Raw genomic sequence first — 57,671 nt, 5'->3', positions numbered from 1 at the left:
GACAAGACTTGACCGACTATCTTTCGACCGCGATTCAGGGCGGTAAAGTGAACACAGCGAAATTGTTGTGGTATGGCGAGTTAGGTGATTTTCCTTACAAAGAACATAATGGCATGTTCCAAGCTTGGGTTGGATTAAAAGACGCGAAATTTAGCTTTGATACGGCATGGCCAACCATCACGGATTTGCAGCTAGACTTGCTGTTTGAAAATGATGCCATGTATTTGGATTCAAAATCAGCCACACTAAATGGCGTTCATGCCAAGCGTATCACTGGGCGAATCCCTGAGTTGGCAGAAGGTGGACACATCGAGATTGAAGCGAAAGCAAGCGCGCCGGGTAATGAAGTCCGTGACTACATGATGGCGACGCCATTAGTGGATTCAGTCGGTGCCGCATTGACAGCGCTGCAAGTGAGTGGGCCCGTTTACTCTGAGTTTCAACTCAACATACCGTTTGATTTTGAGAAAGACTCTCGCGCTTGGGGTTATGCCGATTTAACAGAAAATCGTGTTGATATTGAAGCGCCGCCAATGACGCTTGAAAACGCCACAGGACGTATCACCTTCGACAATGATGTGGTTACCACATCGGGTTTGTCGGCCGAATTATTACAACAGCCTATCTCTCTTGATTTCCATGGAGAGAGTGCGGAGCAAGGCTACAACGTGACAATTAATACACTAGGAGATTGGGATGTCGAGCCGCTCAAACCCTATGTCGGTGAGCGTTGGTTAAACCTTGTTTCTGGCCATGCGCCGTGGCAAATGGATATTGACTTGCAACTCAATGATGTTGGTTTCACTTATCAGCTTGAAGTGCTGGCGCAGCTAAATCGTCTGGCTAGTCAATATCCTTATCCTTTAGCGAAAAAAATTGGTGAGTCTGGGCAAGCGAAACTGCAAGCATCCGGCAACCAAGAGAGTATTTCAGCACGACTACAGATCCCAAATGTGAAGTATCAAACTGAGATAGATATCGCTGGCGATGTCCCGGTTCTGACTGCGACTCATTTAATGGTTGGCAAAGGTGGCTTCCGGATTAGTCCTATTGTCGGGCACGATGCTTCGGTGCGTGTCGAAGAACTGAATTTAGACCAATGGGCGGAGCTTGCGCAGGTCTCTGAGAGCAAGCCTTCATCGTCTGTTTTGGCAAGCATGAAAACGCCGACCATTCCATTGCCGACACGCATTGAAGTTGAAACGCCAAACTTACAGCTCGGTGGGATTGAGTTTCATGATGTGGATTTTTCAGCAAGCAAGAAAAATTTGAGTTGGCAACTCGATGTGGACAGTCAAGAGGTTAAAGGGAAAGCTAACTATCTGAAACCCTATGATCTATCGGTCTCTCTAGAGCACTTGCATCTGTACATCCCAGGGTTTGAAGAGATGACCAAAGAGCGCAGTTCAATCTTTGCGAGTGAAGATCAAAACGCACCTTTGATTACCAATTTTGACCGCAAGTTTCACGCAGAGATGCCAAACTTAACTTTGAACATCGATGATTTTTGGCTGCAAGGTTACAAAGTGGGCAAAGTTAATGTTGATTTGCAGCGTCGCGAGAACCGCTTGGAGTGGAAAAATATCACCTTTAGTAGCGGCAAAAACCGCATTGATATGAGTGGTTGGTGGGACCTGACGAAAGAGAGTAGTCATTCCAAATTAACCATGAAAATGAAAGGTGATAACAACACCGATCTTATGGAGCGCTTTGGTATTACATCAGGCATTCAACAAGCACCATTTGAGATCAATGCCAATATGGAATGGGACGGCGCACCTTGGTCAATGAAGACACAAACCTTGCAAGGAAACGTCTCAACGGAATTTGGTAAAGGCGTGATCAGTGAAGTTAGTGGTGCGGCACGCTTGTTAGGCTTGTTTAGCTTGGATTCTATCATCCGTAAGATGCAGCTCGACTTTACCGACGTATTCGATAAAGGCATGGCATTCAACTCGATCACGGGAACGGGCAAAATCCAAGACGGTGTGTTTATCACCAATGATATCGTAATGGATGCGTTAGCAGGGGAAATGCAAATCCGCGGCATCGCTAATATGAACAGCAGAATGGTTGATGCGGAAGTGAAATTCACACCAGACATCACATCAGGCCTACCAATGCTGACCGCGTTTGCCGTTGCGCCTCAAACTGCTTTGTATGTCTTGGCCATCTCTACGGTGATATCTCCGGTGGTTGAGGTCTTCACTCAAGTCAATTATGAAGTGAAAGGCCCACTAGATTCACCAACGGTGAAAGAAATTTCGCGAAGTAAAGGTGAATACAAGCTGCCAGAAAAACTGCGTGAACAGGCCAAATAACTCACCGAATATAATGGAATAGGGAGGAAACACATGGAGCGTGTTGGCATTATTCAAATGACTTCGGGTCCGGATATTAACGCGAATTTGGACTTCATTGAAAAACAGTGTGCTTTAGCGAGCAAGCAAGGTGCCAAACTTGTTCTTACTCCTGAAAATACAGTGCTATTTTCCAGTCGCGAAGCTTATCATCAACATGCAGAGCCACTTGGCAGTGGCATGATTCAACAGCGGCTCTGTGAAATCGCTAGAAAGAACCAGTTAACGCTAATTGTCGGAAGCATGCCCATTCAAACCGCAAAAGGTGTCACCACCACAACACTTGTATTTCCGCCGCACGGTAAATGCATTGCTCACTATGACAAACTGCATATGTTTGATGTCGACGTAGCCGATGGTTATGGTAGTTATCGTGAGTCGGATACGTTTATGGCGGGTAATCAAATAGTCGTTGCGGAAACTGATATCGGCAGTGTTGGATTGAGTATTTGTTATGATTTACGTTTCCCAGAACTTTATAAAGTATTGCGTCAAGAAGGGGCGGATATCATTGTGGTGCCCGCTGCGTTTACCGCTGTGACGGGGCAAGCTCACTGGGAAGTATTATTGCGAGCTAGAGCGATTGAGACACAATGTTGGATTTTGGCAAGCGGACAAACTGGAACGCATCCATGTGGACGAAAAACATGGGGACACTCAATGGTCGTTGACCCTTGGGGACGTATCCATAAACAGCTTCAGGATGAAGTAGGTTTATTGGTGACTGAGATAGATTTGTCACAAAGCCAACAAGTAAGGCAGAATATGCCGCTGACTCAACACAGTCGCTTTCAAAATGAATTGAGACGGAAATAAAAGAGCTAACTATGAGCACAAACCAAATAGAACAGGCACTCCTTGCCCCAAATGGTCTGACAGAACAAGACATTGCTGACACGCTTGCCAGCATTGCGACGCGCCAGATCGATTATGCGGACATTTACTTTCAGTCCAGCTGGCATGAGTCTCTGGTTCTAGAAGACAGCATCATCAAAGATGGCTCTTTTAACATTGATTGTGGTGTTGGTGTCCGTGCAGTAACTGGCGAGAAAACCGGCTTTGCCTACTCTGATCAAATCCAGCCTGAAGGCCTGAAGCAGAGTGCAATGGCGGCGCGCGGTATTGCTCAGCAAGGGCAGAATGGTAAAGTCCAAGCGTTTAAACGCACCGAAAACCAAGCGTACTACGCCGCTGTGAATCCACTAGCTGAATGGGAAAAGCAGCAAAAAACAGAATTGCTCAAATCTCTAGATGCTTACATCCGCACTAAAGAACCATTGATTAAAGAGGTCTCGATCAGCATCAGCGGTGTGCATGAGCAGATGCTCGTTGCGGCAACAGACGGTACTTATGCAGGCGATATTCGTCCTTTGGTGCGTTTGTCTATTAGCGTGCTCGCACAAAAAGGTGAACGACGTGAACGCGGTAGCGCTGGTGGTGGCGGCCGTTTCGGTTACGATTTCTTTTTAACGGAAAGCAATGGTGTGAAACAAGCTTTTCATTACGCAGACGAAGCGATTCGCATGGCGTTAATCAACCTTGAAGCAGAAGCAGCACCAGCTGGCATGATGCCAGTGGTATTGGGTTCTGGCTGGCCTGGCGTGTTGCTACACGAAGCGGTAGGTCATGGCCTAGAAGGTGATTTTAACCGGAAGGAATCTTCGGTTTTCTCTGGCAAAATGGGTCAACAAGTGACGTCTTCGCTGTGTACCATCGTCGATGATGGCACGTTAAAAGACCTTCGTGGTTCACTGAATGTGGATGATGAAGGGGTAAACGGCCAGTACAACACGCTTATCGAAAATGGTGTGCTGAAAGGTTACATGCAAGACAAGCTAAACGCGCGGTTAATGGGTGTGAACCCAACAGGTAACGGTCGTCGTGAGTCTTATGCACATTTACCAATGCCGCGTATGACCAACACCTACATGCTACCAGGTGAACATACGCCAGAAGAAATAATCTCGACGGTCGAGAAAGGGTTGTATGCGCCAAACTTTGGTGGCGGTCAGGTGGACATTACTTCGGGTAAGTTTGTGTTCTCTGCATCCGAAGCATACTTGATTGAAAACGGTAAAATTACGCGCCCTGTTAAAGGTGCGACGTTGATTGGATCAGGTATCGAAGCAATGCAGCAAGTCTCTATGGTCGGTAACGACCTAAGTATCGACAAGGGCGTTGGCGTATGTGGTAAAGCAGGTCAAAGTGTGCCAGTTGGGGTTGGTCAGCCGACCTTGAAACTGGACTCACTGACAGTAGGTGGCACTGAGTAACTCAGTTGAATCGTTATAAAAAGAGCGCTCATTAGAGCGCTCTTTTGCTTTGTGAGTCGGTGTCAATTACAGGTTTTCTTCAGCAAATTCCGCCAAGCGGCTACGAACCACGCCGTTGAGGTGAATATTCGCGCTGCCTTCAAAGTTCTTGAAGCGTTCAACCATGTAGGTCAAACCAGAGGTCACTGGGGTGAGGTAATGGGAGTCAATCTGCGCCAAGTTACCGGAGCAGACGATTTTGGTTCCTTCACCACAGCGGGTAATGATGGTTTTGATTTGTGATGCAGTGAGGTTTTGACACTCATCAAGCAGTACAAACGCATTTTGAATTGAACGGCCACGCATAAAGTTGATCGATTTAAATTGAATGTTGGCTTTATCGCAGATGTACTTCAATGAGCCTTCAGTGCAGTGATCGTGTTTATGTAGCGCTTCCAAGGTATCGGTCACCGCCGCTAACCACGGCATCATTTTCTCCTCTTCGGAGCCGGGTAAGAAGCCGATGGATTCACCGATATCTGGCGTGTTACGTGTTACGATAATTTTATCGAACATGCTTTTTTCAATGGTTTGCTCCAATGCTGCTGCCATTGCCAGTAATGTCTTACCACTACCCGCCGCACCCGTTAGAATCACCAAGTCAATTTCTGGATCGAGTAAGGCATCTAACGCCATTCCCTGGTAGATATTTTTAGGTGTGATGTCCCAAGCCTTACGATGCATTAGACGTTCGCGGCTCAGGTCGAGAAGCGTTAGCTTGTCTTCATTGATGGTTTCTACGCGACCAGCAAAGTCACTGTCTTCATCAATAACGTATTGGTTGATAAAGGTTGGGTCGAAGGGTTCGCGACTGAGTTTGTGGTAAGTTTTTCCGCCCAGTGCATAGCTTTCTACTTCCTCAATACCGCTCCAGAAATCACCTTCACGCAATTGAAAGCCTTTGGTTAGGTATTGAATGTCGTCAATCAGTTGGTCGGTTCTATAGTCCTCAACAAAGCGTACACCAGCCCCTTTGGCTCGCAGACGCATGTTGATGTCTTTCGTGATCAGTACCACTTCACGTGGTGCACGTTTATTTTGCAGATAAAGCACCGCGTTGAGAATACGGTTGTCACCGGCTTTGTCGGCGAAGGCTTTGACGGTTTCCTGCAGTTCAAAATCCGCCAAAATGGAAATAGTACCTTGGTCGGGGTTGTCTTTAGAAACAGGAATGCCTTCAGAGATTTCATCTGGCGTTGCTTCTTTAAACAAATCTTCCAAGGTGCGAATAGCCACGCGCGCATCTCTTGCAACGTCGCGCTTGCTGTCTTTGATTCGGTCGAGTTCTTCCAACACGGTCATGGGGATAACGACATCGTGTTCTTGGAAAGAGAAGATGGCAAAGGGTTCATGAAGAAGAATGTTGGTATCGAGTACAAACAGTTTCCGATCGGTATCGCCCATAGCGTCTCCTTGCCGTAGTACGGCTCTGCATGCGAGTTGTTAGGTCGTTTCCAAATAGGTGTGAAGTGACCTAACTCTGATTGCTTGCAATAGAGGTTGTCGGGCTGATGTCGGCTAGTGTGCAACCGAGTAGCAAGACAACTTACTGCAAACCCGTGTTGATCCTAATCGTGTACTAACGCGCTTAAATCATATGCAATGGTTTTAAACGCCCCTCATTAGAAGTATACGTAATATTTACGTTCTACAACTTAATAATTGGCATGAGTATTTTACAATTTGATTGCATTTAGAGTTTGGGAAAAAAAGTTTCTGCTTGGTGCGGTTTCGGCGTGACCTAAATCACAGCTTCAAGTAAGATTAGCGACCTTTTTCTGCGTATAGGCTACGTCCGATTTATCATGTTGAGCTGGCTTAAAAAATACTCAGTTCATACTGAAATGACGAATGCTATCGGCATAGCAGAAGCCAGAATCAGATCTAAACTATTATCCATGCCCACGGGCATGAGTAGACCAACAAGAAATACGAATCAAGAACTAATAACGAGGTAGTCAATTCATGACATTTGCTTTGGGGCAGCGCTGGATTAGCGATACGGAAAGCGATTTAGGTTTAGGTACCGTTGTAGCAATGGATGCTCGTACTGTGACATTGATGTTTGCAGCGTCAGAGGAAAACCGAGTTTACGCACGTAACGATGCACCTGTTACCCGAGTCACCTTTAATGTTGGGGATGTCATCGATTGCCAAGAAGGTTGGTCTCTAAAAGTAGAAGAAGTACTGGAAGATGAAGGTCTTTACACCTATTTCGGTACTCGTGAAGACACGCAAGAAACCGCTGTTGTTCTGCGTGAGATTTTCCTTAGCAACCAAATTCGTTTTAACAAACCTCAAGATAAGTTGTACGCCGGTCAAATCGACCGTATGGACAACTTTGTTCTGCGTTACCGTGCGCTAACCAACCAGTTTGAGCAGCATAAGAGCCCAATGCGTGGCCTATGCGGTATGCGTGCAGGTTTGATCCCTCATCAGCTTTACATCGCGCACGAAGTTGGCCGTCGTCACGCGCCACGCGTCTTGTTGGCGGATGAGGTAGGTTTGGGTAAAACCATTGAAGCGGGTATGATCATCCACCAACAAGTTCTGTCTGGTCGTGCCGAACGCATTTTGATTGTGGTGCCTGAAACACTGCAGCATCAATGGCTGGTTGAGATGATGCGTCGTTTCAATCTGCATTTCTCTATCTTTGACGAAGAGCGCTGTATCGAAGCTTTTGCGGATGCAGAAAACCCATTTGATACTCAGCAATATGTGCTGTGTTCTTTGGATTTCCTACGCAAGAGCCGCAAGCGTTTTGAACAAGCACTGGAAGGTGAATGGGACCTACTGGTTGTCGATGAAGCGCATCACCTTGAATGGAGCCAAGATAAACCGAGCCGTGAATACCAAGTGGTAGAAGGCTTGGCTGAACGTACTCCAGGTGTGTTGCTACTGACTGCAACGCCAGAGCAGCTTGGTCGTGAGAGTCACTTTGCTCGTCTGCGTTTGTTGGATCCAGACCGCTTCTATGATTACGAAGCATTCGTTGAGGAAGAAGAGCAATACGCGCCCGTAGCAGATGCGATTACTTCACTCTTTTCCGGTGAAAAGCTACCTAATGAAGCAAAAAACCAGATCACTGAGTTGTTGTCTGAACAAGACGTAGAACCACTTTTCCGTATTATTGAAAGTGAAGCGGACGAAGAAGCTAAAGCGTCGGCACGCCAAGAGCTGATCGATAACTTGATGGATCGTCATGGTACAGGGCGTGTTTTGTTCCGTAACACGCGCGCGGCCATCAAAGGCTTCCCTACGCGTAACGTGCATCTGATGCCAATGGATATTCCACCGCAATACACTACATCAATGCGTGTTGCTGGAATGATTGGCGGTAAGATGAGTTCTGAAGCACGTGCGATGAAGAACCTTTACCCGGAAGAAATTTTCCAAGAATTTGAAGGCGATGACGCGAGCTGGTGGCAGTTTGACTCGCGTGTGAATTGGTTGCTTGAAAAAGTAAAAGAGAAGCGCAGCGAGAAAATCCTCGTGATTGCTTCTCGTGCGAGTACCGCACTGCAATTGGAGCAAGCACTGCGTGAGCGTGAAGGTATCCGCGCCACCGTTTTCCACGAAGGTATGTCGATTCTTGAACGTGACAAAGCGGCGGCTTACTTTGCGCAAGAAGAAGGTGGAGCACAAGTTCTTATCTGTAGCGAAATCGGCTCTGAAGGTCGTAACTTCCAGTTTGCCAACCAACTTGTCATGTTCGACTTGCCATTTAACCCAGACTTGCTTGAGCAACGTATTGGTCGTTTGGACCGTATCGGTCAAAATCGCGATATCGACATTCATGTTCCTTACCTGAAAGGCACATCGCAAGCGATCCTAGCACGTTGGTTCGATGAAGGCCTGAACGCTTTTGCGGAAACCTGCCCAACAGGCCGTGCTGTTTACGATAAGTACTCCGATGATCTGATTGAAATTCTTGCCTCTGGTGATACCAGCACGCTAGATGAGATCATTGAAGCGTCAGCAAAAATGAATAAAGAGCTGAAATCCCAATTGGAGCAAGGCCGTGATCGCCTATTAGAAATGCATTCAAATGGCGGGGAAAAAGCACAACAAATCGTTGAGAAAATTGAATCAACTGACGGCGATACCAATCTGGTCACCTTCGCACTTTCTCTTTTTGACACGATTGGCTTGAATCAAGACGATAAAGGTGAAAACGCCCTGATTGTGACCCCATCTGAGCACATGATGGTGCCAAGCTACCCAGGTCTGCCATACGAAGGAGCGACGATCACGTTTGATCGTGATACGGCTTTATCTCGTGAAGATATGCACTTTATCAGTTGGGAACACCCAATGATCCAGGGTGGTATCGATCTTCTAATGAGTGAAGGGGTGGGGACGTCTGCGGTATCTCTATTGAAAAACAAAGCGTTACCAGTCGGGACTATTCTTCTTGAGTTGATTTACGCGGTAGATGCGCAAGCGCCAAAACGCAGTGGTATCGCGCGCTTCTTACCGAAAACGCCAATCCGTTTAATGATGGACTCGCGTGGTAATGATTTGTCTGCTCAAGTGGAGTTTGAAAGCTTTAACCGCCAGCTCAGCCCTGTAAACCGTCACTTAGGTAGCAAGTTGGTTACGTCGGTACAGAAAGACGTACACCGCTTAATTGAAGCCGGTGATGTTCTTATTGAAGAGAAGGTCGAAGAAGTACGCAAACAAGCTCATCAAGATATGCAGCACAGTTTGAATGCAGAGCTTGAGCGTTTGCAAGCACTGAAAGCGGTGAACCCAAATATTCGTGACGAAGAAATTGAAGCTATCGACGCACAAATTAAAGAGCTCACTGGTTACATCAACCAAGCTCAGGTTCAGCTCGACTCGCTGCGTTTGATTGTGGTGAGCCACAACTAAGTAAGTATTTATTGCTCATGAAAAAAGGTCTTCAGTTGAAGACCTTTTTCTTTATTTACGGTTTAGTTTCTTTAAGCGGAATGCATTAATCACTGATAGCTATCTCATTTACATCAACCACTTCCACCAGATAAATACAGCCAAGAAGCCAAACAAGTAAATCAGGCCTGCAATCGACAACCACTTTAGTTTAGGTCCAACAGCCAAAGGCTCAGGTAACTCAGTTTTGCTCACTAATGTGTAATTTAGCAGAGCAAAGAATGGCGTGGTCATAAAGGCGAGGATCATCGCAAAGTTCAGCATAGGCAATAACGCAGAAGCCCAGAAAACCACAATACCCAATGCAAGTAAGGAGACTACCAGCATGATCGCTGAAGTGGTTTTAGGGTTAGTGTCTGGTTGTGAGCGCAGTAGGCGTTGAGAATCCGAAATAACGCGCGAGTAGCCATCAATAACGGTAATCGTGCTGCCAAAGATACAGAAAAACGCAATTACCGCGATCAAGTAACGAGACCATTCGCCAATCGTTGCCGCATATAAGCCAACCAATTGGTGGGAGAAGCCAACGCCAGAGCTTTCAAGCGCAACGCCAGAACCATAAAGCATCAAAGAGCCTAGCGATACAAAGATAATGGCAAGAAACGCCGTGCCAATATAACCGACATTAAAGTCAAATAGAGCAGAGCGGTATGTTACTTCTTGCTGGCTTGATTGGCGTTTTAGCCATGCTGAGGTTAAACAGGAGATCTCTATCGGTGCAGGCATCCACCCCATTGTCACGACGATAAAACCAATAGCCGCAATAGACCAAGGTGACGGCGGCTCGAAGTTGGCTACTTGTTCAACAGGGTTACCAAAGGCGATAGAAACAGCGAGTAAAGTCGCGATGGTTAACACCGACATGATCACTTTAGATAGCGTATCGAGCGCTTTGTAATGGCCAGCAAATAATATGATCAGGCAGGTGACAATCACAATGATGCTGAGTGATGCCATTGATAGTGAAAACGGAATGAAGTAGCCCAGCAAGCTAGCGCTAAACATCAACAAAGCGGCGGTATTGATGACGGCCGATACCACGCTAAGAAATAGAAATAGCCATAGATAAGGCCGACCTAATTTCGCGTAGCCCTCAACCAAGGTGAGCCCTGTCCCCATGGTGTACTGTACGCCCGCTCGGAAAAAAGGGTATTTAAACAGGTTTACGAGCAGAATCAGTGCAGCCAATTGCCAACCATAAATCGCACCAGCCTTGGTTGATGCCACGAGGTGAGAGCCACCGACCGCAGCAGATGCCATTAATATGCCGGGGCCTAGCGAACGAAAAAATAAGGAAAGTTTGGATTGGGGTTTATCTATAACGGCGGAGTCCATTGCTTATTGTCCTTTTTATCTTATGTATCTTTCTAAAGAGATACATACCGCAGTACATGACAAACTGAGCGCTCGCCCTATACTGCGCAACGGTAATGTCTTTTAAATGCTGTGTTTTGATGTATTTATTTTAAGTATTCTTTGCGAATATCATGCTGTGTGCATCTAGCACTCTATTCAGTTATGCGTCTTGTTGTCAAACTAAATTTACAACGTGCTATTTTTAGTTTTTATGCTAAAGGATTGACTTTGTTTTATTGGGTTGAACTTTTCTTCAGAATCCTGCATCTGGGTGCTATTTGGGTATATAATCGCGGCGTTTTTATTTTGTAGAGATCTCCCATGGCAATGCTTGAATATACCCCTCCCACCGACCCTTGGGTTGATATCGTTTTTGAGGATGACGACATTCTGGCAGTGAATAAGCCATCAGGGCTGCTGTCTGTCCCTGGTCGCCTTGCAGAGCATTACGACAGCATGTGGAGCCGCCTCAAAGAGTTGCATCCAGAAATTCAAGTTGTGCATCGCTTGGATATGTCGACATCAGGGTTGATGTTGCTGGCGAAAAACAAACCCGCGGAGCGAGCATTAAAAAAGCAGTTCCAATATCGCATCACTCACAAGGTGTATTACGCACGTGTTTGGGGGCATGTTGAGCCGCAAGAAGGGAATATTGATCTTCCATTAATTTGTGATTGGCCAAATCGTCCACGACAAAAAGTATGCTTCGACGACGGCAAGCCATCTCAAACTTTATTCCAAGTGGTGAAGCGTGAAGTGCACCCAGATGGCGCCCATACGACCGTTGTGCGGTTACTCCCCATTACTGGTCGATCGCATCAGTTACGCGTGCATTTGATGGCGATTGGTCATGCGATTGTGGGTGATGAGTTTTATGCAAGCGAAGAGGCGTATCAGTTTTCAGAACGTTTAGAGTTGCACGCTGCGGAGCTAAGTTTTTATCATCCAGCTACGGATCAGCTGAGCAGTATTTTTGTACCCTGTGACTTTTATTCTGAAGCCGAGGCGATGATCTTTAACTATTTTTCGCCAGAGCGTACATTGCCTGATTATAAAACGTTGCCACACCCTTAATGCCAATTGCACTAACAGCGGTTCTTTCTAGTTCGCTATTTTTGGCTATTTCGTTACTGTGGTTGATGTATCCTGTCTTTCAGCCGTGAACAAGGAGTTGTTATGTCTTTGCCAAGCATCGTATTTTTAGATCGAGCGACCATCCCAGAACATATTGAGATCCCACGACCTAGCTTTCCGCACCACTGGCGTGAGTACGACCTAACTGCGCCTGGGCAGGTAATAGAAAGGTTAGCCGATGCCGATATCGTGATTAGCAATAAAGTCCTGCTTGACCAACATGTATTAGAGCAACTACCAAAATTACGGATGATCGCGGTTGCCGCAACTGGTTTTAACAACGTCGATGTGAACTACTGTGCTAATCATGATATTGCGGTTGCTAATGTACGTGGTTACGCGACGCGTTCGGTGCCCGAGCACGTGATGGCAATGTTATTCGCTTTAAGACGGAATTTATTTGGGTACCACCAAGATATTGCCGCAGGTGAGTGGCAGCGTAACCAGCAGTTTTGTTTTTTTACTCACCCAATCGGGGATATTGGTGGTAGCACGTTAGGTGTTGTTGGTAGTGGGGCACTAGGGCAAGCGACGGCGAATCTGGCTCAAGCGTTAGGAATGACCGTCTTGTTTTCTGAGCGTAAAGGGGCGGCAGAATGTAGACCAGGTTATGTGTCGTTTGAGGAAGTATTAAAACGCTCCGATGCGCTGACCTTGCATTGCCCGCTCAACGATCATACTCAGAATTTAATTGGTCAAGCAGAGTTGCAACAAATGAAGTCCAACTCCATTTTGATTAATACAGGGCGTGGAGGTTTGGTGGATGAGAGCGCACTGGTGGATGCCTTAAAACAGCAAGAAATTGCAGCGGCTGGTTTTGATGTTTTTACACAAGAACCGGCTGATGAGAGCAATCCGCTGATTGCCAATATGAGTTTACCTAATTTGTTACTGACACCGCATGTTGCATGGGGCAGCGACTCATCTATTCAACGTTTAGCGGAAATCTTGATTGAGAACATTAACGCTTTCGAGCGCGGAGACCGCGTGAATCGCTTAGTGTAACGCTGACTGTAAAACCAAAGATAAAAAAAGCAGACATTGACGTCTGCTTTTTGCGTTTAAATCGAATGCTCATTGCGTGAGCCCTCGAATTAAAACTCTTCTTCGTTTAGACCTTTAAGGATCTGAAAGATTTCGCGGTACGCTTTTGCTGGTTTCCCAGCTTTTTTCTCTTTCGCTGCTTGGCGAGCAAGTTGGCGTAGACGCTGACGATCCGCTTCTGGGTACATTTCCATTACGTCATCAATGGCTTTGTCACCTTCTTCCACTACGCGATCACGCAACGCTTCAAGTTTGTGGAATACAGCCGTTAATTGAGAGTGCTTATTACGAATTTTATCCAGTGCGGCTTGGATTGGCTCTGGATCTTCGTAACGCATCAATTTACCAATACGTTGTAATTGGCGACGACGCGCTTCATTTTTAAAGCGTTGCGCGTCAGCAATTGCTTCTCGTAAATCTTCGCTCAATGGAAACTTTTCTAGAACTGAAGGTTTGAGGCCGACAAGCTCCTCACCTAGCTTTTGCAGTTCTTCCATGTCTCGCTTCATCTCGGATTTACTTACCCAGATGATCTCTTCTTCTGGTTCCCATGGCGCTTTTTGATTCTTACGTGCCATTTCAGTTGCCTGTGTTTTGATTAATATTATGACTATTTTAACAAGAATCATGGGGAGAAAGCGAAATTCTTGTTATCCTATTGTTCATCAAAGACAAGATGTGAAAGACAATGGATATTAAACAGCAGGTTGCTGAGCAACGTACCGAGCTAGAGCAAGCCGTCGCAAGAGCCTTAAAGCTTGCATCGGCAAAATCTGACGCCGCCGAAGTCGCAATTACTAAAAGCACTGGTTTAAGTGTTTCAACTCGTATGGGTGAAGTAGAGAATGTCGAGTTCAACAGCGATGGTGCGCTGGGCATTACCGTTTACCGAGGTCAACGCAAAGGCAGTGCTTCCACGTCTGATTTAAGTGAAGCGGCAATCGAGCAAACCGTTATAGCGGCGCTAGATATTGCACATTACACATCTGAAGACCCATTTGCAGGCCCTGCAGCAAAAGAATACATGGTGCAAGATATCCCTGAGCTTGATCTTTTCCACCCTGACGCACCCGATCCAGACTATGCTGCCAATGTGGCGATTGCAGCAGAAAAAGAGGCGCTAAATTATAATAGTGCAATCAAACAAAGTGATGGCGCGAGTTATGATAGTCATTACGGCGTGAAAGTGTATGGCAATAGCCATGGCTTATTAGCTAGTTATGCGTCTAGCCGACATAGTACTAGCTGTTGTGTAATTGGCGTTGGTCAAAACGGCGAGATGGAACGTGATTACAGCTACACCGTGGCACGTCATCGTGATGACTTATGGACCCCAGAAACGGTGGGTCGTAAGGCGGCAGAGAATACGGTTAACCGCCTAGATGCGCAGCGTCTAAAAACAGGTCAATACCCAATCATGTTTGCGGCTGATGTTGCGACAGGCTTGATTGGCCATCTCGTTATGGCGATCAGCGGTGGTAACCTGTACCGAAAATCTTCTTTCTTACTTGACCATCTAGGCAAACAAGTGCTTCCTGAATGGTTCAATATCTCAGAACGTCCGCATGTATTGCGTGGTTTGGCATCAAGTCCATTCGATAGTGAAGGTGTGTACACTCAAGACCGTGAGATCATTACCGACGGTGTGCTAGCAACTTATCTGTTAACCAGTTATGCCGCACGTAAAATGAAGATGACGCCGACAGGTCACGCTGGTGGGATTCATAACTGGTACGTGAAGTCGACAGGCCAAAACTTCGAGCAAATGCTTAAAGAGCTCGGTACTGGTCTTCTAGTGACAGAAGTCATGGGACAAGGTGTGAACGTGGTAACGGGTGATTACTCTCGCGGTGCCGCAGGCTTCTGGGTTGAGAATGGCGAAATCCAATACCCAGTATCAGAAATTACCATCGCAGGTAATCTAAAAGACATGTTCACCAAGATTGTGGCGGTTGGTAGTGATATTGAAACGCGCTCACAAATCCAAACGGGCTCTATCCTACTGGATAGCATGAAAGTGGCGGGTGAATAAGCTTTTCTAGCAATTCAGAATCAAAAAAGCCTGATGTGTTCATCAGGCTTTTTCGTTTTTTCTGTTAGGTAATCAGTATTGTGGCAAGCCCTAAGAAGACAGATAAACCAATCACATCCGTCACCGTTGTTAATGCCATACCACCAGCTAAAGCAGGATCGATGTTCATTTTTTTCAATAGGATTGGAATCGTTACTCCGGCAATACCTGCGACCAATAAGTTGGTCAGCATGGCGGCGGAAATGATTCCTCCGAGCATCCAGTTACCTTTCCAAGCAACAACAATACCACCAATAATCAGCGCCCACATGATACCGTTGAGTAAGCCGATCGAGGCTTCTTTCATTAACAGTTCACGTTTGTTTGAGTCACCGATATGACCAAGAGCAAGACCACGAATCACTAGTGCGACAGTTTGGTTACCAGCGACACCACCCATGGACGGAACAATCGTCATCAATACCGCAATGGCGGCCATTTGGTCTAATGTGGCCTCAAACATATTAGAAACGGAAGCAGCAGCAAGAGCGGCTAATACATTAGCACCAAGCCAGATACTGCGTTTGCGAGCTGATTTTACAACAGGCGCGAAAGTATCTTCGTCATCGTCCATACCCGCCATACTCATCATCGAGTGTTCCGCGTCTTCACGAATAACGTCAACCACGTCATCGATGGTGATACGACCGACCAAATGCAAGTTTTCATCAACAACAGGTGCAGATACCCAATTACGGCGTTCGAACAGACTCGCAACATCTGAGTCGCTAGTATCGACGGTGATGGCCTCGTCCGCGTCTTCCATTACATCAATGATTTTTACGTCTGGCTGAGTGGTAATAAGCGTCGTGATCGGCAGTTCACCGATGAGCTTACTCTCTTCATCGATCACATACAGGGCATCCGTAGCTTCTGGAAGCTCGCCTTTCATACGTAGATAACGCAAAACTACGTCCACATCTACGTCACCACGAATTGTGATGACGTCGGTGTTCATCAGTCCACCCGCGGTGTCTTCTGGGTAGGATAGGGCGGTTTCGACCCGTAGGCGGTCAGATGAGTCCATTTGCGACAGGACTTCGCGTGACAGGTTGTCAGGCAAGCTACGCAGTACGTAAGCCACGTCATCGGTATCCATGCCTTCTGTCGCTTCTGCAAGCGCTTCTGGTGCCATTTTGGATACGAGGCTGTCTTTGACGTCTTCGTTCAGCTCGTCAAGGATTTCACCATAATCTTCAGGGTCGGTGAGTTGCCAAAGAACTTCACGGCTCTTCCGTGGGGAGGCTTCTAAAAGGTGAGCGATATCCTCAGGTTCCATGTCCTGTAATTGACGACGAACATGGACGAAGCGACCATTTTCTAGCGCTTCTGTGACTTCTTGGAGGGCTTGGTGAGCTTGGTCGAATTCAATTTGCTCTGCCATTCATTCCTCCCAATTCCTGATATTTACAATGCGTTGAATAATAACTTAATTCTAGGCGCCTTTTAATAACAACTTATGATACTAAGCAAATTTATTTATTAGGTCAGGGAAGAGAAAGATAATGGGAGGTAAGAAAAAAGCGAGTAAACTACTCGCCTTCATCAAATTTATCTTCGATCAAGTGGCAAACGGCATCCAGTGCTTCTTCCGCTTGCCCACCCGTTGCGTGGATCGTGACGTATTGTCCTTGAGCGGACTCTAGCATTAACAGGCCCATTACGCTGTCTGCTGTGGCGGTTTTGTCTTCTTCATTGTCGATGGTGATGACCGCTTCAAAGCTCTGTGCCAGTTCGACCAGTTTGACTGCTGCACGAGCATGTAAGCCAAGGCGGTTTTGAATCAATACTTTACGACTTAACTCCACGGCTACTCCTTAGCGTTTTTCTCTAGTGAGGTATGGCGAATTTGTACTTGGTGTCCTTTGTTGGCGAAGTATTCACCGATTTGCTGAGTTAAGTACACCGAGCGGTGCTTACCACCAGTACAACCTATTGCAACGGTCAGGTAGCTGCGGTTGTTTTTCTCAAGCAGAGGTAACCAATTCTCTATAAAGCTTTCAATTTGATATTTCAAACTTAACACCGATTGGTGTTGCTCTAAAAATGCGGCGATAGGAGCATCCAGACCTGTAAGCGGGCGTAGTGCTGGTTCCCAATGTGGGTTAGGTAAGAAGCGAACGTCGAATACGTAATCGGCATCGGAAGGCAGGCCGTATTTAAAACCAAAAGACTCAAATACCATAACGAGCCCTTTGCGATCTCTGCCTTCAACGCGCATACGCACGGTTTCACTCAATTCATGCAAAGACTGCCCACTACTATTTAGGACCAGATCTGCATGCGCTTTGAGTGGCGTCAAAATTTGCTTCTCACGCTCGATGGCTTGATCGAGCGAGAGGGAGGTGCCACCTAAAGATAACGGGTGAATTCGGCGTGTTTCGCTGTAGCGTTTGAGTAGCGTTTCTTTATTAGCGTCCAAGAAAAGCACGGTCACATCAAGCTCAGTTTTTAACTGTTCTAGTGTACTCGTCAGTTCTTTTAGCTTTTTAGGAATATTACGAATATCAATGCTGACTGCAACATTCTGTTTGCTGTCAGCAACAGAATGAACAAATGCGTCCAGCAAGTTAACTGGCAGGTTATCAACACAGTAGTAACCTAAGTCTTCCAGTACACGAAGCGCAATACTTTTACCGGCACCTGAGTGCCCGCTAACAACGATTAGTCGCATGGAGTTAGTCCTGCTTATTGGTGAATCATGATGTCGTAAAGTTCTTCATCACTCTGAGCATTACGCAGTAGTTTTAATACTTGCTTATCGCTCAGACGTTCTGCCATAGAGGATAGAGTCTTGAGGTGCTCTTTGCACTGTTCTTCTGGTACAAGGAGCGCAAAAAGAAGATCGACAGGTCGATTGTCAATCGCATCAAATTCGATTGCTTCATCACATTGCAGTAAGACAGCAATGGCCTTGTCGCTTGATTGCATTCTCGCGTGAGGGATCGCAATACCGTTTCCGATACCGGTACTGCCCATTTTTTCTCTATTGAGCATGCATTCGAACAGCTCGGTAGAATCTTGGCCCGTTTGATCAGCCACGATACGGCTGATCATTTCAAGGGCGCGTTTTTTACTCGTGCAGTGGACCGCACTTTTGGTGCAGTCCAATGACAGTATTTCGCTCAGTTGCATGATTAATGACTGTTTAGTTTTTCTTTGTGCTTATTAAGTTGGCGAACCAATTTATCTACCAGCGAATCGATCGCGGCATACATATTTTCGTCATCGGCTGATGCGTGGATTTCGCCTTGATTTATGTGAAGCGTAGCTTCCGCGATTTGAGTAATTTTTTCAACTTTTAGTACAACATGCACTTGATTGATATGGTCGAAGAACCTTTCGAGCTTCTGAAACTTAGAATTTACATAGTCTTGCATTGAATCGGTAAGATCAACGTGATGGCCTTGAATATTGATTTGCATAGACTTTCCTTTTCAGTTAGTGCCTTATAATAGGCGTTTACGCTGACTTGAAGGGGCAATTCCCAAGGATTCGCGATATTTGGCTATCGTACGTCTTGCGACCTGAATCCCTTGGTCAGCCAGAAGAGCAGCAATCTTGCTATCACTCAGTGGTTTGGCAGTATTCTCTGCTGCGACCAGTTTTTTAATGAGTGCACGAATTGCTGTTGACGAACATTCTCCGCCGTTGTCAGTACTAACATGGCTAGAGAAGAAGTACTTCAATTCAAAAATACCACGTGGTGTATGCATAAATTTTTGCGTTGTTACACGAGAAATCGTGGATTCATGCATGTCCACAGCCAAAGCGACATCATTGAGTACCATTGGCTTCATGGCTTCCTCACCATACTCGAAGAAATCTTGTTGATGTTCAACAATACATCTTGCAACTTTGAGTAGCGTCTCGTTTCTACTCTCTAAGCTCTTAATTAACCATTTTGCCTCTTGCAAATTGCTGCGGATGTACTGGCTATCCGCGCTATTACCTTTGCCTAACTGAGCATATTGTTGATTTACTTTTAATTTTGGCACGCTATCCGGGTTTATAGAAACGGTCCATTTGCCATTGTCTTTAAAAACGGATACGTCTGGAATTACGTACTCGGTATCATCAGGAGTGATGCGACTACCTGGACGAGGATCTAACTGTTGGATAAGCTTTAAGACTTCACGCAGATCGGCTTCTTTCAGCTTAGTCTCTTTGATGACGAGCTTGTAGTCACGGTTGCCTAGGTGATCAATATGATCCGCAAGTATCATTTTGGCTTCAGCAAGCCATGGCGTGTCTTCTGGGAAGGTCGTCAGTTGCAGTAACAAACATTCTTGTAAGTTACGCGATGCAACGCCAAGAGGATCGAATTGTTGAATGCGTTTACGAACGGCTTCTACTTCGTCTAACTCTATCTCTTCATTATCGAAGCTCTCATGAATCTCTTCAGGCGACAAAGTTAAATAGCCGTAGTCGTCAACAGCGTCAATAATCGCTAATGCAATCGTGCGGTCGGTTTCACTGAATGGTGTTAGGTCAAGCTGCCACATGAGGTAATCATGTAATGATTCAGTGGTTTCGCCTTGGTAGACGGGCATATCATCATCAAGAGCTAAGCCAGTGCTACCAGTATTCGCGCTGTAGACGTCATCCCAAGTCGTGTCGATTTCAAGTTCAGAGCTAATTTCTGATTTCTCTATCACATCGGAGCTATCTGGAACGTCAATTTCTGTTGGTTCGCTAGCACTGTTGCTATCAGCAGCCTCGACCGCTGACTTATCTTCACCGTTTGCTAGAGGCTCGTCTTGGCCTTCTTCAACTTCCAATAATGGGTTTGAGTCCAACGCTTCTTGGATTTCTTGTTGAAGATCGAGTGTCGACAATTGCAATAAGCGAATCGCTTGCTGCAACTGTGGCGTCATGGCTAACTGCTGACCTAGCTTGAGTTGTAATGAAGGTTTCATTCAGTGTTACTTACCTTGTAATGCTCAGAATCTTACCGTTCCTAATATAATCATAGACGGAATTGTTCGCCGAGATAAACTTGTTTCACCTGTTCATTATTGAGAACTTCTGCCGGAGTTCCCGATGCAATTAGGTGCCCTTGGCTCACGATATAGGCTTTTTCACATACGTCCAGTGTTTCACGTACATTATGGTCAGTGATTAACACTCCGAGACCACGATCGCGCAGATGCTCAATGATTTTCTTGATGTCATTAACCGAAATTGGGTCAACACCAGCGAAAGGTTCATCCAATAAAATGAACTGAGGGTTGGCCGCTAAAGCTCGAGCGATTTCCACCCTGCGTCGCTCACCCCCTGATAGTGCCATACCAGCACTGGTTCTGATGTGCTGGATGTGGAATTCTTCCAACAAATCTTCCAGTTTATCTTGGCGCTCTTCCCTCGTCATTTCTTGACGAGTTTCAAGTACGGCCATGATGTTATCTTCTACTGAAAGCTTACGGAAAATCGACGCTTCTTGCGGAAGATAGCCAATGCCAAGTCGTGAACGGCTATGCATCGGCAAAATACTGATGTCATTGTCGTCAATGGTAATGGTGCCTTCATCGCGAGGTACTAAGCCGACAATCATGTAAAACGAGGTGGTTTTACCCGCACCGTTTGGACCGAGTAGCCCAACAATCTGACCAGATTCAACTTCTAAGCTAACATCAGTGACGACTTTGCGTTTTTTGTAGCTTTTCGCCAAGTTTTTCGCACTCAGTACTGCCATATTAGTTCTCTATCTGATTGGGTTGCAAAATGGTCGTAACGCGCTCTTCCTTAGAGCTATCTGCGACTAGCTTTTGTTTACCAATTTGGTAACGAATCGAAGAACCTTTGATGGTGTTGTTGTCTTGTGCCAGCTGCGCTTGACCTTTCATGGTCAGTTCGTCTGTAGAAATACGGTAATCCAACTCCGTAGCTTGACCACTAAGTGTTTTACCATCGTCCATCAGCTGAGAAAACTTCGCAGGTTTACCAAATGCTTGAATCTGTTTAATTGCTTCGGTTTTAGGATCGCGAGTTACCACGATTCTATCAGCATCGATATTGATGCTCCCTTGCTTAAGAGATACATCGCCTTCAAAAACAACCTGGTTACTCTTCATGTCCACCTGTTGGGTGTCAGAGTTTATGTAAACCGGCTGTTGAGTATCCGACTTGAGTGCCAGCGCTTGAGGCGCCGCCAATACCAGTGCCAGTAGGCTAAGGTGTAACGGTTTCATATCGACCTTGAACTTCATCTGTCAGAGTCGCAGTATGCTGTTTTAAGTTGCCTTGCATTGCGCCTCCAGTAGTTTCAAATTGTGGTCCAACCAACATCACTTGTTGGTCAGCTTTAAAATCACGATTGGTTAGATTAATGACCAATTTGTCTGTTGCCATGGTATCAAAACTCGCACCAGGCAGAAGATTTTGCATTAAGACTTTGTCATATAAAGTCAAAACTTGGTCTTCATCTAACACTGCTCTTGTGGCAGTCACCTTCCATTCAATGACGCTACCTTCACGGTAAACCATCAAAGTCGGGTTATTAAAAATAGTATCTCCACTCTTAGCATAATGGTCTAAGTTAGTGGAGCGAATGATGTAACTGCGGACACCATCTTCACCGTAGGTGATGTTTTCTAATCCAGAACCACTGAACATGGGCAGTTCAGAATCTGGTGCTACTTGAATTGCGTCGTTGCCTTTAGGGGTTAGTAGGTAATAACCGCACCACGCTACAACGAAGATCAAGAGCAAATAAATAAGGCGAGTAAAACTCATATAATGAAGGCCTATCGTTTAGCTCAGTACTTCCCTGACCATTGCCTTTATTCGTCTAATAAATGATTTAAATGTTTGTGCTGATATTACATCACGCCAGCTTTTAGTAAATCGTGCATGTTCAGTGCACCCACAATTTTTTCGTCTTTACATAAAATCAGAGCGTTAATGTTTTTATTCTGCATCAAGTTCAAACCTTCAACCGCCAGCATATCAGGGTGTGCTGTGGTTGGGTTTGTCGTCATGACCTCGCCAATTGCCGTCGTATGAATATCGATACGCTTGTCTAAGGTACGACGTAAATCACCATCGGTGAATATACCAAGCATAGCATCGTGCTCATCGACGATGGCTGTCATGCCTAACCCCTTTTCTGAAATTTCAAGCAGGGCATCGCGAATTAATGCGTCAGGAGAAACTTTAGGTAACGCTTCTCCAAAGTGCATAATATCAGACAACTTAAGTAGCAGTTTTCTCCCCAGTGCACCACCTGGGTGAGATAGGGCAAAATCTTCGGCAGAAAAACCACGAGCTTGAAGCAGAGCTACGGCTAATGCATCTCCCATCACTAATGTGGCAGTCGTACTGCTAGTTGGCGCCAGGCCTAACGGACAAGCTTCTTGAGGTACCGTAATTTGCAGGTGTAAGTCAGACAGCTTGGCCATATTTGATTCTGGCTTACCTGTCATGCTGATGATCTTAATATTCAGGCGCTTTAATACTGGAAATAGAGACAGAATTTCGTTTGATTCACCAGAGTTAGAAATTGCCAGCACAATGTCACCAGGGCTAATCATACCCAAGTCACCATGTGCGGCTTCGCCTGGATGAACGAAAAACGCCGAAGTCCCAGTGCTTGCCAGAGTGGCGGCAATCTTGTTACCAATATGGCCTGACTTGCCAATACCCATAACGACAACTTTGCCGTTGTTGGAAAGGATAAGTTCACACGCTTTTTCAAATTGATCATCAAAGTAGGTATCTAGCTCTTGCAGAGCAGCAACTTCGATATCAAGAACTTGTTTAGCAGCAGCGCGAAAATCAAATTGATTGGACATATCAGATCTCTACTTATTGATCGTGGTAATTAAGCGGTCATGTTTGCGAATAAGTACACTTGGTAACCTAAGAAGCACACAAACAAGATGGCACCTTCAATACGGTTAATACTGCGTGATTTACCCAAACACATAGCGACAAGTAACAATGAAACGCCTAACATGACCCAGAAGTCACGTCCCATCGCGTACTCACTGAGCACCGATGGATTAATGATGCCAGGAATCCCCATTACCGCCAGAATGTTAAACACATTCGAACCGATAATGTTACCGACAGCCATGTCGTCTTCACCCTTTAAAACTCCCGCAAGTGATGCGGCTAGTTCTGGCAGGCTAGTGCCAATGGCGATAATAGTTAGACCGATAACAAGGTCGCTCATACCAAAGTGTTTAGCAATAATTACCGCGTTATCAACCAGCATGCTGGCTGCCAAAGGAAGCAGTATCAAGCCAATAACCACCCACATGATTGCTTTAGGGTTACTGACGCCTTCTGGGATCTCTGACTCTTGGTCATCAAGAAAAACATCACCTGATTTTTGCTCTTTGCGGCTGATTTGCAACATAGCAAATAAAAATGCCCCAAAGAGTACAAACAATAAGACACCCTCATAAAAACCGAGATGGCTATTCCAAAGCAGAATACCAGCGAGTACGGTTACGGCTATCATGAGTGGAAGTTCTCGGCGGATGACGGCGGAGCTAATCGACAAAGGCTTGATCAGCGCTGTAATACCTAGGATTAACGCAATGTTCGCTATGTTTGAGCCTAATACGTTACCCACCGCTGTATCTGTTTTGCCATCCCAAGCAGCGGTTGCAGATACCATCATCTCAGGGGCGGATGAGCCCATCGCGAGGATTGTCATGCCGATGACAAGCGGGGAAATACCGACGTTGCGGGCTATCGCTGCAGAGCCAAAAACAAGTTTATCTGCACTCCAAACAAGCAAAACAAGACCGACTATAAGCAACGCAACGGCTTCGAGCATGAGAATTCCTAAGTATTAAATAAGTAAAATGAATAACCGCTAATTTTGACCTTTTGCGGCCTAAAATGGAAGATAAACGAAGAATAAATTAAAGGTTAGTAACGAAAATGTATGTAAATCTCACTCATTTAAATGAGCAATTCTGGTCTAGGATTTAAACACTTCGTGCTAATTCGGTCATAAACCATGAGAAATTGCAGGGATATACTCGACTTTATTTAATTGAACAGTGCTTTAAATTCAACGCCAATGTGCTTATGATTGCAGCCTAATAAATGTACCGACGTTACTTTATTAAACGTAGAATTCAACTCCGATGAGTATCTGCTTGATGATTCCGTGAGTTGCAACGCTCCTACAGTAGAAGAGATGATATGTCGAACAACGATTTAGTCACCGTGAACAACCTCACTTTTTCACGGGGAGAACGCATGATCTTTGATGATATTGATCTGCATGTTCCTGAGGGCAAAGTGACGGCCATTATGGGACCATCGGGAATTGGTAAAACAACACTGCTGCGTTTGATTGGTGGTCAGTTGTATCCCGAGCAAGGAGAGATCTGGTTTGATGGCGACAATATTCCCTCTCTCTCGCGTAAAAAACTCTACCATGCTCGAAAGAAAATGAGCATGTTGTTCCAGTCAGGGGCTTTATTCACTGATTTGAATGTTTTTGATAATGTCGCCTTTCCATTAAGAGAGCATACCGATTTATCGGAAGACTTGATTCGCACCATGGTGTTACTCAAGCTCGAAGCTGTCGGTCTGCGCGGCGCGGCGCAATTAATGCCGAGTGAGCTTTCAGGTGGTATGGCAAGACGCGCTGCTTTGGCTCGTGCAATCGCTCTTGACCCTGACTTGATCATGTACGATGAGCCGTTTGTGGGGCAAGACCCAATCACTATGGGCGTTTTGGTTGAGCTAATTAGCAATCTAAACCAAGCGTTAGGTTTGACCTCTATTGTGGTTTCTCACGACGTACCTGAAGTCATGAGTATTGCTGACTGGGTATACCTGATGGCCGATGGAAAAATCATCGCCTATGGTACGCCAGAAGAGCTGACTCAAAACTCTGATCCTCGTGTCCAGCAGTTCTTACAAGGTGATGCCGACGGTCCTGTACCGTTTCGTTTCCCTTCTCAAAGTATCGAAAAGGACTTATTTGATGGTCGATAACTTCATTCACTTTGTCGCCTCGCTGGGTCGACGCACGCTTTCTATTTGCGGAGCATTTGGTCGTGCGACTTTCATGTTGATTGGGGCGCTATTTTCTAAGCCACAACCGATCAAAAGCTTTCCTCTGCTTGTTAAGCAACTTTATTCTGTTGGTGTTCAGTCGCTAGCGATCATCGTCGTATCTGGTCTGTTCATTGGAATGGTTTTGAGTCTACAAGGCTATGTTGTGTTGGTGGATTACGGCGCAGAAGGCAGTTTGGGGCAAATGGTGGCGCTTTCTTTACTCCGTGAATTAGGACCTGTTGTTACTGCACTTTTGTTTGCTGGTCGTGCCGGTTCTGCGTTAACCGCAGAGATAGGTCTAATGAAAGCAACGGAACAACTGTCTAGCCTTGAAATGATGGCGGTAGACCCATTGAAACGAGTGATTGCACCACGGTTTTGGGCTGGGGTTATCTCAATGCCTTTACTGGCTATGATTTTCATGGCTGTGGGAATTTGGGGCGCTCAGCTTGTTGGTGTTGACTGGAAAGGCGTTGATCACGGCAGTTTTTGGTCAGCGATGCAGTCCTCTGTTGAGCTAGGGCAAGACATTGGTAACAGTATGATCAAATGTTTTGCGTTTGCAATTACGGTTACTTGGGTCGCTCTATTTAACGGTTATGATGCTATTCCAACATCGGAAGGGATCAGCCGAGCAACTACGCGCACTGTTGTGCATTCTTCTTTAGCAGTACTAGGATTAGACTTTGTACTGACCGCATTGATGTTTGGGAATTAATCATGCAACAAACACGTAAAACTGAATTATGGGTTGGCAGCTTTGTATTAGCGGGAATTTGCGCGATTCTTGTGATGATTTTTCAAGTTGCTGACGTAAAAAGCATTGGCTCTGGTGATACTTATACCCTCAAAGCCGAGTTCGATAATATTGGCAGTTTAAAAGTTCGTTCGCCCGTAAAAGTGGGGGGCGTTGTGATTGGTCGAGTAAGTAGTATTTCGCTTAACCCAGACAACTTATTGCCAGTTGTAACACTATCTATCAATAGCAAATACAATCAGTTCCCAGAAACGTCGAGCGTACAAATTCTGACATCTGGCCTGATTGGTGAGCAATACATTGGTTTAGTACCTGGCTTCGTTTTTGATGATGAAGTCATGCTGGTGGATGGTGATACCATCGAAGACACCAAATCGGCGCTTGTGCTTGAAGACTTAATTGGTCAAGTACTATACAGCGTAGGTGGTTCAGACGACTCAAGTAAGGAATAACTATGTTAGCGAGATTACTACTTTCAGTTTGTGCTGTGTTTAGCGTCTTTGGAGCAACAGCAGCAGAGGTGGATAAAACTGAACCCTATAAGATGATGAAGCAGGTAGCTGAAGTCACGTTCGAAAGATTGAAAGCCGAACAGCCGAAAATCAAACAAGATCCAAATTTACTTAAAGTGATCGTTGAAGAAGAGCTAATGCCTTACGTCAACTACCGCTATGCAGGGTTAAAACTTCTTGGTCCAAACTTAAAAGGTGCTAAGCGTGAAGATGTACTTAAGTTTATCGATGCATTTCGTGCGTACCTGATTGCGTCTTATGCACAAGTGTTGACGCAATACTCTGACCAAAAAATTGAGTTTGGTCCTGAGCCTAGCATTGATGACTCTAAGCGTATTACAAGCATTAAAGTTGATATCATCGATACTCCGCGTCCAAACATCAAACTTGAGTTTAAACTGCGTAAAGACAACCAGTCTGGTGAGTGGGAAGCATTCGATATGATTGCAGAGGGCATTAGTTTGCTTTCTAGTAAACAATCCGAATGGAACAGTAAAATTCGTCAAGAAGGTATTCTATCTGTTGCTAAAGACCTAGAAAAATTGGCCGCAGAACCGATCCGCTTCGAGGCGAAGAAATAATGGCCCAGACTCCCGCTCAGTGGCAATTGGATCAAAACATTCTTAAGCTAACAGGGGCACTTGATAGAGATACAGTGCCTTCATTGTGGGCGTATGCACAGCAATGGCAACCTGCTCAATCGGAGCTGGAATGCTCGCTAAAAGAGATAGAGCGCGTCGACTCTGCAGGAATGGTGATGTTAATCCACTTATTAGAGCATGCAAAAAAGCAAAACTGTCATATAATGCTCAGTTTCGTGCCGGCGCAACTGCGCACTTTGTTTCAACTGAGCAATGTTGAATCTTTAGTGGCCAAACACATACAGAATTATCAGGGGTAAATTGTGGATAGCGCAAAAGTACAACAGTTATTAGAAGAAGCACTAAACCTTCAAGAAGTGCATGTGAAAGGTGAAGGTAGCCACTATGAAGTGGTTGCTGTTGATGCTTGTTTCGATGGAATGAGCCGCGTTAAGAAGCAGCAGCTAATTTATGCTCCTCTGATGGAATACATCCAGCGTAACGACATTCACGCATTATCAATCAAAGCGTTCACACCAGAAGAGTGGGCTCGTGATAAGAAATTGATGTCGCTTTAAGGTTTATTGATGGAAAAGTTTCGAGTTATTGGGTCAGATAAACCACTAGTTGGTGAAGTGACCATTTCAGGTGCAAAAAACGCAGCACTGCCGATTTTATTTGCGTCTATCTTGGCGGAAGAGCCAGTAGAAGTGGCAAACGTACCACACCTTCGTGATATCGATACAACCATGGAACTGCTTAAGCGTTTAGGCGCGAAAGTAAGCCGCAATGGCTCTGTTCATGTTGACCCAAGCAGTATTACAGAATACTGCGCGCCTTATGATTTGGTGAAAACCATGCGTGCTTCTATTTGGGCTTTAGGTCCTTTGGTGGCGCGCTTTGGTCAAGGTCAGGTTTCTTTACCAGGCGGTTGTGCCATCGGTGCCCGTCCTGTGGATCTGCATATTTCTGGTTTAGAGCAGCTTGGCGCAACCATTACATTAGAAGATGGTTATGTGAAAGCAGAAGTGGATGGTCGTCTAAAAGGCGCGCACATCGTGATGGATAAAGTCAGCGTAGGCGCGACGATCACCATCATGTGTGCGGCAGCGCTGGCGGAAGGCACAACAACACTAGATAACGCTGCGCGTGAGCCTGAAATCGTCGATACCGCTGATTTCCTAAATAAGCTTGGCGCAAAAATCTCTGGCGCTGGCACAGATACCATTACGATTGAAGGTGTTGAGCGCCTAGGCGGTTGTAAACACAACGTGGTTGCTGACCGTATTGAGACGGGAACATTCCTTGTCGCAGCAGCAGTATCTGGCGGTAAAGTGGTATGTCGCAACACTAATGCTCATTTGCTTGAAGCGGTTCTCGCCAAGCTGGAAGAAGCTGGCGCGCTTGTCGAAACGGGTGAAGATTGGATCTCCGTTGATATGACCGACCGCGAGCTAAAAGCGGTAAGTGTACGTACTGCGCCACATCCTGGTTTCCCGACGGATATGCAAGCTCAATTTACGCTTCTGAACATGATGGCGAAAGGTGGCGGCGTGATCACAGAGACTATCTTTGAAAACCGCTTTATGCACGTACCAGAACTCATGCGTATGGGCGCTAAAGCTGAGATCGAAGGCAATACGGTTATCTGTGGTGATGTTGAGTCACTCAGCGGTGCGCAAGTGATGGCAACCGATCTACGAGCTTCGGCTAGTTTGGTAATTGCAGGTTGCATTGCTAAAGGCGAAACCGTCGTTGATCGTATTTACCATATCGACCGTGGTTACGACAAAATCGAAAATAAACTGGCTGCACTTGGCGCAAATATTGAGCGAGTGAGCTAGGCAAGTTAAACTGCACCGCAGGTAACTTGGATATCAAGAGAGCCGAAACCTGAGTTTCGGCTTTTTTATATCACTCTCATGACCATATTTTCCCTTTATGGAAAGAGAGATATTAATAGCTGTATCTGGCAAAAGCCGGTTCCTGGAGAACAAGAATGATTGCACTGTTACGTGTATTTGCTGTCGCTATCTTTGCGATTGTTATGTTTATTGGTGGTTGTGGTTACTGCCTATTAAGCCCTAGAAACCCTAAGCACGTTTTCACTTTTGGCCGTTTGTTTGCCAAGATGTCTCGTGTGTTTGGGATTAAGTTAGAGTTGCGTATCCCTGAAGATGCGTATTCACGCGGCCAACATGTTTACATTGCTAACCACCAGAACAACTGGGACATGTTTACTGTTTCTGCGGCTGTGACTCCGAAAGTTGTGACAGTAGGTAAAAAGAGCTTGGCTTGGATGCCATTGTTTGGTCAGCTTTACTGGCTTACGGGTAACATTCTGATTGACCGAGCGAATCGCTCTAAAGCAAAAGGTACTATCGATCAGGTCGTGAGCAGCATGAAAGAAAGTGATGTTTCGGTGTGGATGTTCCCAGAAGGCACGCGTTCTCGTGGGCGTGGTTTGCTGCCATTCAAAACAGGTGCTTTTCATGCGGCAATTGGAGCAGGTGTGCCAATCATTCCTATCGTATGTAGCTCGACGAATAAAATTAAGCTGAACCGTTGGAACAATGGTCATGTGATTGTTGAAATGCTACCTCCAATCAGCACTGAAGGCTATGGTAAAGAGGGCATTCGCGAGTTAGCGAATATCTGTCGTGAACAGATGAAAGAGAAGCTTGAATCGTTAGATGAAGAAGTCAAACAGCGTAATGCTGCTTAAGTTTTACTGCGATATCATCACGAAAAGACAATAAAAAACGGGTAGCCTGAGCTACCCGTTTTTTATGTTTGTCAGCAAGTACAATTATTTGCGAACTGCAATTGCTTCAATCTCGATGCCAACATCTTTTGGTAGGCGAGCCACTTCTACACAAGCGCGTGCAGGGTAGTTTGCTACGCCGTGCTCATCAAAGAACTTGCCGTAAACTTCGTTCACCGTGCCAAAGTCATTTAGGTCTTTAACAAAAACCGTTAGCTTTACAATATCAGATACTTTAAGACCTGAAGATTCAACTACAGCCTTTACGTTTTCTAGAGACTGACGAGCTTGTTCTGCGATATCAGCAGACACTTCACCTGTCGCTGGGTTTACTGGGATTTGGCCTGAAGTAAGAACCATGTTACCTAGATCTACGCCTTGAACGTAAGGACCGATTGCTGCTGGTGCAGACTCAGTGTGAAGTACTTTCGTCATTTGATTTTTTCCATCAGTTGTAGGGAATAAAGATTCTCAGTTTGCCTCTAAACCCTCGGTAGGTAAAGAGCAAAATACCCTGACATTGCAGGGTATTTTAAACGTATCACAGCCTAGTCGTGCGGCGTGTTTATCGCTCGGTTACGATCTCGCGTGAGAACACTTTCTCGCAGTATTTACACTTTAGGCGGATTTCTTGTTTCTTCTCGAACACGCTAAAGCTGCTTTCTACTGGTTCATTATGAGAAATACAGTTTGAATTCGGGCATTCAAATACATCATTGATGCGCTCAGGAAGCTCTAACGCGAGCTTTTTCACCACTTCATAATTCTCGATTTGATTCACGGTCGCGTGAGGAGCATACAACGCTAACTTGCTCGCTTGCTCTTCATTGATAAACACGTTTTCGATTTTGAGTAGATCTTTATGACCGAGTGCTGATGATGGCAAGTTCAGTCCAATCGTTACGCGTTGTGATGAATTGTGCATATCGAACAGTCTTAATACTTTGATGCCGATTTGCGCAGGGATGTGGTCGATGACCGTACCATTTTTGATTGCTTCTACCTGCAATTGAGTTTCTTTAGCCATGATTTTTCCCCTCGATTACAGTGTTTCGTTTAGAACAAGCGCCAGCAGTGCCTGGCGAGCATACACGCCATTTTGAGCTTGCTGGAAGAAGTAGGCATGAGGCGTTTTATCAACATCAGTTGTGATTTCATCCACACGTGGTAGTGGGTGCAGTACTTTCAAGTTCTCGCGCGCGCCTTCTAGTAGTGCTGCCGTTAGGATGTAAGCCGACTTAATATGTGCGTACTCCGATTCGTCAAAACGTTCTTTCTGTACGCGTGTCATGTACAGAATATCCAGTTCAGGAATCACACTTTCCATGTCTGTGTGTAGGCTATATTGAATGCCAGCTTCGTCTAGTTCTTCGCAGATGTAATCTGGCATTGCCAGCGCATCTGGTGCAACAAAGAAGAAGCGGATGTTGTTAAACTTTGCTAAGGCTTGAGTCAGTGAGTGCACTGTGCGGCCATATTTTAGGTCACCTACGAATGCGACGTTCAGGTTGTCTAGACGCCCTTGTGTTTCCGCGATGGTGTATAGGTCGAGTAGCGTTTGAGTTGGGTGTTGGTTTGCACCGTCGCCCGCGTTGATCACTGGCACGCCATTTGAAAATTCAGAGGCCAAGCGAGCGGCGCCTTCTTGTGGATGACGCATCACAAAGGCATCGACGTAAGAAGAGATGACTTGTACTGAATCTGCGAGTGTTTCGCCTTTTTTCGCCAGAGAGGTATTACCATCATTATCAAAGCCAATCACGTCACCACCAATGCGCTGAATCGCTGTTTCAAACGATAAACGTGTACGTGTTGATGGTTCAAAGAAACAACTTGCAACGACTTTGTTTTTAATCAGTTCTGGTCGAGGTGCTTTTTTAAGGCTACCTGCTGTTTCTACGATAAGTTCCAGTTCTTCGCGTGAAAGCTCTGGAATAGAGATGATGTGCTTCTGGTAAAGCGAGTTCGCCATGATCTTCTTCCCTATAACATTGATGACTACATCCAAATAACCGAAAGGAATTTTGGACATAAAAAAACCTCCCCAATGGGGAGGTTTTAAAATTCAATAGAATTAACGAAAATAACACCACGTAAGCGTAGTCGCTTAGCGAGAGCAAATCGCGTTTTTACGTCAGCAATCAGCGTGGTCATTTCTTAATCCTCAGACAAATTGCCGAGCATTATACGCTTAACTTTCGTGAGCGCAAGCGATTACATCATGGTTTTTATCGGCTGTTTTTGCGCACTGGTTTAGCTTCCTAGCGTCGCAACCATCACGGCTTTGATGGTATGCATACGGTTTTCAGCTTCGTCGAATACGATGGAGTATTCCGATTCAAATACCTCTTCTGTTACTTCAAGGCCTTTCATACCGTATTTTTCAGCGACTTCTTTGCCGACGGTGGTTTCATCATTGTGGAAAGCTGGAAGGCAGTGCATGAATTTCACATGTGGATTACCCGTTTGCTTAATCACGTCCATATTGATTTGATAAGGTGTCATTAACGCTACACGTTCATCCCATGCCTCGGCAGACTCACCCATAGACACCCAAACGTCGGTGTATAGGAAGTCACAACCTTTCACACCTTCCTCAACGCTTTCTGTTAACGTGATTTTTGCTCCGGTTTGTTGCGCGATAGTTTGACAAGTTGCCACGAGCTGTTCTTCAGGCCAGAACGCTTTTGGCGCGACAAGGCGAATATCCATGCCCATTTTCGCTGCGCCCACCATAAGTGAGTTACCCATGTTGTTGCGTGCATCACCTAGGTAAGCGAAGGTTATTTCATGTAGCTGTTTACCACGGCCGTGCTCTTGCATGGTCAGGAAGTCAGCAAGGATCTGGGTTGGGTGGAACTCATCCGTTAAACCATTCCACACTGGAACACCAGCATAAGTACCAAGCTCTTCAACAATGGATTGGCCAAAGCCTCGGTATTCAATCCCGTCGTACATACGACCAAGAACACGAGCGGTGTCTTTCATCGATTCCTTATGACCGATCTGCGAGCCAGAAGGGCCGATGTAAGAGACTTGAGCACCTTGGTCAAAGGCAGCGACTTCAAACGCACATCGGGTACGAGTCGAAGATTTCTCAAAGATTAGTGCGATGTTTTTACCTTGAAGTGTCTTCTGCTCTGTTCCTGCATATTTAGCTTTTTTCAGCTCTGCAGACAGTTCGAGCAAAAACTGGATTTCTTTGGTTGAGAAGTCCAATAGCTTCAAAAAGTTGCGGTTACGTAAATTGAAAGCCATAGCTCGTCCCTTAGTACATGTGATTAGATTAATAGAATTCATTAAAACATATAAATGCTTTTATTGTGAATAATTATTTTTCATTAAAGCTAAAAAAGGTTGATGTATTCACATCAACCTTAGTTTTGATTCACCTAATGTAAAGGGACGAGTAAGTTATATATCGTCTCGTTCTATTGGACAGCTCATACAGCGAGCGCCACCGCGACCACGACCAAGCTCGTTACCAGGTACTGTCAGTACTTTGATGCCAGCTTTATCGTATTTTTCGTTGGTGTATACGTTACGTTCGTAACCAATTACTACGCCCGGTTTTACAGTTAGAACGTTATTGGCATCATTCCATTGTTCGCGTTCCGCTTCATAGCTGTCGCCACCAGTGGTGATGATTTTCAGCTGATCTAAGCCAAGAGCGGACTCAATCGCGTGCAGATAGTTATGTGAGGCTTCAACATGCATTTCACCGTTGCCTTTTGGTGTTAAGCGCCATGTGTCGAGATCTTTGCGCATGATCTCAGGGTAGACAGAGAAAGTATCTACATCCATATGGGTCATCACGGTGTCTAAATGCATACATGAGCGGTGTTTAGGCAGATCAATTGCAATCACTTCGGTCGCTTGGCCTGCTTTAAATAGGCTTGCTGCAAGGTTCTCTACACCTTGTGCAGTCGTACGCTCAGACATACCGATAAGAACTGCACCTTTACCAATAACCAACACATCACCGCCTTCGACATTCGCATTATCATAATGCAGATCATCGTCACCGAAGTATTTGATAAAATCTTGGCCAGCAAAAATTGGGTGCCAACGATAAATCGCACGTAAGTGGTTTGTTTCACGTTGGCGTGCAGGCATCATCATCGGGTTAAGAGAAACGCCGCCATAAACCCAGCATGAGGTATCACGAGTAAAGAGGTGATTAGGCAGTGGCTCAATAACAAAGTCGAGAGGACGCTTCATTTTTGGCAGCATAGAAGATGAGGAGATCGGTAGCTCTGAGTAAGCTAAGCCACCTAAAAAGATGCAGGCAAGGTGTTCATCATCCATTTCTGAAAAGTATTGGCGTAGGTCTCGCGCAAAGGTTGGCCCGTAACGAAAGTCAGAAATCTGAGTGTTCAGCAGCCATTGTTTTGCTTCTGGAACGGCGAGGGTTTCGACCAGTAAATCGTGGAGGAGAAGCACTTCAACGTCTTGCTCGCGCAGCGTACGTGCGAATGCATCGTGCTCTTCACCTGCCGCTTCTACAGCAAGAACGTCATCAAATAGCAACTCATGACAGTTTGACGGAGTTAAGTGGGTTAGGGCGCGTTCAGGGCGATTTAATAGAACTCGTCGAAGTTGACCAACTTCTGATCCAACGTACAGCTTGCTCATTTTGTATCCTTACAAATTTTCCAGCCATTAGTTATGACAAGCTTCCTAGAAAGATGCAAGTTATCAAGCTTTGTTTATATTCTGGTTTTTCTGGTTTTGTGAGTTTTTTATTTTTATTTTGATTCTTATTAAATTTATTATTAGATATAAATGCTATTTCGCTAAAATTAGAGTGCGTGCGTTTTTATTCTAATTTTCCCGTTGAGAAAGAATACACGCACAGTGCATAAAACGTGCATTTTTATTCTAAATTATGCATTATTAAAGTGAATTTATTCGTTATGCTTCTTCGTTTTACACGTGAGTGTATTCAAGAAAGCATCATAAACACGCATAGAAAGAGAAAATAACCACATTAAGTGTCAATTAGGATGTTCTGAATATTAAAAAATGCCATTCTTTGTTAATTTTTTGTTTCTTTGTGTGGTCGGTTTAATATTTAGATTCAAATAACCGATAAGAATCGCAGTGGTATGATGTTTGTTTGTGGCTTTTCATCGCAATCCATGCCATATTTCACCGGATCAGCATACTCAGTATCGGGTATTGTGTTTCCATCAAGTAACTAATCTGGAGCCAAAACATGTCTCACGAAGATGAATATCTATCAGTAGAAGAATTAATTGAGATTCAAAAGGAAGAGACTCGCGATATCATTGCAGCATTGCTAGAAGATGGCAGCGATCCAGATTCGCTATACGAAATTGAGCACCACCTGTTTGCCGAAGATTTTGACACGCTAGAAAAAGCGGTAGTTGAAGCATTCAAGATGGGCTTTGAAGTTCTTGAAGCAGAAGAAACTGAAGATGAAGATGGTAACAAGTTGCTTTGCTGTGATGCGACTATGGAGTCCGCACTAGACGCAGAAGCGATTGATGCGCAAGTTGAAAAATTGATTCACTTGGCAGAAAAATACGACATCATCTATGACGGTTGGGGTACGTACTACGAAGGCGAAGATGCGCTTTACCCTGAAGAAGATGAAGACGACGAGTAATCAAAGCTCACTACTTTTGGAAAAACCAGCGTTTAACGCTGGTTTTTTTATACCTTGAAAAACTGACGAATGTGGAGGCGATAAATAATTCACATTGAGTTTATAGGGGATTTCTCCCTATAATGCGTGAAAATTGATCTAGCTCAAGGTGTATATGCAACTCTCACTCGCCGGTTTATGGCAAGTCTCTCCACTGACGGACCTTTCTATCCCACAGGATGACATTACTTTCCCTGCTCCTTTGAGTCAGGTATTGCCAGCTGAACTGACAGAAGAAGCAATTCGTCAGCAAGAGTGGCACCTGATGCATGACATTGAAGTGGACGAATCCATGATGGCATTCCCAGCGGTAGAAATGGTGTTGGGTGGTGTGGATTACCATGCAGAAGTGCGTTTGAACGGAGTAGCATTGTTTGACTGTGACGGTTCTCAAAATGTCTACAAGAAAGACATTCGCCCGTTCATGCAGATGGGGCGCAACCGCTTTGAAATCTTGTTCTTAGAGGAAGAAGAAGATCTTCTGTTGGATGAGGATAAACCGGAGTTGTGTTCACTTGCAGATCATGAATACCAAAAGAGTGACGAGCGCTTAGGGGTATGGCAAGAGCCGTATCTGCAGTTTATTCGCAATGTGCGTTTGGACCGCGTGGCTACCGAACAGATTTGGCACCACGGTGGTGGTTGTGAGTTTAAGGTGGATTTGTACTACCAAACTTTTGCGCCGGGTTTAGTATCGGCATCGGTTAAGTTCAATGGCATGACTTACCATATTCCTATTGATGTCCGAGCGGAGCATGCGAGCGCTTTATTCCAGATCGAAGCGCCAAAGTATGCCGATCTTACTGATCCTGATCCAAGTGATCTCTACCAGTTGTCTGTTGAGTTGGATGGGCAGCACCAAAACTTCACTGTTGCCTTGAGTCAGGAGCTTTGTGTTACCCATGTTGTGCTTTAACGTCTAATAATATTATCTATTACAGCATCTTAAGCATTACGACTTCACATGCATCATGCCCTGTTTGTCCAAGCGGGGCATCGAGATGCTCAAAGCCTAGCTTTTCATACAAGCTTACCGCTTCTCTCAGACATTCAGTTGTCTCTAAATAGCACTGCTGATACCCAAATTGTTTCGCCAATTGTAAGCTCAATGCGACGATGCGTTTGGCTAAACCGTGTCCTCGTGTTTGAGGTAAGAAGTACATCTTTTGTAGTTCACACACATTTGGCTCGCCCGCTAAAGGGGCAAAGCCACCGCCACCAATGATCTCTCCGCGATGTTCAATGACCCAATAGGCGGCCCCGCATTGATTGTAAACCGAATACATATCATCAAGCGTTGGATCGGCCACACCATAACCTTTGTCTGCGGTTAAGCCGTATTCTGCAGAGACTTTACGAATCACATCTGCGACTTGCGGGTTGTCTGCTTTAGTAAGAGGTCGAAGAACGTATTCCTCAGACTGACACACTTTTGTTAGCCCTTTTAGGTAAGTCTCTAGACCAAGTTTGAGTTGCTCTTGCTCGCTGTCATCGAGTTGGGTAAGCAGTTGTTCAAAGAAGTGGTTTTGCTGTTGGTCCAGTTGTGATAACGCCTGTTGGCCTTGCTCTGTAATCGCTACGAGTTGACTACGTTTGTCTTTTGGGTTTTCGATGCTCTCGACCAAACCTAATTTAATCAAACCAGTAACGGTTCGGCTCGCGTTGGACTTGTCGACATTAAGCTGCTGTGCCAGCTGATTGATGGTCAATGGCTGCAATTGGATTTCACCCAATGCGTGCGCTTGCACTGGAGTGAGAGCGACATCGCCGCATTGTTTATCAAGCATACCAAGCAATCGGACGGCTTGACGGGAGTAGTGTCGAAGTTGACGAGCGTTCATTATCACTTACCTCTAAAAATAAAGTTGCGCACCGCAATTAAATTAATTGCGGTGCGCAACCTTGTCAATGGTAAATGTCATTTTTCTCGTTAGGAGACGTAGTGAGCCTCCATGTTTAAGCGTGGTGATGTAAACAAAACTGCGGTGCTGGAGCTTTTTCTGATGATTTACGCATCCATACTTTCTCGTGGAAGTAGTAAGCCACCGTGTTCAAACTCGGCTCTAGCATCGCCATTACGCCGCCGACGAATGCATCACCTGTTAGTAAGTAAACCACGGTAAAAGCGACGCTGAAGTGCACGGTCGCAAAGCTTGCGGTTTTTAATTTGGTCATCCACTGACGAGCTTTAAGTGCTGGGACTTTTGCCCATGCCTTTTCATGAAAGTAGAAGGCTACGGTGTTCACTGAAGGCTCAATCATGGCAATTAAACTACCAATTAGAATGTCGCCTGTGAGTACGTAAGCGACACTAAATGCGATAGTAAAATGCAGTGCTGCGAAAGTTAGTGTCTTTTTCATGATAATTACTCAATCGTGTTTGTTTCGATGAGTTTATTATCGATAATAATTCTCATTAATGCTAATGGGTAATGAGTATTGTTGTGATAGGGGGAAGCTATTGATGATGGTTTTGGTGAAATGTATACAAAAAAGGTTGGCCATGATGACCAACCTTTTGAACCAAAAGTGAGAAGTGTTAATTCTTCTCTTTCACTGAGGCTTAAAGCGCAGCGATCGTTGTCTTCTGCTCTTCTAGCTTAGCTAGTGTCTCTTTGTAGCCTTCAAGCTTCTCACGCTCTTTAGCAACAACTGCTTCAGGTGCTTTCGCTACGAAGCCTTCGTTACCTAGTTTGCCTTCGATACGCTTGATTTCGCCGTGAGTCTTCTTGATTTCGCCATCTAGACGAGCAAGCTCAGCATCTTTGTCGATCAGACCTGCCATTGGGATCATCAACTCAGACTTACCAACCAGTGCTGTCGCACATGCAGGAGTTTGTTCGCCAGTTTCAAGCACGCGTACTGCTTCTAGCTTCGCTAGTGACATCAGTACTTGCTTGCTTGCTTCTAGACGAGAGGCATCTTCTGCATTTGCTGCTTTCAGCATAACGTCAAGCGGCTTACCAGGGTTGATGTCGTATTCAGCACGTAGGTTACGGATGCTGGTAATAAACGCTTTCACCCATTCAATGTCGTCTAGCGCTTCTTGGTTGAAGTTTGCTTCGTCGAATTGAGGCAGTGCTTGCAGCATGATTGTCTCGCCTTCTACACCTTCAACTAATGGCTTGATGCTTTGCCAGATAGTTTCAGTGATGTAAGGAATCACTGGGTGAGCTAGACGTAGAGTCTTCTCAAGAACCGTGATTAATGTACGACGAGTACCACGCTGTTGTGCTTCAGTACCTTTCCATAGAACTGGCTTAGTAAGCTCTAGGTACCAGTCACAGAATTGGTTCCAGATGAATTCGTAAAGCGTGTTCGCAGCCATATCTAGACGGAAGTTGTCGATATGGTTGTTAAACGCTTTCGCTGCGAGTTCAAACTGAGACTCGATCCACTTGTCTGCTAGTGAGTATTCAATCTCACCACCGTTGAAGCCACAATCTTGCTCTTCTGTGTTCATCATTACGTAACGGCTTGCGTTCCATAGTTTGTTACAGAAGTTACGGTAACCCTCAAGACGTTTCATATCCCAGTTGATATCACGACCTGTTGATGCCATTGCTGCAAGAGTGAAACGCAGTGCGTCTGTACCGTATGCTTCGATACCGTTTTCAAACGTCTTACGAGTGTTCTTCTCGATCTTCTTCGCTAGTTGAGGCTGCATCATGTTGCCACAACGCTTCTCTACGAGAGACTCTAGGTCGATACCATCAATCATGTCGATTGGGTCAAGTACGTTACCTTTCGACTTGGACATCTTGTCGCCGTTTTCGTCACGGATTAGACCAGTAACGTAAACCGTTTTAAATGGTACTTGTGGATTGCCGTTTTCGTCTTTCACGAAGTGCATGGTCATCATGATCATGCGCGCAACCCAGAAGAAGATGATGTCGAAACCAGTTACTAGAACGTCTGAAGGGTGGAATACTTTCAGGTCGTCAGTTTGCTCTGGCCAACCTTGAGTACCGAACGTCCATAGTGCAGAAGAGAACCACGTATCCAGTACGTCTTCGTCTTGGTGCAGTTCAATGACTGACTCTAGGTTGTTGTTCTTACGAACTTCTTCTTCAGTGCGACCTACGTAAACATTACCTTGGTTGTCGTACCAAGCTGGGATGCGGTGACCCCACCATAGCTGACGAGAGATACACCAGTCTTGAACGTCACGCATCCAAGAGAAGTACATGTTTTCGTATTGCTTAGGAACGAATTGGATGTCGCCGTTTTCTACTGCTTCAACTGCGGTTTTCGCTAGAGGCGCAGTACGTACGTACCATTGGTCAGTTAGCATTGGTTCGATAACCACGCCACCACGGTCGCCGTAAGGAACTTGTAGATCGTGATCTTTCACTTCTTCAAGTAGACCTAGCTCGTCGAATTCAGCAACGATAGCTTTACGAGCGGCAAAACGCTCCATACCGTGGTATTTAGCGGGTAGCTCAGTGTTGTAAGCTTCGCTTGCTTCGCCGTTAGTGTTGAATACTTCTGCTGAGTCGCGGATGTTCGCGTCGAAAGTCAGAATGTTGATCATTGGTAGCTGGTGGCGCTTACCTACTTCGTAGTCGTTGAAGTCGTGCGCAGGTGTGATTTTCACACAGCCAGTACCTTTTTCCATATCTGCGTGCTCATCGCCCACGATTGGGATGCGACGATCAACGATAGGAAGGATGATTTCTTTACCGATAAGATCTTTGTAACGTGGATCTTCTGGGTTAACTGCAACACCCGTATCGCCTAGCACGGTCTCTGGACGAGTCGTTGCAACAACGATGTAGTCTTTGCCATCCGCTGTTTTAGCGCCATCTGCTAGTGGGTAGCGGAAGTGCCACATGTGGCCTTTAGTGTCTTTGTTCTCTACTTCTAGATCTGAAATCGCTGTGTGTAGCTTTGGATCCCAGTTAACTAGACGCTTACCGCGGTAGATTAGATCGTCTTCGTATAGACGTACGAAGACTTCTTGAACGGCGTTAGATAGACCATCGTCCATCGTGAAGCGTTCACGATCCCAGTCTACAGATGCGCCAAGACGACGAAGCTGCTTAGTGATAGTGCCGCCAGATTCGCCTTTCCATTCCCAGATTTTGTCGATGAAAGCTTCACGACCGTAATCGTGTTTTGTTTTGCCTTCTTCTGCAGCGATCTTACGCTCAACAACCATCTGAGTTGCGATACCAGCGTGGTCAGTACCTACTTGCCAAAGGGTGTTTTTACCCTTCATACGTTCACAACGGATAAGCGTATCCATGATCGTATCTTGGAACGCGTGGCCCATGTGTAGGCTACCAGTGACGTTCGGTGGCGGGATCATGATGCTGTATGATTCTTTAGTAGTGTCACCGTGTGGCTTAAAGTAGCCTTTCTCTTCCCAAGTCTGATACAGAGCTTGTTCGATTGAAGTTGGGTTGTATGTCTTTTCCATAGCGCTCTTTTAATGGATACGTTGATGGTTGAATCTTAGTCAATCTTTATAAGTGAGGGATCTTAACAAGATCGCCTTAACTATAAGGATTGACCGTTAAGGATATTGAATTTCGATCGTTTGCAGCTGGTAACCTGCTTGACGGTAAATTTTATATCTTTCTCTTGCGAGTTGTTTAGCTTTTTCTTCGCAGGGCACGAAGTCTACCACTTGAGCAAACTTGTTCGCAAAGGTTGTCTCATTTTCCGCCAAATTAATTACCAGCTGACGGTTCCAATTAGGTTTTACACCTTCATGGCCGATTTCAATATTGGTGGCGTATTTCGGTCCCTCGCCTACGAGGTTATGTGCCATGAACTTGTCTGCATCAACTTGCCAAAAGGCTTCAGCGAGCTGCTCGGCGTGTGGTTTGTCTTGGCAGTTTAAATACACTTTAGCGCCTTGGCGAGCAAAGTGCTGAGCCAAAAACACGATGTATTCTTCAAAGCCAGCCACCGTTGCTTGCGGGCTCTCTTCGTTAATGATGTAGAAGGTTGCAGTTTGCATCATTCTCTCACTTGCCTTGGGTCTCTTCCTAAGACCATCTTAAGTCCCACTTTCATTTTAGAAAATTAGGATAATAAAAAAGGGCCTTGCGGCCCTTTTAGATTCTGTTCAGAAATTACTCTTCTGTCTCTTGGCCGCTGCGGTTCAAAAGGAATTGGACAAGCATTGAGACAGGACGGCCCGTTGAGCCTTTCGCTGCGCCTGATTTCCACGCGGTACCTGCGATATCGACGTGTGCCCAGTTATACTTCTTCGCGAACTTAGATAAGAAGCAACCCGCAGTAATTGTGCCACCAGGGCGACCACCAATGTTTGCCATATCCGCAAACGGGCTCTTCAACTGTTCGTGGTACTCGTCTGCCATTGGTAGACGCCATGCACGGTCACTCGCTTGCTCAGAAGCGTTTACTAGCTCATGAGAAAGAGGGTTGTGGTTAGAGATTACACCGCTGATATGGTGGCCTAGTGCGATAACACAAGCACCAGTTAGCGTTGCAACGTCAACCACGCAGTCTGGTTCGAAACGCTCTACGTAAGTCAGTGCGTCACAAAGAACAAGACGGCCTTCAGCATCCGTGTTCAGAACTTCTACAGTTTGACCAGACATGGTCGTTAGGATGTCACCTGGACGGTAAGCGTTGCTGCCAGGCATGTTTTCACAGCCCGCTAGAACACCAATAACGTTGATTGGTAGGTTTAGCTTCGCTAGCGCTTTCATTGTACCGAATACCGATGCCGCACCACACATGTCGTACTTCATCTCATCCATACCTTCGCCCGGCTTTAGAGAGATACCGCCTGAGTCGAAGGTTAGACCTTTACCTACGAGCACAATCGGTTTTGCATCTGAGTCAGGGTTACCTTTGTACTCGATGATAGACATCATAGATTCGTTTTTAGAACCACGGCCTACTGCTAGGTAAGAGGTCATACCCAGTTTTTCCATCTCTTGCTCACCAATAATTTTGGTGGTTACGGTTTCGTAATCGTCCGCTAGACGACGAGCTTGAGAAGCAAGGTAAGCTGGATTAGCTACGTTTGGCGGCATGTTGCCAAGGTCTTTTGAGGCTTTGACACCTGATGCGATAGCAAGACCATGAGTGATTGCTTTTTCACCCAAGTTCAATTCACGACGCGTTGGTACGTTGAAAACAAGCTTGCGCAGTGGGCGGCGAGTCTCAGGTTTCACGCTCTTGAATTGATTAAATGTGTATAGACCATCTTTAGTCGCTTCTACAGCCTGGCGCACTTTCCAGTATGTATCACGACCCTTAACATGCAGTTCAGTTAGGAAACATACCGCTTCCATTGAGCCTGTCTCGTTAAGTGTGCTGATCGTCTTTTGAATGATTTCCTTGTACTGGCGCTCGCCAAGTTCACGCTCTTTGCCGCAACCGACAAGTAAAACGCGCTCTGACAAAACACCTGGTACTTGATGCAGTAGCAGCATCTGACCAGGTTTACCCTCTAGATCACCACGGCGAAGTAGTGAACTGATGTAACCGTCACTGATTTTATCAAGTTGTTCGGCTACTGGAGAAAGGCGACGTGGTTCAAACACACCAACAACGATACATGCGCTACGTTGTTTCTCTGGACTGCCACTTTTTACACTGAACTCCATGCGTACTCCTACATCCTGAAGACAAATTGCTCTAAATGTTAGATAATGATCGCTTACTTGTTGAATTTTAGCTCCAGGCTTACATGCAGAGCTGATTAAGCGACTAACATCTAGTTTATAATTTTTAAAAAAATAAATGGTTCAACGGGAAACTATAGTGATTCGACCAAAAAAACAAGTTTTGTATAGGTAATTTCAGCGTGATTATTGTTAGATATTTGATCCGCGAAACACTCAAGAGCCAATTTGCGATTTTTTTCGTACTTTTTTTGGTGTTTGTAAGCCAGAAATTCATAAGTGTTCTTGCTGATGCTTCTGATGGGGATATTCCTGCTGGATTGATTTTCTCGATTGTTGGTTTGAACATGCCAGCAATGGGTCTGTTAATGCTGCCTTTAAGTCTGTATATCGGCATATTGATCACATTTGGTCGTCTGTATGCAGAGAGCGAAATTGTCGTAATGAACGCGACAGGTATTGGTAATAAATTCTTGGTTCAAGCGGCCTTATACCTAGCGTTGATTACTTCAGCGGTGGCGGCTTTCAATGCGTTGTGGCTATCGCCGTGGTCTCAAGACCGCGTTGAGCAGCTTTATGAGCAGGTAGCGTCAGAAAACAGCGTTGACCTACTTAAAAAAGGTCAGTTCCAAGGTACACCAGACGGTTCATCGGTTGTGTTCATCGATGACATTAAAGACAATACCTTGAGCAACGTTTTTGTTGCGCAGATGCGCCCTCGAGATTCGGTGTTACCGAGTGTGATGTTCTCATCTTCTGGTGAAGTAAAAGAGCTTTCGGACGGTCGTCAGATCATCACTATGAAAGAAGGTACGCGTTATGAAGGTGTGCCTACTCGCGTTGAATATATGATCACGAAATTCGATGAATACGAAGGTGTTATCGGCCAACGTGAGGTCAAAAAGAAAGGGCGAGACTGGGAAGCATACCCAACGGTTGACTTGATAGGTCACCCAGATCCAGAGGCGCAAGCGGAGCTACAATGGCGAATTTCGTTATTTGTGTGTATTCCACTCTTAACGATGCTCGTTATTCCTTTGTCTGCGGTGAATCCGCGTCAGGGACGGTTTGCCAAAATGGGGCCTGCGATTCTGATCTATCTAGCGTATTTCTTGGCGATCAGTGCAACCAAATCTGCATTAGAAGATGGTGATATCCCGGCTGCTATTGGTATGTGGCCAATCAATGCGATGTTGCTGATTGTTGCTATCATGGCGAATATGATGGACAGCGTTGCTGCTAGACGAATAAAAGACAAATTCCGCAAGAAGAGGCTCGCGTAAGCTGTGTTCAAAATCTTAGACCTTTACATCGGTAGAACCATCATCTCTACCACTGCCTTGGTTTTAGCGACGTTTGTTGGCTTATCGGGCATCATCAAATATGTAGAACAGCTACGTAAAGTAGGGCGAGGTGTGTACGACCTCACTCATGCGTTGTACTTTGTGTTACTCAGTGTGCCGCGTGATATCGAAATGTTCTTTCCAATGGCGGCATTACTCGGTGCCCTGATCGGCTTAGGTATGTTGGCTTCAAGCTCTGAGCTGGTGGTGATGCAAGCTGCTGGTTTCTCTAAGCTGGATATCGGGTTATCGGTACTAAAAACGGCCGTCCCGCTCATGATTGTCGTTATGGCGTTAGGTCAATGGGGCGCTCCTGAGGCCCAGAAGATGGCCCGTGACTTACGTGCGTTTGCGATATCAGGTGGTAGCATTGTGTCTGTGCGCTCAGGTGTGTGGGCTCGTGACGCAAACGACTTTATCTTTATAGGTAAAGTCGAAGACGACAAGCTTTATGCTTTAAATATGTGGCGTTTTGATGATGATAAGAATCTACAAAAAGTTATTTTCGCCGAAGAAGTCGACTACCAACAAGATAACAACTGGCTGATGCGCTACGTACAAATTACGGACATGGAAAATGAAAACGTAATTTCGAAGCAAGACATCGAACAGATGGAGTGGCACACCTCTTTGGCACCAGATAAGCTAGCCGTGGTGACCGTGAAGCCAGAAGAACTGTCACTGAGCGGTTTGTATGATTATGTTACTTACCTAAAAGCATCGGAACAAGATGCATCTCGCTATGAGTTGGCGTTTTGGCGTAAGTTGACTCAGCCGCTTTCAATTGCTGTGATGATGTTAATGGCGCTATCTTTTGTTTTCGGTCCACTCAGAAGCGTGACCATGGGGGCAAGGGTGTTGTCGGGCGTGGTTGCCGGGTTTACTTTTTACATATCCAGTGAGTTCTTTGGCCCATTAAGCTTGGTGTATGGCATATCCCCAGTGTTTGGTGCTTTGGCCCCGAGTTTGGTGTTCTTAGCTATTGCGATTGCACTGCTACGAAGAAAGCTATAACTGAAGCATCATCGAATAAACCATGTTTCATCGGACTAAATGTAAAAGGAAGGCATTATGCCTTCCTTTTTTGTATTCCCGGATAAGTTAGTTTGCCTTAGGCAACACAACAACCTCTGTTTTTGCCCAAATGTCGTGGAAACCACGTTTCTTGGGATCAATCGGCACAGTCAGGTTTGCCAAACCAAAGCCAGATGTCGAAATACGAATCAGAGCTTGAGTTACCGTAATTGGTGCTCCGTCTTTGGCATTGCGAACTCGAAGCTTCCAAGCGCGCATCCCAAGAGTTTGTCCTGCTCGCGTCCAGAAGAACACAAAGAAATATATCCACACACCCGCAAGATAAAATGTAAATAGAGGGCTCAATACAGGGTGCTTTCCGAGCATATCTGCGGCATCTGCGTACTCGCCATAGCTCAACAATCCTGCTGCATTTAGTGCAAACACAACGGCCATAACAATACCTGCGGCCATCATTTCAATTGCGATAATAATCAATGTGTCGTAAATCAACGCTGCAAGTCGACGAAAGAGACCAGCAGGTGGAAGAGTTGTAGACGTTGTCATTATTCCATCACTTACCTTAAAAATTGTGCGTCAGAATATAGATTCCCTCACCAAGAGAAAAGAGACCTAACGCACAGAGTCTTTAATTGTGTATAAACTAAGTGACTTTTCTGCCCTACGTTATCAGCACATGTCATGATACACGAGGCCGTGCAGCAATATGTTTCAACTGAATTCGATTCTCTTAACCATTGGCTCTTTGGTCTGTGACCAGATTAGATAGCTGAGAGAGTTGGTGTTTCTCATCTTCGGTATAATGTTGGCTTAACGAAAGCTCTAAAGCTTTTTCTGACAGCTTGATTGCTGGTGACAAAAATAACTTAGGGTGCATACTAGAGAGAGCTAGCAAGGCCTTTTGTAGGCGAATCTGTATTTGGAGTTGCGCTGCACCATCGTGTGCTATCGGCAAAAAGACATCATCAAACAAATCCTGGCAGCTCAATGCGGGCACAAATAGTCTAGGATATCGAGTTTTGGTAGGAGGCTCACTGAGTAGGTCTCCCCATAATGAAAGTGCTCGTACAGAACGCCCAAGAACGTCAATTGCGGTGCCATTATCATTTACAGCCGGAGATAGTGCTCGTGAGGCGATTTCCGCCATAACGACTAAACCAAAGCGAGGGTCCTGATCATATGAACGCTCCGTTCGAATCGTGAAGGCTGCCGTTACTTCGCTTTCGTCTGGCAATTCTCCACAAACCCAAGCCAATGGTTGACCTACGTACACAAAACTTCCCGGTTGTCGCTCAAGGTAGATGGTGCATTGGTTTGCTTCAGCAATACTATCGAGATGATGCATATCAACATGCTGTAAGTAGCCAATTTCTTGGCTCAAAATAGGTTTACTTCCTCTGGGTTTATGTTCTGGGTGGCTCCACGGGTGAGCACCTAGCCAACGCTCTTTGCCCCGTTTTCTTATCGCATCTAACAAGGCTTGCTCCACGTATGAAGTGGTTTCACTGACCCTTCCTAGTACGGAAAGGTGCTGAATCCAACGTAGCAGAGTGAGTATGATCATCACGATTACGGCGATAGTCACGATGAACAGATAAATTTGTGCTTGTTGATGATAGGCCCCAATACCTAGCGCGATAATTCCTACCAAACTAAATAGAAAAGAGCCAAGAAAGGTTGCTAAGGCATTTTGTGTTGTGCTGTCTTCCATCAACAGTTTTGTCGCTCGCGGCGTTACCCCTGCACTAGCGGCACTGTACGCTGAGACCATAATATTGAGAGAGAATGTAGTCACTGCAAGCATGGAGGTTGCGAGGATATTTAATATGTTGTTCAACAAATCCTTGCTGACGTTGATGGCAGGGGGCAGAGTAATGAACTGGTTTAAAACAATCGACATTAAGGCGGTAGCAACAGCTAGTAATGCGTAGAGTGACGTCCGGACCCACAGTTTTCGTGTCATCTGTTTCAGTAACCACTGCCATTTTGACCCAGTCATTCTTTGCTCCTATTCAGTTCTCACTAGAAAGTCGATAGAAAATTCAGAAAGTTATTCTTGCTTAAGCATAGGTTAAATGCCCGTCGTTCTGCTTGATATTTCATGCATCACGAAAGTAAGAAAGCTGCTTGCTTCAAAGAATGGTGCTCTTGAGGTGTGAATTACCACGATTCTGTTACCTTAATTGATAGATGAATTAAAAGTATGTGATTGAAAAGAGGTAGCGCATGATTGTAATTACAGGTGCAAGTAGCGGTTTAGGGGCGGAACTAGCAAAGCGTTATGATGCGGAAGGCAAAGAGACGTATGTAATAGGAAGAAATACAGAAAAACTATCCGCACTAGCAAAACAACTCTCTCATAACGTTGGTTATCAAGCTTGCAACCTCTCATCGCACCAAAATGTGAAACAGCTCTTTGATGGGGTGAAACAGTCCCCTGAAATGGTCATTCATAGTGCGGGAAGTGGTTATTTTGGCTTACTGGAAGAGCAGGAGCCGGAAGAGATTCAAAAGTTGATTGATAACAACCTGAATTCTGCGATTCATGTGTTAAGAGAGTTAGTAAAACGTTACAAAGATCATCCAATAAAAGTGGTCATGATCATGTCTACAGCCGCGCAACAACCTAAAGCGCAAGAGTCTACGTATTGTGCAGTGAAATGGGCCGTCAAAGGATTAATTGAGTCGGTTCGTTTGGAGCTAAAAGGAAAACCTATGAAAATCATCGCGGTTTATCCTGGTGGAATGGATACGGAATTCTGGAAAACAAGCGGCAATACGATGGACACGAGTCACTTCATGCAAGCAGAAGATGCCGCAGAGATGCTCCATAATGCGTTGTCGAGCATTGGGAATGGTTATGTTTCTGATATTACAGTGAATAGAACTTAAAAAGAGTTTCGTATACTCATTTTCATCTGGAAGAGTAGTAGAAAATGGAGCGTACGTTTCTTATGAGTACAGCTTTGTCACACTTTGTGGCGAAATTATCAGCAAACGATAGTTATTTAAGGTATTTCTGCTTGCGCAGGTCAAAAGCTTACGTATAATGCCAACCATCAAAGGGCAATAGCCCAAAGATGCCGGTGTGGTGAAATTGGTATACACGACGGATTCAAAATCCGTTGCCTTCGGGCGTGGCGGTTCAAGTCCGCCCACCGGTACCATACATAGAAAGGTCGCTTTTATAGCGGCCTTTCGTCGTTTTAGGTGCTCGTAAATATCAAAAGGAAGTTAGCGTTGCCTTCGCGGTGGCGGCAGGGATGCCAGTCCAATCAACTCCGTCCACCGGTACCATATTTTAAGACAGAGCCTCGATGAAAGTCGGGGCTTTGTTGTATCTGGATCTTCAAAACAAAAAAGCGCGAGGGGTATGCCTCGCGCAAACTACTCATGGTGATAGTAGGAACAGCCTATAGAGCTGTGAACAAGGTATTTTGAGTGTTCGGAGTCCAGTCTGCTTGGGACACGTGCGGTACATCAACTAGATAACGCAAACCTTGATAAGTCACCACATCACCTTGTTTATAGGAAACATTCTGAGTCCAGTTAGTGGCTGGGTCTGCATTTGTCCAAAGGCTAGAGGTTGGAGACGGTGCCCAATCTTGTTGCGCAGTATGGTTTGTTACAGCCTGGTATACAGTACCTAGGTGTAAGACGTAATCGCCAGCGTCGTAGTTATGACCAACTTGCCAGTTCGGTGTGTAGTTATCCATTGTGTCGAAGTCATAACCCGCTTGTTTTGCTAACTGTATAAACTTAGCGAGCTTAGGTAGGTTTTGCGTTGCACCCATGCCACGCTTACCATCTTCAAATAGGAACTCGTGAGTTAATACGATAACTTTATCGGCGTGTAAAGGTGTACCACATGGGAACTCTTGAGCTTTGGAGTTGATCGGGTTAATCGTTGTTGGTGCACAAGTGTTTAACGCGGAATCCACATATCCAAGAAATGCTTCTGCTTCTGTAAGGCTGTTTGCTGGCATTTCAATGCCCCAATTTTCGGGTGCCCAGTCCACATCCCAACCGTGAGTTTGATAGCCGTTATTCGCTAGGATATTTTGAACCTCGATAGCTGCTTTTACACTGTTGGATGGGTTGGATGTATCGCATACATATCCTGGTTCCCAAGGTTTCAGGTCATCAGACGTGGCACATAACCCATCTGCTTTGAAGTCTTTCGTCACGCGCCAACCGTTGGTGTAGGGCAGTCTAGCAAACTCTGTTGCCTTGTAGTTCGGGTAGCTTGTAATGTTCGGCAAATACTTTGCTAACACAGATAAGTTTTCCGTAAACATTGAGGCATCGTAAACAGGGTCTTGATACGAGTTAAGCTGGTGGTCCCCGGTCGCATTACACTCCGCAGCACTGTTCGGTCCAAATTCATCCACGCAGTTGTGCACCATGTGATCGTAACTGTGGTTCGCAACAATATGACCAGTGTCTAATGCGAGCTTTAAGGCTTCTAGGGAACGGTCTTCATTCTCATCACCAATTCCATCTAAATGCCAAGCATTAAAGTAAAACGTCGCTTTGATATCTTCCTGGTTAAGTACTTGAATAACGTCAATAGATGCATTGATTGGTCCATCATCAAACGTTAGATAAATTGTGCCTTTAGAGTCGGTTTGAGCAAATGAGTGTTGTGATAGTGCGGCACTTACAAGCGTTGCAATAGCCAATTTATTAAATTTCATTCTCTATTCCTTTTAAGAAATTAATAACGACGTTGTCAGTAGTAAAATATTGATAATTTGAAAATTAATGTGATGTTTTAAATTATTTTATAACTTTTATCCTAGACCTAAATAATTACAAAAAAATAGGTGGTATTTTCTAAATTGGGATTGTGTTCACGAATAATGCAACCGGTTGCGCTTTTTTGTCTTGGTTATTTTTGCTACAGTTTTTGCAGGTTGAAATTTACACAACGGGAGTAAGGCTATGAAAAAGATCCTTTTATGCTGTAGCGCAGGGATGTCAACCAGTATGCTTGTTAAGAAAATGGAGCAAGCTGCTGAAAATAAAAGAATTGAATGCAAAATTGATGCGATGTCAGTGAATGCATTTGAAGATGCAATTAAAGAGTACGATGTTTGTCTTCTCGGGCCTCAAGTACGTTTTCAGCTAGAAGAGCTAAGAAAAACGGCGCAAGAGCATGGTAAAAACATTGACGCGATTTCTCATCAGCATTATGGAATGATGAAGGGAGAGGAAGTACTAGAGCAAGCATTAGAATTAATTAACTAAACCATAGTTTTAAATTAAAAAGATAACTGTACATCAAATATAAATATTTGATGCGGGATTCTTTTGCCTAAAATAAGGATGGATTCTATGAAGCTTTATGACGCAATTATAGGCGCAGTCGAAAAGCATATAGCCCCTATAGCAGCTAAAGTGGGGAATCAGCCCCATGTTCGCGCAATGAGAGACGGTTTTATTGTCGCAATGCCGTTTATTATTGTCGGTAGTTTCATTTTGATTTTTGCATTCCCCCCATTTGCCGAAGATACAACCTTTACTTTTGGTCGAATTTGGCTCGATTTCGCCACTACACATTTTGATACCATAATGATGCCCTACAACATGTCGATGGGGATCATGACCATTTTTGTTTCGCTGGGCGTTGCTTATAGTTTAGCGAAGGCTTACAAGATGGATGGGATCACGAGTGCTGTATTGTCACTAATGTCTTTTTTACTCATTGCGGCCCCAGCTAAAGATGGCGCGTTGTCTATGTCTCACATGGGCGGAACCGGGATCTTCACCGCAGTGATGTGTGCATTTTTCTCGGTGGAGCTCTACCGTTTTATGAAAAAGCACAATATTACGATTCGCATGCCAGAGCAGGTGCCACCGGCGATTGCGCGATCATTTGAAGTATTGCTACCAGTCTTAGCGATATTCACTACCTTATATCCACTTAGCCTTTTCGTACAAACCCAGTACGACATGCTGATTCCAGACGCTGTTATGGCTATCTTTAAACCTCTAATTAGTGCGTCTAACTCATTGCCTGCCATTATTGGCGCTTTATTGCTTTGCCAGCTGCTTTGGTTTGCGGGTATTCATGGTGCTGCAATTGTTGTTGGACTGCTTTCTCCAATCTTTTTGACCAACATTGGTGCCAACATTGAAGCCTTTGTTGCAGGTGAACCGATTCCAAACGTATTTACTCAACCGTTCTGGGATTTTTACATCTTTATTGGCGGCTCTGGTGCAACACTTGCTCTTGTTATGCTGATGTCGTTTAGCCGTTCTGTTCACCTTAAGAGCATTGGTCGAATGAGTGCGGTGCCTGGCTTTTTCCAAATCAACGAACCAGTGATCTTCGGTAGCCCAGTTGTGATGAACCCGACCTTGTTTATCCCGTTCGTCTTCGCTCCAGTCATCAACGCTACGATTGCGTATTTTGCTGTGCATGTCGGCTTTGTGGGTATGGGTGTCGCTACAACACCTTGGACAACACCGGCACTGATAGGTGCTTCGTGGGGGAGCGGTTGGACCTTTGCGCCAGTATTGCTCGTCATTGGTTTATTGGTTCTTGATCTAATCATCTACTTCCCATTCTTCAAAATGTTTGAGAAGCAAATGTTGGAGCAAGAACTACCAACGACGAAGGAAACTAAAGGTGACACGCAGCCGTCAGGCGAAGGCGTTACTGCTTAACTGTGCTTAATGGGCCGCAATTACCGCGGCCCGATTTTCGGAGAGAAAATGATGGAACAAGAATTGGTTGTGATGGAGATCATTTGCAATGCTGGTGAAGCCAGAAGTTTAAGCTACGAGGCATTGCGTTTATCTCGAGAACAAGATTTTGAAGCGGCTGACGAGAAGCTCTCTCAAGCAAGAGAGTGCATTAATAAAGCCCACTTAATACAGACTCAGCTTATTGAAGAAGATCAGGGAGAAGGGAAAGTCCCGATGACGTTAGTGATGGTGCATGCTCAAGATCACCTGATGACTACGATTTTGGCTCAAGAGATGGCTGTAGAAATCGTCGCACTGAACAAAAAAATCTCGAACAAGTAAAGGGGGATGAAAATGTCTAGAGAGGCGATCAAACTTGCCATTATTGGCGGTGGTAGTAGCTATACCCCGGAATTGGTTGAAGGGGTTATTAAGCGCTTAGAATATTTACCCGTTAAGAAAATCCATTTTGTGGACATTGAGTCAGGAGCTGAGAAGCTTGAGATCATCAAAGGATTGGCTCAGCGAATGGTCGATAAAGCCGGAGCAAAAATTGAGATAAAAGCCGGTTTCGATCGCCGTGCTGCGATAAAAGATGCGGATTTTGTGATGACGCAGTTTCGTGTTGGTGGCCTTGCTGCACGCGCTAACGATGAGCGAATCCCAATCAAGTACGACGTCATCGGCCAAGAAACAACGGGCCCTGGTGGTTTTGCTAAAGCACTGCGAACCATTCCGGTCATTCTTGATATCTGTAAAGACATTGAAGAGTTGGCTCCAAACGCATGGATGCTCAATTTCACCAACCCAGCGGGTTTAGTTTCCGAAGCGGTCAGTAAGTACACCAAAGTAAAGAGTATTGGTTTATGCAATGTGCCCGTTTCAATGGAAATGATGATTGCAGAAATGATGGAGTGCGAGCCAAAAGAGCTACAACTTGAGTTTGCTGGGTTAAACCATCTCGTGTGGGTACACAAAGCATGGCTCAATGGGGAAGATATTACTCAAACGGTATTAGAGAAAGTCGGTGATGGTGCCAACTTCAGTATGAAGAATATCTGGGAAGAGCCGTGGGATCCTGCATTTCTAAAAGCACTGGGGGCGATACCATGTCCTTATCATCGCTACTTCTACCAAACTGATGCCATGCTTGCTGAAGAGAAACAAAGTGCCGATGAAAAAGGCACTCGTGCTGAGCAGGTAATGGAAACAGAAAATGCGCTATTTAAGCTCTATCAAGATCCTACCCTCGATCATAAGCCGAAAGAGTTAGAGGAGCGGGGTGGTGCTTATTATTCTGATGCATCACTGAACCTAGTTGATTCAATTTATAACAATCGTAATAGTATTCATGTTGTTAACGTTTTAAATAATGGAGCGATCAACGGCCTACCTGACGATGCTGTGATTGAATGTAGTGCGGTGATTGGTAGCTGGGGGGCGAAACCTCTTGCGGTTGGCGAGTTGTCAAACAATATCAAAGGATTACTCTATCAAGTTAAAGCGTATGAGCAGCTAACAATAGAAGCTGCTGTCGAAGGTAATTATGACAAGGCGCTTATGGCATTAACCAATAACCCATTGGTGCCTGACATTGGCCGCGCCAAGTCAATCCTGGATGATATCCTAGCGGTGAACGCTCCGTATTTACCTCAATTTAAACTAACGACGTTGTAGTACTAAGGAAGGACGCCAATGAAAGTCATTTTTAATGCTGATGATTTTGGTTTAACGAGAGGTGTAAATAGCGGCATCGTTAAAGCTCACCAGCAAGGTGTGGTTCATTCAACCACCATGATGGTGGGTATGGATGCTGAGCAACATGCCTTAGAACTAGCTCGCCATAATCCAGACTTGAAAATTGGCGTTCATCTTAGGTTTACAGCAGGTGTGCCTATAACGAAGCATCCTAACTTGACCAACGGCCGAGCGCACTTTATTAACTATGACGAACTTTGGAGTAAGCAGGACTTCGAAACTCAGGTCGTTTATGATGAAGCAAAAGCTCAGGTGGAACATTTTTTATCGCTTGGGTTAGAGCTAAGCCACTTAGATAGCCATCATCACGCGCATACTCACCCTCAAATTTTGCCCGTTATTAAAGAAGTAGCGAATGAATACCGAGTGCCACTGCGGGGCACTGGCTTGTGTCAAGAATCGATGACAATCAGGTATATCTTTACTGATGAGTTTTATGATCAAAAAGTGAGCTTGGATGGCTTAATGGCACATCTATTGAGCTTAAAAGCTGACTATGACTTGGTTGAGGTGATGTGCCACCCGGCAGAGGCCGATCAGGCGCTTATCTTAAAGAGTGGCTATGCGCTTCAGCGAGAGCTAGAGTTACAAGTTCTTACCTCTCCCATTTTAAAAGAACAGTTAGCTCATCATGGTATAACTGTCACGGATTACTCTGAGCTTGTTTCTACCAATCAAATGGTCGGTATATGATTAAAGGCTGCCAGCTTCGCCCCCTATAGCACCTTACGAATTGCTGGCAGCCGTTCTACACAAACGAATATTTAATAACAATTGCAGTTGGACCCAATAGCATTATGGCAAGGATTAAAGATGTAGCCGAACTCGCCGGTGTAAATCGCTCTACCGTTTCTCGAATTATTAATGGAGAGGGGAAATTTCGCGAGGAAACTCGAAAAAAAGTAGAGCAAGCTATGGCGCAATTGAATTATCGTCCCAGTGCAATTGCTCGTTCACTCGCAACCTCATCCAGTAATATGGTTGGGTTATTGGTGACTTACTATACGGGGGGCTTCTTTGGCGAGATGATGGAGCAGGTTCAGACCGAGCTGGATATTCATAAGAAGTTTTTGATTACAGCTCAAGGCCATCATTCTGCACAAGGTGAAAAAGAGGCAATTCAGCGTTTTAATGATTTACGTTGTGACGGCTATGTACTTCATAGTCGTTATTTGTCAGATGATGACTTACGTGAACTAGCTAAACAGCCAACACCTTTCGTTCTCCTGGATCGCTACGTGGAAGGAATAGAAGAGCGTTGTGTTACCTTTAACCATCATCATGCAAGCCGTATTGCCGTTGAGCACCTTTTAGCTGGTGGTCATCGAAAGATTGCTTGTATTGCCGGTCCATCCCAACGTCATAACAGTGTATTGAGAAAGCTTGGGTATATTGATGCAATGAAGGATGCTGGTATAGATATTGATGAAAGCTGGTGTGAAGAAGGGAATTATGGCCGGCAAAGTGGTTATGATGCAATGGCTGCAATTTTACAACGACACCCTGATGTGACGGCTGTCTTTTCGTGCAGTGAAGAAATGACGGTTGGCGCAATGCAGTACTTACACGAGCATAGTATTTCTGTACCAGAGCAAATCTCATTAACTAGCTTTGACAGTGTTGATCTTTGTGAAAGTCTTTACCCTACAGTATCAGCAGTGCACTTTCCTATCAGTGACATGGCCCGTGTAGCGGTACAAACGTTAATGGGGCTAGTCAAAGATCAAGAAGTAATAGACAAGCCAGTATTCGAGGCCAAGCTTAAAATACGCAAAGCAGATCGTTCCTTAAAGTAGCTTACTTCTATCTAATTAAGTGAGTCGCTTAGAAATAACGGTTTGATGTTTTGATAGTTACTGATGAATTTATTCACAAAATTTACTAGTATTCTAACTCTCTTAAGAAATATAAATCAGTAGTGAATAAGTGGCTGCCATTAAACTAACGGTCGATCGTATTCAACCCGGATTACATATCCGTCTTCCGCTAAAGTGGAACGATCACCCCTTTCTACTCAATAGCTTTAAGATTAAAGACCAAGAGCAAGTCGAGATGATCCGCCACCTCGGCGTAAAGTTCGTTTACTTTAATCCAGAGCAAAGCGATGCCGTTCCACTCCCTGTTGATCAAAGACAAGCTGACAGAGTAACAAATGAAGCGTCGTTAGATCATGAAACTCAAAAAATGTGGCAAGAAAAACAGAACCGCATAGAAAAGTTAAGTGCATACCGTCGACGCGTGATTCAGTGTGAAAAAGAGTTTGAGCGCTCTCTGGCACGTATGCGTTCAGTCATGACTAAAATCCGTAACCGTCCGACAGCAGCAGTTGATGAAGCAAAGCTTCTTATTGAAGATATCGTCGAGAAGTTAATGTGCGATGATAATGTTACGTTACATCTGATGAACGGAAAAAATGAGTTTGAAGATATTTATTTCCACTCATTGAACGTGGCTGTTATCTCGATGATGATTGGCCGTGCTAAAGGGTACTCAGCAGCACAGTTGAAAGAGCTTTCCTTCTCCGCACTATTCCATGATATCGGGAAAATAAAAATCCCGACTGCAATATTAAGAAAGCAACTACCTCTAACAGAGCCAGAAACCAACTACTTAAAGTTGCACACTAAATATGGCGTCGATCTTGCGAGTCAAATCGAGGCTTTTCCCGAAGTCGCGAGAATTGTGATCGCGCAGCACCATGAGCTAAGAGATGGGTCTGGTTATCCTAAAGGCCTGAAAGGAGATGAGATCAACGAGTTTGCTCAAATTATTGCTGTAGCCAATGCGTTTGATAACTTGTGTCATACACCGATAGTCTCAGATCAAAAGATTCCTTATACCGCACTCTCTCATTTATATAAGAACTGTAAACACCTATATAAAGAAGAGAACCTGAACATCCTAATTAAGTTTATGGGCGTGTTTCCTCCGGGTACCGTAGTTCAGCTTTCTAATAATATGGTCGGCCTGGTTATCTCAGTGAATGCATCGCATTTATTATTCCCGAATGTCTTGGTTTACGATCCATCAGTACCAAGGACGCAAGCGCCAATCATTGATCTTGCCTCAAAAGATATAAAGATAGTTAACGCGATTCATCCGTCAAAATTACCGGATAAAGTAAAAGAGTATCTAAATCCGCGTTCGCGTATTTCTTATTTCTTTGATAGTGATGAGTAGTTATCCACAGCTTTTTGTGGGTAAATTGTATAAATCCTGAGTGTTATTTCTGGGTAATTTTAGGGTTGGATGGAAAGTATCCATTTGGCATGTTTTTTTAGAAAAAATGCATTTTTAGTATTGCCAAAGAAAATCTTCTCCCTATAATGCGCATCCATCGACACGGCAGACGCCACAAGGCTTTAGCAGGGTCGAAGAGGTAAAAAGCTTCTACAAAAAATTAGTTTAAAAAAGTGTTTGACACTAACAACTAAATCGCTAGAATGCACCTCCGCTTTGAGAGAAAAACTTCTCGCAAAGCAAGCTCTTTAACAATATAGACCTATCAATCTGTGTGGGCACTCGTTGATGATAATCCAATTAGATACCTCGGTATCAAATTAGGTTTCAATGAAACGAAGTGACCATTTGAATTGGGAAGCAGCCTTGAGCTGTTTTGTTTTACTTTTTCAAAAGTAAAAACCAATAAGAGCACAGTCAATTCAAACATTACTTCTGCTATTTATTAGCGAAAGGAATGTTCAGTATTCATTGAGCCGAACAAAAT

At 45.0% G+C, this 57,671-nt stretch carries 55 protein-coding genes and 1 tRNA gene (1 of these 56 running past the window's edge); 28 read left to right on the top strand and 28 right to left on the bottom strand.

Features of this window, described 5'->3' with window-relative positions:
* The 3 genes in view from R7Z50_RS19440 to tldD are tightly spaced (at most 33 nt apart) and all read left to right on the top strand, a layout consistent with a single transcriptional unit that may run on beyond the window.
* Positions 1-2,321: the 3' portion of a YhdP family protein gene (locus tag R7Z50_RS19440; RefSeq protein WP_206970986.1), read on the top strand. Its footprint begins 1,561 nt before the window's first position; the window shows 2,321 of its 3,882 coding nt (coding positions 1,562-3,882); the start codon falls outside the window, past its left edge; the stop codon is at positions 2,319-2,321.
* Positions 2,322-2,354: 33 nt separating this feature from the next.
* Positions 2,355-3,176, top strand: coding sequence for a carbon-nitrogen hydrolase family protein (locus R7Z50_RS19435; protein WP_005381136.1), 822 nt, complete (start codon positions 2,355-2,357; stop codon positions 3,174-3,176).
* Positions 3,177-3,187: 11 nt separating this feature from the next.
* Positions 3,188-4,633 (top strand): metalloprotease TldD, encoded by a 1,446-nt coding sequence (gene tldD, locus R7Z50_RS19430; RefSeq protein ID WP_005381134.1) that lies wholly within the window; start codon positions 3,188-3,190, stop codon positions 4,631-4,633.
* Between the two features lie 66 nt (positions 4,634-4,699).
* On the opposite strand, the gene R7Z50_RS19425 is transcribed toward tldD, so the two are convergent.
* Positions 4,700-6,076: a PhoH family protein gene (locus R7Z50_RS19425; protein ID WP_005381133.1), complete on the bottom strand. Its 1,377-nt coding sequence runs from the start codon at positions 6,074-6,076 to the stop codon at positions 4,700-4,702.
* A gap of 561 nt (positions 6,077-6,637) precedes the next feature.
* Between R7Z50_RS19425 and rapA the strand changes: the two genes are divergently transcribed.
* A complete protein-coding gene (gene rapA, locus R7Z50_RS19420) occupies positions 6,638-9,547 on the top strand; it encodes an RNA polymerase-associated protein RapA (protein WP_005388434.1) in 2,910 nt (969 codons plus the stop codon).
* Positions 9,548-9,655: 108 nt separating this feature from the next.
* On the opposite strand, the gene R7Z50_RS19415 is transcribed toward rapA, so the two are convergent.
* A complete protein-coding gene (locus tag R7Z50_RS19415; protein ID WP_005381130.1) occupies positions 9,656-10,921 on the bottom strand; it encodes an NRAMP family divalent metal transporter in 1,266 nt (421 codons plus the stop codon).
* Between the two features lie 342 nt (positions 10,922-11,263).
* Between R7Z50_RS19415 and rluA the strand changes: the two genes are divergently transcribed.
* Positions 11,264-12,016: a bifunctional tRNA pseudouridine(32) synthase/23S rRNA pseudouridine(746) synthase RluA gene (rluA, locus tag R7Z50_RS19410; protein WP_206970989.1), complete on the top strand. Its 753-nt coding sequence runs from the start codon at positions 11,264-11,266 to the stop codon at positions 12,014-12,016.
* A 102-nt stretch (positions 12,017-12,118) separates the two neighbouring features.
* Complete coding sequence (locus tag R7Z50_RS19405; RefSeq protein ID WP_213908216.1) at positions 12,119-13,081, top strand: D-2-hydroxyacid dehydrogenase; 963 nt, start codon at positions 12,119-12,121, stop codon at positions 13,079-13,081.
* Between the two features lie 89 nt (positions 13,082-13,170).
* Here the strand turns inward: R7Z50_RS19405 and yjgA are convergent, their stop codons facing one another.
* Positions 13,171-13,698, bottom strand: coding sequence for a ribosome biogenesis factor YjgA (gene yjgA, locus R7Z50_RS19400; RefSeq protein ID WP_005381124.1), 528 nt, complete (start codon positions 13,696-13,698; stop codon positions 13,171-13,173).
* Between the two features lie 110 nt (positions 13,699-13,808).
* Here yjgA and pmbA point away from each other — a divergent pair, with 110 nt between their 5' ends.
* Positions 13,809-15,152 (top strand): metalloprotease PmbA, encoded by a 1,344-nt coding sequence (gene pmbA / locus R7Z50_RS19395; protein WP_206970991.1) that lies wholly within the window; start codon positions 13,809-13,811, stop codon positions 15,150-15,152.
* 64 nt (positions 15,153-15,216) lie between these two features.
* Here the strand turns inward: pmbA and mgtE are convergent, their stop codons facing one another.
* The 11 genes from mgtE to R7Z50_RS19340 form a co-directional block, all read right to left on the bottom strand.
* Positions 15,217-16,575 (bottom strand): magnesium transporter, encoded by a 1,359-nt coding sequence (gene mgtE / locus R7Z50_RS19390; protein ID WP_005381121.1) that lies wholly within the window; start codon positions 16,573-16,575, stop codon positions 15,217-15,219.
* Between the two features lie 148 nt (positions 16,576-16,723).
* A complete protein-coding gene (locus tag R7Z50_RS19385) occupies positions 16,724-16,999 on the bottom strand; it encodes an HPr family phosphocarrier protein (protein WP_005381120.1) in 276 nt (91 codons plus the stop codon).
* A gap of 2 nt (positions 17,000-17,001) precedes the next feature.
* Positions 17,002-17,865 carry an RNase adapter RapZ gene (gene rapZ, locus R7Z50_RS19380; protein ID WP_005381118.1) on the bottom strand — a complete coding sequence of 288 codons (864 nt, stop codon included), beginning with the start codon at positions 17,863-17,865 and terminating at the stop codon, positions 17,002-17,004.
* Positions 17,866-17,879: 14 nt separating this feature from the next.
* Positions 17,880-18,326 carry a PTS IIA-like nitrogen regulatory protein PtsN gene (gene ptsN, locus R7Z50_RS19375; RefSeq protein WP_005381116.1) on the bottom strand — a complete coding sequence of 149 codons (447 nt, stop codon included), beginning with the start codon at positions 18,324-18,326 and terminating at the stop codon, positions 17,880-17,882.
* 2 nt (positions 18,327-18,328) lie between these two features.
* Positions 18,329-18,616: a ribosome hibernation promoting factor gene (hpf, locus tag R7Z50_RS19370; RefSeq protein WP_005381114.1), complete on the bottom strand. Its 288-nt coding sequence runs from the start codon at positions 18,614-18,616 to the stop codon at positions 18,329-18,331.
* Positions 18,617-18,640: 24 nt separating this feature from the next.
* Positions 18,641-20,110 (bottom strand): RNA polymerase factor sigma-54, encoded by a 1,470-nt coding sequence (locus R7Z50_RS19365; RefSeq protein ID WP_005381112.1) that lies wholly within the window; start codon positions 20,108-20,110, stop codon positions 18,641-18,643.
* Between the two features lie 50 nt (positions 20,111-20,160).
* The gene (gene lptB, locus R7Z50_RS19360) at positions 20,161-20,886 is read right to left on the bottom strand and encodes an LPS export ABC transporter ATP-binding protein (protein WP_005381111.1); all 726 of its coding nucleotides are present in this window, start codon (positions 20,884-20,886) and stop codon (positions 20,161-20,163) included.
* Position 20,887: 1 nt separating this feature from the next.
* The gene (gene lptA, locus R7Z50_RS19355; protein ID WP_005381109.1) at positions 20,888-21,382 is read right to left on the bottom strand and encodes a lipopolysaccharide transport periplasmic protein LptA; all 495 of its coding nucleotides are present in this window, start codon (positions 21,380-21,382) and stop codon (positions 20,888-20,890) included.
* On the bottom strand, positions 21,363-21,926 hold the full coding sequence (lptC, locus tag R7Z50_RS19350) for an LPS export ABC transporter periplasmic protein LptC (RefSeq protein ID WP_005381106.1): 564 nt from the start codon (positions 21,924-21,926) through the stop codon (positions 21,363-21,365). The genes lptA and lptC overlap by 20 nt, the downstream gene beginning before the upstream one ends.
* Positions 21,927-22,012: 86 nt before the next feature.
* Complete coding sequence (kdsD, locus tag R7Z50_RS19345; RefSeq protein WP_005381104.1) at positions 22,013-22,984, bottom strand: arabinose-5-phosphate isomerase KdsD; 972 nt, start codon at positions 22,982-22,984, stop codon at positions 22,013-22,015.
* 29 nt (positions 22,985-23,013) lie between these two features.
* Positions 23,014-23,979: a calcium/sodium antiporter gene (locus R7Z50_RS19340; protein ID WP_005381102.1), complete on the bottom strand. Its 966-nt coding sequence runs from the start codon at positions 23,977-23,979 to the stop codon at positions 23,014-23,016.
* Positions 23,980-24,353: 374 nt separating this feature from the next.
* Between R7Z50_RS19340 and mlaF the strand changes: the two genes are divergently transcribed.
* From mlaF to R7Z50_RS19300, 8 genes are all read left to right on the top strand, one after another.
* On the top strand, positions 24,354-25,157 hold the full coding sequence (mlaF, locus tag R7Z50_RS19335; RefSeq protein ID WP_005388422.1) for a phospholipid ABC transporter ATP-binding protein MlaF: 804 nt from the start codon (positions 24,354-24,356) through the stop codon (positions 25,155-25,157).
* Positions 25,147-25,938 (top strand): lipid asymmetry maintenance ABC transporter permease subunit MlaE, encoded by a 792-nt coding sequence (gene mlaE, locus R7Z50_RS19330; protein ID WP_025767616.1) that lies wholly within the window; start codon positions 25,147-25,149, stop codon positions 25,936-25,938. The genes mlaF and mlaE overlap by 11 nt, the downstream gene beginning before the upstream one ends.
* Positions 25,939-25,940: 2 nt before the next feature.
* Positions 25,941-26,429 carry an outer membrane lipid asymmetry maintenance protein MlaD gene (gene mlaD / locus R7Z50_RS19325; protein ID WP_005381099.1) on the top strand — a complete coding sequence of 163 codons (489 nt, stop codon included), beginning with the start codon at positions 25,941-25,943 and terminating at the stop codon, positions 26,427-26,429.
* A gap of 2 nt (positions 26,430-26,431) precedes the next feature.
* On the top strand, positions 26,432-27,070 hold the full coding sequence (gene mlaC, locus R7Z50_RS19320) for a phospholipid-binding protein MlaC (RefSeq protein WP_206970992.1): 639 nt from the start codon (positions 26,432-26,434) through the stop codon (positions 27,068-27,070).
* The gene (locus tag R7Z50_RS19315) at positions 27,070-27,390 is read left to right on the top strand and encodes a lipid asymmetry maintenance protein MlaB (RefSeq protein ID WP_005381093.1); all 321 of its coding nucleotides are present in this window, start codon (positions 27,070-27,072) and stop codon (positions 27,388-27,390) included. The genes mlaC and R7Z50_RS19315 overlap by 1 nt, the downstream gene beginning before the upstream one ends.
* A 3-nt stretch (positions 27,391-27,393) precedes the next feature.
* Entirely contained in the window at positions 27,394-27,648 is a 255-nt protein-coding gene (gene ibaG / locus R7Z50_RS19310) for a BolA family iron metabolism protein IbaG (RefSeq protein ID WP_005381092.1), read from the top strand.
* A gap of 9 nt (positions 27,649-27,657) precedes the next feature.
* Complete coding sequence (gene murA, locus R7Z50_RS19305) at positions 27,658-28,914, top strand: UDP-N-acetylglucosamine 1-carboxyvinyltransferase (protein WP_005388419.1); 1,257 nt, start codon at positions 27,658-27,660, stop codon at positions 28,912-28,914.
* A 155-nt stretch (positions 28,915-29,069) separates the two neighbouring features.
* The gene (locus R7Z50_RS19300) at positions 29,070-29,795 is read left to right on the top strand and encodes a 1-acylglycerol-3-phosphate O-acyltransferase (RefSeq protein WP_005381088.1); all 726 of its coding nucleotides are present in this window, start codon (positions 29,070-29,072) and stop codon (positions 29,793-29,795) included.
* Positions 29,796-29,879: 84 nt separating this feature from the next.
* On the opposite strand, the gene R7Z50_RS19295 is transcribed toward R7Z50_RS19300, so the two are convergent.
* From R7Z50_RS19295 to arcA, 6 genes are all read right to left on the bottom strand, one after another.
* Positions 29,880-30,269 (bottom strand): RidA family protein, encoded by a 390-nt coding sequence (locus R7Z50_RS19295; RefSeq protein WP_318149213.1) that lies wholly within the window; start codon positions 30,267-30,269, stop codon positions 29,880-29,882.
* 130 nt (positions 30,270-30,399) lie between these two features.
* Positions 30,400-30,861 carry an aspartate carbamoyltransferase regulatory subunit gene (gene pyrI / locus R7Z50_RS19290; RefSeq protein ID WP_005381086.1) on the bottom strand — a complete coding sequence of 154 codons (462 nt, stop codon included), beginning with the start codon at positions 30,859-30,861 and terminating at the stop codon, positions 30,400-30,402.
* Positions 30,862-30,876: 15 nt separating this feature from the next.
* On the bottom strand, positions 30,877-31,806 hold the full coding sequence (gene pyrB / locus R7Z50_RS19285) for an aspartate carbamoyltransferase (protein ID WP_005381085.1): 930 nt from the start codon (positions 31,804-31,806) through the stop codon (positions 30,877-30,879).
* An 86-nt stretch (positions 31,807-31,892) separates the two neighbouring features.
* Positions 31,893-31,988, bottom strand: coding sequence for a hypothetical protein (locus R7Z50_RS19280; RefSeq protein WP_005381084.1), 96 nt, complete (start codon positions 31,986-31,988; stop codon positions 31,893-31,895).
* A 99-nt stretch (positions 31,989-32,087) separates the two neighbouring features.
* Positions 32,088-33,092, bottom strand: coding sequence for an ornithine carbamoyltransferase (locus R7Z50_RS19275; RefSeq protein ID WP_064354319.1), 1,005 nt, complete (start codon positions 33,090-33,092; stop codon positions 32,088-32,090).
* Between the two features lie 156 nt (positions 33,093-33,248).
* A complete protein-coding gene (arcA, locus tag R7Z50_RS19270; RefSeq protein WP_005381082.1) occupies positions 33,249-34,469 on the bottom strand; it encodes an arginine deiminase in 1,221 nt (406 codons plus the stop codon).
* Positions 34,470-35,052: 583 nt separating this feature from the next.
* Between arcA and rraB the strand changes: the two genes are divergently transcribed.
* The gene (rraB, locus tag R7Z50_RS19265; RefSeq protein ID WP_005381081.1) at positions 35,053-35,466 is read left to right on the top strand and encodes a ribonuclease E inhibitor RraB; all 414 of its coding nucleotides are present in this window, start codon (positions 35,053-35,055) and stop codon (positions 35,464-35,466) included.
* 154 nt (positions 35,467-35,620) lie between these two features.
* A complete protein-coding gene (locus R7Z50_RS19260) occupies positions 35,621-36,421 on the top strand; it encodes a glycosyl hydrolase 2 galactose-binding domain-containing protein (protein ID WP_104975633.1) in 801 nt (266 codons plus the stop codon).
* A gap of 19 nt (positions 36,422-36,440) precedes the next feature.
* Here the strand turns inward: R7Z50_RS19260 and R7Z50_RS19255 are convergent, their stop codons facing one another.
* The 5 genes from R7Z50_RS19255 to pepA all read right to left on the bottom strand — a co-directional run bounded on the left by R7Z50_RS19255 (position 36,441) and on the right by pepA (position 43,097).
* Complete coding sequence (locus tag R7Z50_RS19255; protein WP_154205012.1) at positions 36,441-37,346, bottom strand: bifunctional helix-turn-helix transcriptional regulator/GNAT family N-acetyltransferase; 906 nt, start codon at positions 37,344-37,346, stop codon at positions 36,441-36,443.
* Positions 37,347-37,461: 115 nt separating this feature from the next.
* The gene (locus R7Z50_RS19250) at positions 37,462-37,866 is read right to left on the bottom strand and encodes a DUF2061 domain-containing protein (protein ID WP_005381078.1); all 405 of its coding nucleotides are present in this window, start codon (positions 37,864-37,866) and stop codon (positions 37,462-37,464) included.
* Positions 37,867-38,068: 202 nt separating this feature from the next.
* Entirely contained in the window at positions 38,069-40,927 is a 2,859-nt protein-coding gene (locus R7Z50_RS19245) for a valine--tRNA ligase (protein ID WP_154205013.1), read from the bottom strand.
* Between the two features lie 96 nt (positions 40,928-41,023).
* Entirely contained in the window at positions 41,024-41,473 is a 450-nt protein-coding gene (locus R7Z50_RS19240; RefSeq protein WP_031777270.1) for a DNA polymerase III subunit chi, read from the bottom strand.
* A gap of 115 nt (positions 41,474-41,588) precedes the next feature.
* The gene (pepA, locus tag R7Z50_RS19235; protein ID WP_005381073.1) at positions 41,589-43,097 is read right to left on the bottom strand and encodes a leucyl aminopeptidase; all 1,509 of its coding nucleotides are present in this window, start codon (positions 43,095-43,097) and stop codon (positions 41,589-41,591) included.
* Between the two features lie 200 nt (positions 43,098-43,297).
* Between pepA and lptF the strand changes: the two genes are divergently transcribed.
* Positions 43,298-44,398, top strand: coding sequence for an LPS export ABC transporter permease LptF (lptF, locus tag R7Z50_RS19230; protein WP_005381072.1), 1,101 nt, complete (start codon positions 43,298-43,300; stop codon positions 44,396-44,398).
* Between the two features lie 3 nt (positions 44,399-44,401).
* On the top strand, positions 44,402-45,472 hold the full coding sequence (lptG, locus tag R7Z50_RS19225) for an LPS export ABC transporter permease LptG (protein WP_005381071.1): 1,071 nt from the start codon (positions 44,402-44,404) through the stop codon (positions 45,470-45,472).
* Positions 45,473-45,559: 87 nt separating this feature from the next.
* On the opposite strand, the gene R7Z50_RS19220 is transcribed toward lptG, so the two are convergent.
* Together R7Z50_RS19220 and R7Z50_RS19215 are read right to left on the bottom strand one after the other, a co-directional pair.
* Positions 45,560-46,039 carry an RDD family protein gene (locus R7Z50_RS19220; protein WP_206970995.1) on the bottom strand — a complete coding sequence of 160 codons (480 nt, stop codon included), beginning with the start codon at positions 46,037-46,039 and terminating at the stop codon, positions 45,560-45,562.
* A 184-nt stretch (positions 46,040-46,223) separates the two neighbouring features.
* On the bottom strand, positions 46,224-47,492 hold the full coding sequence (locus R7Z50_RS19215) for a DUF2254 domain-containing protein (RefSeq protein WP_017636178.1): 1,269 nt from the start codon (positions 47,490-47,492) through the stop codon (positions 46,224-46,226).
* A 227-nt stretch (positions 47,493-47,719) separates the two neighbouring features.
* On the opposite strand from R7Z50_RS19215, the gene R7Z50_RS19210 reads away from it, so the two are divergent.
* Positions 47,720-48,385, top strand: coding sequence for an SDR family NAD(P)-dependent oxidoreductase (locus R7Z50_RS19210; protein WP_064368783.1), 666 nt, complete (start codon positions 47,720-47,722; stop codon positions 48,383-48,385).
* Between the two features lie 190 nt (positions 48,386-48,575).
* Positions 48,576-48,660: transfer RNA gene (locus R7Z50_RS19205), tRNA-Leu, on the top strand.
* 246 nt (positions 48,661-48,906) lie between these two features.
* On the opposite strand, the gene R7Z50_RS19200 is transcribed toward R7Z50_RS19205, so the two are convergent.
* A complete protein-coding gene (locus R7Z50_RS19200; RefSeq protein WP_005381066.1) occupies positions 48,907-50,190 on the bottom strand; it encodes a carbohydrate-binding protein in 1,284 nt (427 codons plus the stop codon).
* Positions 50,191-50,437: 247 nt separating this feature from the next.
* Here R7Z50_RS19200 and R7Z50_RS19195 point away from each other — a divergent pair, with 247 nt between their 5' ends.
* From R7Z50_RS19195 to R7Z50_RS19165, 7 genes are all read left to right on the top strand, one after another.
* Positions 50,438-50,743 (top strand): PTS sugar transporter subunit IIB, encoded by a 306-nt coding sequence (locus R7Z50_RS19195; RefSeq protein WP_318149212.1) that lies wholly within the window; start codon positions 50,438-50,440, stop codon positions 50,741-50,743.
* An 87-nt stretch (positions 50,744-50,830) separates the two neighbouring features.
* The gene (locus tag R7Z50_RS19190; RefSeq protein WP_206971005.1) at positions 50,831-52,165 is read left to right on the top strand and encodes a PTS sugar transporter subunit IIC; all 1,335 of its coding nucleotides are present in this window, start codon (positions 50,831-50,833) and stop codon (positions 52,163-52,165) included.
* A gap of 51 nt (positions 52,166-52,216) precedes the next feature.
* On the top strand, positions 52,217-52,528 hold the full coding sequence (locus R7Z50_RS19185) for a PTS lactose/cellobiose transporter subunit IIA (protein WP_031777269.1): 312 nt from the start codon (positions 52,217-52,219) through the stop codon (positions 52,526-52,528).
* A gap of 12 nt (positions 52,529-52,540) precedes the next feature.
* Positions 52,541-53,863 (top strand): 6-phospho-beta-glucosidase, encoded by a 1,323-nt coding sequence (locus tag R7Z50_RS19180; RefSeq protein ID WP_151514325.1) that lies wholly within the window; start codon positions 52,541-52,543, stop codon positions 53,861-53,863.
* A gap of 18 nt (positions 53,864-53,881) precedes the next feature.
* On the top strand, positions 53,882-54,637 hold the full coding sequence (gene chbG, locus R7Z50_RS19175; RefSeq protein ID WP_318149211.1) for a chitin disaccharide deacetylase: 756 nt from the start codon (positions 53,882-53,884) through the stop codon (positions 54,635-54,637).
* Positions 54,638-54,741: 104 nt separating this feature from the next.
* Positions 54,742-55,740: a LacI family DNA-binding transcriptional regulator gene (locus R7Z50_RS19170; RefSeq protein WP_005381031.1), complete on the top strand. Its 999-nt coding sequence runs from the start codon at positions 54,742-54,744 to the stop codon at positions 55,738-55,740.
* Between the two features lie 130 nt (positions 55,741-55,870).
* Positions 55,871-57,124 (top strand): HD-GYP domain-containing protein, encoded by a 1,254-nt coding sequence (locus R7Z50_RS19165; RefSeq protein WP_005381029.1) that lies wholly within the window; start codon positions 55,871-55,873, stop codon positions 57,122-57,124.
* Positions 57,125-57,671: the final 547 nt, after the last annotated feature.

Source organism: Vibrio sp. 1249-1 (genome assembly GCF_033340495.1).
This window is presented reverse-complemented; position numbering and strand designations above follow the sequence as displayed.

Excerpts from the sequence above, each read along its gene's own strand:
- R7Z50_RS19435 (WP_005381136.1), top strand. The coding sequence starts at position 2,355 with ATGGAGCGTGTTGGCATTATTCAAATGACTTCGGGTCCGGATATTAAC.
- tldD (WP_005381134.1), top strand. The coding sequence starts at position 3,188 with ATGAGCACAAACCAAATAGAACAGGCACTCCTTGCCCCAAATGGTCTG.
- R7Z50_RS19425 (WP_005381133.1), bottom strand. The coding sequence starts at position 6,076 with ATGGGCGATACCGATCGGAAACTGTTTGTACTCGATACCAACATTCTT.
- rapA (WP_005388434.1), top strand. The coding sequence starts at position 6,638 with ATGACATTTGCTTTGGGGCAGCGCTGGATTAGCGATACGGAAAGCGAT.
- R7Z50_RS19415 (WP_005381130.1), bottom strand. The coding sequence starts at position 10,921 with ATGGACTCCGCCGTTATAGATAAACCCCAATCCAAACTTTCCTTATTT.
- rluA (WP_206970989.1), top strand. The coding sequence starts at position 11,264 with ATGGCAATGCTTGAATATACCCCTCCCACCGACCCTTGGGTTGATATC.
- R7Z50_RS19405 (WP_213908216.1), top strand. The coding sequence starts at position 12,119 with ATGTCTTTGCCAAGCATCGTATTTTTAGATCGAGCGACCATCCCAGAA.
- yjgA (WP_005381124.1), bottom strand. The coding sequence starts at position 13,698 with ATGGCACGTAAGAATCAAAAAGCGCCATGGGAACCAGAAGAAGAGATC.
- pmbA (WP_206970991.1), top strand. The coding sequence starts at position 13,809 with ATGGATATTAAACAGCAGGTTGCTGAGCAACGTACCGAGCTAGAGCAA.
- mgtE (WP_005381121.1), bottom strand. The coding sequence starts at position 16,575 with ATGGCAGAGCAAATTGAATTCGACCAAGCTCACCAAGCCCTCCAAGAA.
- rapZ (WP_005381118.1), bottom strand. The coding sequence starts at position 17,865 with ATGCGACTAATCGTTGTTAGCGGGCACTCAGGTGCCGGTAAAAGTATT.
- ptsN (WP_005381116.1), bottom strand. The coding sequence starts at position 18,326 with ATGCAACTGAGCGAAATACTGTCATTGGACTGCACCAAAAGTGCGGTC.
- hpf (WP_005381114.1), bottom strand. The coding sequence starts at position 18,616 with ATGCAAATCAATATTCAAGGCCATCACGTTGATCTTACCGATTCAATG.
- R7Z50_RS19365 (WP_005381112.1), bottom strand. The coding sequence starts at position 20,110 with ATGAAACCTTCATTACAACTCAAGCTAGGTCAGCAGTTAGCCATGACG.
- lptB (WP_005381111.1), bottom strand. The coding sequence starts at position 20,886 with ATGGCAGTACTGAGTGCGAAAAACTTGGCGAAAAGCTACAAAAAACGC.
- lptA (WP_005381109.1), bottom strand. The coding sequence starts at position 21,382 with ATGAAACCGTTACACCTTAGCCTACTGGCACTGGTATTGGCGGCGCCT.
- lptC (WP_005381106.1), bottom strand. The coding sequence starts at position 21,926 with ATGAGTTTTACTCGCCTTATTTATTTGCTCTTGATCTTCGTTGTAGCG.
- kdsD (WP_005381104.1), bottom strand. The coding sequence starts at position 22,984 with ATGTCCAATCAATTTGATTTTCGCGCTGCTGCTAAACAAGTTCTTGAT.
- R7Z50_RS19340 (WP_005381102.1), bottom strand. The coding sequence starts at position 23,979 with ATGCTCGAAGCCGTTGCGTTGCTTATAGTCGGTCTTGTTTTGCTTGTT.
- mlaF (WP_005388422.1), top strand. The coding sequence starts at position 24,354 with ATGTCGAACAACGATTTAGTCACCGTGAACAACCTCACTTTTTCACGG.
- mlaE (WP_025767616.1), top strand. The coding sequence starts at position 25,147 with ATGGTCGATAACTTCATTCACTTTGTCGCCTCGCTGGGTCGACGCACG.
- mlaD (WP_005381099.1), top strand. The coding sequence starts at position 25,941 with ATGCAACAAACACGTAAAACTGAATTATGGGTTGGCAGCTTTGTATTA.
- mlaC (WP_206970992.1), top strand. The coding sequence starts at position 26,432 with ATGTTAGCGAGATTACTACTTTCAGTTTGTGCTGTGTTTAGCGTCTTT.
- R7Z50_RS19315 (WP_005381093.1), top strand. The coding sequence starts at position 27,070 with ATGGCCCAGACTCCCGCTCAGTGGCAATTGGATCAAAACATTCTTAAG.
- murA (WP_005388419.1), top strand. The coding sequence starts at position 27,658 with ATGGAAAAGTTTCGAGTTATTGGGTCAGATAAACCACTAGTTGGTGAA.
- R7Z50_RS19300 (WP_005381088.1), top strand. The coding sequence starts at position 29,070 with ATGATTGCACTGTTACGTGTATTTGCTGTCGCTATCTTTGCGATTGTT.
- R7Z50_RS19295 (WP_318149213.1), bottom strand. The coding sequence starts at position 30,269 with ATGACGAAAGTACTTCACACTGAGTCTGCACCAGCAGCAATCGGTCCT.
- pyrI (WP_005381086.1), bottom strand. The coding sequence starts at position 30,861 with ATGGCTAAAGAAACTCAATTGCAGGTAGAAGCAATCAAAAATGGTACG.
- pyrB (WP_005381085.1), bottom strand. The coding sequence starts at position 31,806 with ATGGCGAACTCGCTTTACCAGAAGCACATCATCTCTATTCCAGAGCTT.
- R7Z50_RS19280 (WP_005381084.1), bottom strand. The coding sequence starts at position 31,988 with ATGACCACGCTGATTGCTGACGTAAAAACGCGATTTGCTCTCGCTAAG.
- R7Z50_RS19275 (WP_064354319.1), bottom strand. The coding sequence starts at position 33,092 with ATGGCTTTCAATTTACGTAACCGCAACTTTTTGAAGCTATTGGACTTC.
- arcA (WP_005381082.1), bottom strand. The coding sequence starts at position 34,469 with ATGAGCAAGCTGTACGTTGGATCAGAAGTTGGTCAACTTCGACGAGTT.
- rraB (WP_005381081.1), top strand. The coding sequence starts at position 35,053 with ATGTCTCACGAAGATGAATATCTATCAGTAGAAGAATTAATTGAGATT.
- R7Z50_RS19260 (WP_104975633.1), top strand. The coding sequence starts at position 35,621 with ATGCAACTCTCACTCGCCGGTTTATGGCAAGTCTCTCCACTGACGGAC.
- R7Z50_RS19255 (WP_154205012.1), bottom strand. The coding sequence starts at position 37,346 with ATGAACGCTCGTCAACTTCGACACTACTCCCGTCAAGCCGTCCGATTG.
- R7Z50_RS19250 (WP_005381078.1), bottom strand. The coding sequence starts at position 37,866 with ATGAAAAAGACACTAACTTTCGCAGCACTGCATTTTACTATCGCATTT.
- R7Z50_RS19245 (WP_154205013.1), bottom strand. The coding sequence starts at position 40,927 with ATGGAAAAGACATACAACCCAACTTCAATCGAACAAGCTCTGTATCAG.
- R7Z50_RS19240 (WP_031777270.1), bottom strand. The coding sequence starts at position 41,473 with ATGCAAACTGCAACCTTCTACATCATTAACGAAGAGAGCCCGCAAGCA.
- pepA (WP_005381073.1), bottom strand. The coding sequence starts at position 43,097 with ATGGAGTTCAGTGTAAAAAGTGGCAGTCCAGAGAAACAACGTAGCGCA.
- R7Z50_RS19220 (WP_206970995.1), bottom strand. The coding sequence starts at position 46,039 with ATGACAACGTCTACAACTCTTCCACCTGCTGGTCTCTTTCGTCGACTT.
- R7Z50_RS19215 (WP_017636178.1), bottom strand. The coding sequence starts at position 47,492 with ATGACTGGGTCAAAATGGCAGTGGTTACTGAAACAGATGACACGAAAA.
- R7Z50_RS19210 (WP_064368783.1), top strand. The coding sequence starts at position 47,720 with ATGATTGTAATTACAGGTGCAAGTAGCGGTTTAGGGGCGGAACTAGCA.
- R7Z50_RS19200 (WP_005381066.1), bottom strand. The coding sequence starts at position 50,190 with ATGAAATTTAATAAATTGGCTATTGCAACGCTTGTAAGTGCCGCACTA.
- R7Z50_RS19195 (WP_318149212.1), top strand. The coding sequence starts at position 50,438 with ATGAAAAAGATCCTTTTATGCTGTAGCGCAGGGATGTCAACCAGTATG.
- R7Z50_RS19190 (WP_206971005.1), top strand. The coding sequence starts at position 50,831 with ATGAAGCTTTATGACGCAATTATAGGCGCAGTCGAAAAGCATATAGCC.
- R7Z50_RS19185 (WP_031777269.1), top strand. The coding sequence starts at position 52,217 with ATGGAACAAGAATTGGTTGTGATGGAGATCATTTGCAATGCTGGTGAA.
- R7Z50_RS19180 (WP_151514325.1), top strand. The coding sequence starts at position 52,541 with ATGTCTAGAGAGGCGATCAAACTTGCCATTATTGGCGGTGGTAGTAGC.
- chbG (WP_318149211.1), top strand. The coding sequence starts at position 53,882 with ATGAAAGTCATTTTTAATGCTGATGATTTTGGTTTAACGAGAGGTGTA.
- R7Z50_RS19170 (WP_005381031.1), top strand. The coding sequence starts at position 54,742 with ATGGCAAGGATTAAAGATGTAGCCGAACTCGCCGGTGTAAATCGCTCT.